Genomic DNA, 56,862 nt, shown 5'->3' with positions numbered 1-56,862 from the left:
CTTACTCAAGGGGGATGCGGATGTCGCTGCCTTTGATGATGCTGATTTAATGCCATACTTAAACGTTACCAAGGGATCATGGGACAAGGTCGGCTCAACTTTCACTGTTAAGGATAACGCCGAAGCGCCATTTACAAGTTTAGCCGGCAAGTCGGTCGTTAACATTGCCATGATGCCTGTTCAACAAGGCCCATGGGTATACAATACCAAGTCCCTCAGCAAGGATGATCAAAAGAAGATCGCCACTGAGTTCACGTCGAAGTCCTTTGCCCAAAACAAAAAGATCTTCTCTGAACCAAATGCGAAGACACCAATGATGTTCCCTAAGAAATCAGAAAAGTCCAAATTAGTTAATGTTACCGACAAGTGGTACGCGCCAACGCATAAGTTAGTAGGTTACTAAACCACGTACCATTAGTTCACAATGAAAGGATTTGCCAATGCTCAAGGTTATTCAGCTAGATAAAACATATGGTTCCAATAAGCATTCGCTCAAAGCAGTCAACTTCACAGCTAAACCGGGCGAAGTAACTGCCATCATCGGCCCGTCTGGTGCTGGTAAAACAACTATTTTACGGAGTATCAATCAGTTGATCCGCGATGATAGTGGTCAAATTTTGCTCGATGACACTGACATTCGTCAAGCGAACAAAGCTGAATTACGCAAAGTTCGTCATCATATCGGCATGATTTTCCAAAACTACAATCTGATCAGTCCGTTAACGGCCCTTGAAAATGTTCTGCATGGCCGCTTAGGCGCTAAATCAACGGTTGCTGGCATGCTCGGCCTTTACAGTAGCGCCGAAAAACAAGAGGCGCTACAACTACTCGACGAAGTAGGGTTAAAAGAATACGCCTACCAACGTTGCGATCAATTAAGTGGTGGCCAACAACAACGGGTCGGGATCGCACGGGCATTAATGCAACATCCTAAGATGATTTTATGTGATGAACCGATTGCTTCCCTAGATCCCAAATCAACGACCATTGTCATGGACATTCTACGGCGATTGGCAAAGGAAAAACAACTGATTATCCTCATTAATCTACATCAGGTCGATATCGCAATGGCGTACACCGACCATATCGTCGGCATTAACAGCGGCGCCATCGTTTTCGAAGGCGCCACTAATGAAGTTGACGACGCGGTCTTACAACACATTTATCGCCAACCTGACCAATCAACGGCGGTGGCTGCCAATGAAAACTAATCCAATGACACCGCAACGCTTTTTTCAGCAACGTCGGTTGCGATTATCAGTTGTTTTGCTCATTTTAATTGGCATCTACGTCTTATCCATGGCTCTCGTTAATTTTCAGGCGTGGGCTTCGATCAGTAAGATTCCAGCGGGCTTAATGTGGTTGTTTACCAACTTTATTCCGACAAGTCGTTCGATTTCTTATCTGGGACCGATTCTTTATCAGCTGTGGCGGACCTTGCTCGTGGCAATTTCATCAACCATGGTCGCTAGTCTCTTCGCCCTGATCTTTGCGATTCTCGGTGCTAAGACGACCACCCCAACACCTGTCCTCCGCTGGATTATTCGTTTTGGTGCTTCACTCTTACGTAATATTCCGGTGGTCGCTTGGGCGATGATTCTTCTGTTTTCTTTTAAACAGAGTGACTTTACGGGCTTCTTGGCACTGTTCTTTATGACGCTAGGCTATCTAACACGGGCCTTTACTGAAACTATTGAGGACCTCGATGCCGAAAAGCTTCAAGCACTGCAAGCCGTTGGCGCCAACTATTTCCAATGTGTCTTCTGTGGGGTGTTACCCGAAGCCGCTAGTACCTTGACTAGTTGGATTCTCTACATGATTGAAAACAACTTACGGGACGCAACCTTGGTCGGACTCTTGACGGGTACGGGTGTTGGTTTTCTCTTTGACTACTATTTTAAGGCGTTCCGCTATGACGCTGCTGGTCTAATTGTTTTGTTAATTGCGATTTTAGTCATTGTTTTAGAATTGACATCTAATCGAATTCGGAGGGCAATTGCATGATTGAAAACAGTCAACCCAAAACACAAGTACTTCAACCGTCAGCACCACCAACCCGGTCGATTTCGTTGGTGACTCGGCCCCGCAAAATCCTGCGAGCCGTTATGATTGGCCTAACGCTTATCAGTGTCTATTCATTAGTCACACTCAATAATGCCAACCTGAACATCATTGACGCTTTGCATAGCTTAGGTCTCAACCTGAATGCTATGTTCTTACACCCTAGCGTTGGTCAAGACACACTGGGGCAACTCTTACGGGCCCTAATGACTAGTGTTTCATTAGCAATGTTGACGACTTTGTTAGGAGCGCTAATCGCCTTCTTCATTGCCGTCGGTGCTGCCCGTAACTTAGCACCCAGTTGGTTAGCTACTAGTATTAAAGCAGTCATGGCCTTTATTCGTGCCATTCCAACGATTTTATGGGTGTTAATTTACTCCGTAGTCATGGGATTAGGTGCTAGTGCCGCCGTGGTCGGCTTGACCTTCCACAGTGTAGCGTACTTGGTTAAGGCTTATTCTGAAAGTATTGAAGAAACCTCACAAGATACGATTGAAGCGTTAAAGGCGAGTGGCGTGGGTTTTTGGCCGATTGTTTTTCAGGCCATTCTCCCGTCAATCATTCCAGCACTTCTTAGCTGGACGTTCATCCGGTTTGAAATTAACTTTGCCAATGCGGTCGCCGTTGGTGCTGCAGCCGGTGCTGACGATATCGGTTACTACCTCTTCATGGCTGGCAGTTTCTACTTCGATTTCCATGAAGTTGGTTTGATTGTCTACCTACTCTTGGGTGTCGCAATCGTGCTCGAACTGGTTTCTATGCGGTTACGTGGCCACTACTTAAAGAACAACTAAGTAAATTCAAAGGAGTTTTCATCAATGACAATTAAAGCAGTAATTTTTGACTGGGCCGGCACGACCATTGACTATGGCAGCCGGGCGCCCATCGTGGCTTTCCAAAAAGCCTTTGCCAACGTTGGTATTCAAATCTCTGAAGCTGAGATTCGCCAAGATATGGGACTAGATAAGTACACCCATATCCATAAAATCATGGATTTACCGGCCGTTCAAAACGACTGGCAGGCGCGTTTCCAAGTCTTACCGACTGAAGACGACTGCAATCAAATCTTTAGCAACTTCAAGGCAATCTTGCTTAGCTCCCTGACTGAATTCGGACAATTAAAGCCCGGCATGTCAGCTGTAATTGACTATTTGACCGCTCACAATATCAGCTATGGCACGACCACCGGCTATGACGCTGAAATGTTAGCCCTGGTCTTACCGATCGCAGCTAAGCAAGGCTATCGTCCCGCCGTCAACATCACTTCAGAACAAACTGGCGGTGTTGGTCGACCAGCGCCGGCAATGCTTGCGTTAGCAGCTGAACAGCTCACAGTCACCGATCCAACGACCGTCATGAAAATTGGGGATTCCGTTAATGATATCTTAGAAGGCAACAACGCCGACGCAGTCTCTGTAGGGATTATTGATGGTAGCAACATCATGGGACTTTCGGAGTTAGCCTTCAACGCCCTTAGCCCCGCCGAACAAGCTGAACGACGAGCCCACGTCACTGCCGCTTATCAACGCGCTGGTGCCGATTACATTTTACAATCGATGGCTGAATTACCGGCATTGCTTGATCAAATCAATCAACCGGTTGCCACTGATCATTAGCAGACAAGGAGCCCGATTTTTATGAAACAACCTTATTTACTCCTAACACCCGGTCCACTCAGTACGACTGCCAGTGTTAAGGACGCAATGCAAATTGATTATTGTACTTGGGATAGTGACTATCGGCACGTCACCGAAACCATTCGGCAACAAATCTTAGCTATGGCCCAAGCCAATCCAGAAAACTATACGACCGTCCTACTACAAGGAAGCGGCAGTTTTGGTGTTGAGGCCACCATTGGCACAGCAGTACCACGGACCGATGCAACTTTAATGATTGCCATTAACGGCGCATATGGGCATCGGATCAGTCAAATTGCAGAATATTACGATATTCCACATATCGACGTTGTGTTCAACGAAGATGAAGCCGTCGATCCGGTTCGGATTGAAGCAACCTTAGCTGATCATCCGGAGATTACCCACTTCGCAACCGTTCATAGCGAAACGACAACTGGGATTCTCAACCCAATCGAAGCCTTAATGCCTATCATGCATGAACACGAGATCGTAACGATCATCGATGCCATGTCCAGTTTAGGTGGCGTCCCGATTAGCATTGATGAATTGGATTGTGACTACTTGATTAGTAGTGCCAACAAGTGTGTGCAAGGCGTGCCCGGTTTTGCGTTCATTATTGCAAAACAAGCGACCTTGGCCCACACTGCTGACAACGCTCGTTCACTTTGTCTAGATCTCTACGACCAATGGCAAGCCATGACCAAGCAACCAGGAAAATGGCGCTTCACTTCGCCAACCCACGTGGTACATGCCTTTGCGCAAGCACTCATTGAATTGCAAGCAGAAGGCGGCGTGACACCACGCTACCAACGTTACCATGCTAGTCAACAACTCCTTAGCGACGGCTTACAAGCGCTAGGTTTTGAATTAGTGATTGATCCAGCCATTCAAGGGCCCATCATTACGTCATTCAAATACCCGAACGTCGACTTTGATTTTGCTGACTTCTATCAGTTCATCAAGCAACGCGGCTTCGTCATTTATCCTGGGAAGGTTTCAAATATCCCTAGCTTCAGAATTGGTACCATCGGTGATGTTGATACAACTGATATTCAACGACTCTTAACAATTATCGGTGATTATCAACAACTTCACCGCTAACTGCATTGATCAATCTAAAAGGTGCGTGCCAAGGACTCAATCCTGACATGCACCTTTTTTGACGACCACAAAAGCGGCTTTGAAATCTATTGACGAGATTTCAAAGCCGCTTTCAATTATCAGCTAACCGATACTAGTCACGATCATCGTAGCCATTGGGATGCTTCTGCGTCCAAGCCCACGCTGTTTCAATAATATCGTTAACATTGTCATAATTTGGTTGCCAACCTAGCACGTCACGCGCCTTATCACTCGCCGCAACCAATGAGTCTGGATCACCAGGCCGCCGTGGTGCTAGCTTAGCTGGAATTGGTTGCCCGGTAACTTCACGAGCAGCCGCTAACATTTGTTTGTTAGAGAAACCAGTTGAAGAACCCAGGTTAAAGGCATTGCTGTCATTTCCTGCAGCCAAGTACTTCAAAGCCAAGATATGTGCATCAGCTAAGTCGACAACATGCACATAGTCACGCACATTCGTCCCATCCGGCGTATTATAGTCATCGCCGAAGATTTTAAGTTCATCGCGTTTTCCTTGCGCAACTTGTAAAATGATTGGAACCAGATGTGTTTCGGGGCCATGATCTTCGCCAATACTGCCATCTGGCTTGGCACCCGCAACGTTAAAGTAACGTAACGCGACAAACTTAATGCCATAGGCGACGTCCGCCCAGTGCATAATCTGTTCCATCATTAACTTGCTGGCGCCATACGGGTTGATTGGTAACTGTGGATCAGTTTCTTTAATTGGAATCTGCTTAGGTGTCCCATAAGTAGCGGCCGTTGATGAGAAGACGATTTGCTTCACATTATGGGCCTGCATCGTTTCAAGTAACGTGATCATCCCACCAGTATTGTTATCAAAGTACTTCAGTGGCTTACTCATTGATTCTGGTACGATTGAAAAGGCGGCAAAATGCACGACAGCTTCAATATCCTCAGTATCAAAAACGTGATTCAAAAAATCCGCATCCCGCAAATCACCCTGATAAAACTTGGCCGCCGAATTAACAGCAGCACGGTGTCCCGTGACCAAATTATCAACGACCACGACGTCCGTACCGTGTTCTACTAACCGATCAACCATGTGAGAACCAATGTAGCCAGCTCCCCCTAAAACTAAAATTGACATAATGAACCTCCCCTGTATGGATGTATTAATCATAGCATACTGAATCGCTAGCGACTCTAATAAAAACGTGCGTTCTAATCGACCAAGTCGCTCATGACCACATCATTAACACACTAGTGTAAATACCAACCCAGCAAATTACTGAATCGGCTCTGGTAAAGTCCGCCATTGAATCGTGACCTCACAACACTTCTCATCATCAACTTCGATCAAATGACTCGTCGTGACCTGATCGGCCACTTCGCTCGGTAAGATGTTCGCATGAGCAGTCACCGTTTGCCCGTACTTGACTTCATTTTCATAGCGAACGTCAACGTGAACTAAATCATGTTGAAGCAAGAACGTCGCGGGTAGCGTATCTACGAGCCAATCAAAATAGTGTGCATTATTAACATGCCGGTTGGGATCAATGTCAAAGAAGCGGACATGGTACGGCTTCGTAATCGTTGTATCGGTCGCTTCAAAACTAATCGGTCGTGGCAAGCGCGGAATACGCTTGACGACTTCCGACTGATACGGCGCGACCAGTTCTGGTAAAATTTTTACGATTCGCCGGGTCGTTTGACTCATCATGACCCAGATACTCGTAATATAGGCCAACTGTTGACCATCTGCGTCCCGAATCCAAAATTCACGGTAAGCAAAATATGGATTATAAGCACTACCCCGAACGGCAATCGTAACGACTTCGTCTTGGCGGGGCATCCGTGTAATATCGATGGCATATTGCGTGACGACCCAACCGACACCATGGCTTTGCACCATTTCCGTCGTTAAACCAAGGGCGTCGCTTTGATCCTCTGATGCCAGTACAGCAATATCAATTAATGTCGTTAAGGTTGCGCGACCAGTGCGGTCACATTCATAATACGTAATCCGGTGCTGTTCACTGTAAAGACTCGCATTTGCGCCTAAAGTTGCCATTCATCAAGACTCCTCATCGTTGGTATTTAGTTCATGAAATTGATTATAAACGCTTTGCCGGGGAATATTTCGTCGCTTCGCAATCGTCTTAATGGCCACGTTGGGCTTATCTCCGGCTGCAATCAACGCTTCGACTTGGGCTTTGACTGGCAACTGTGCCAATTCATCCGTTGTTTCTGGTTCATCCTTATCCGGATTACCACCGATCAAAAGGACAAATTCGCCCTTTAACTGATGATCCTGCGCCCACGTCACCATTTCAGCCAAGGTTCCACGCGCGAATTCCTCGTAACGCTTAGTCAATTCCCGGCACGCCACAATTGGCCGCGTCCCTTCACAGACGGTCGCTAGGAGGGTCAAGGTCTTGGCAACACGGAATGGCGATTCGTACAAGACCACTGTTTCATGTCGCCGAGCCAATTTAGCCAAATCAGCTTTTTGTTCATTCTTCTTACGCGGTAAAAAGCCGTAGAAATAAAATGGCTGTGGCACTAGGCCAGAAGCAATCAGCGCAGTCAGGCCGGCATTGGCACCTGGTAGTGGCACGACTGGAATATTCGCGGCAATGCAGGCTGCCACAAGTTCTTTGCCGGGATCACTGATTGACGGCATCCCCGCATCGCTAACTTGTGCTAAGTTAACGCCCGTCTGTAATTTTTCAATTAACTGGGGAATCCGTTCTTGGGTGTTATGTTCATGAAAGCTAATTTGTTTCGTTGTAATTTCAAAATGATTCAATAACTTTTGGGTATTCCGGGTATCTTCTGCGGCAATTAGGTCAACCGTTTTAAGCATCGCCACTGCCCGATAAGTCATATCCTGTAAGTTGCCAATTGGCGTCGGTACTAAGTACAAGGTCCCGATACCCGCATGATCTGCAAAACTTTGTTGTGTTTCCAAAACGTCCTCCTAACAATCCTCTCGACCGTGACTTGTTCCTATGAGTGACTCGTGGTGAAAAGCACAAAAAGTCTGGGACTACTCCCAGACTTTTTCGACTATGCGCGTTCACGTTCACCATAAATGACTTCCAAACAAAAAACGCAGGATTCGTCATCGTCACGCCGTTTGCCGTAAAACTGGTTGCAGACGTGGAAGCCCTCATCATAGAGTTTTTCCAAGTTTTGCCGTGACTTTGAGAGCGTGGTCGTGCTAGCCGCTTTTTTCGGCAATTCATTTTCAATTTCGACCATGTGTTCACGTAAATGTTCATTTTCAATGACCAATTCCGCGTTTTTCTCTAACACCGTTGTCATATCGGCGCGTAACTTAGCCATTTTGTCTAGCATTTGTTGCATCTGTTGTTCCATTTCACCGAAACTATCGTATAAATCACGCTTATCCACGCGCTCACCCTCGTTTTCCTTTATTTAAGCGTTTGTTTGAAAAATCGGCCATAACTTTAACGTTAAGCCTTCTAAGACATTTTGAAAACTAATATTGCTAGCTAGCTGGCGCTTGGCCGTTAAAGCTAGTTCTGTCGCCGCAATCAACTGCTCATCGCTGACTTCAGCCGTTAACCCGGCCAATTCTTTTTGGTACTGACCAAAGGTTAACGCTGTCGTTGCCACCTCAAAATGTAATTGCAATAGATCTTGGAACAAGGCCGCAATTAAATCCAACATAACCAGCTGATGGTCAGCGTCCTTAGCCAAACCAACTAAATTGACCTGCACAGCCACAAAACTCCGTGGGTCACCCTTAACAGCCTGGTCAAACCACCGCCACAATGCTTGCGCAGCTTGTGGTAACCAATCATCCGTTAGCAACGCCTGCGCCTGGGTCACGCTATTTGTCAGGCCCCGTAACATCTGTGCTTGGTTTGGCGCAATCCCGGCCTGTTCAAACGTCTGCTGTAACGCCTGCGCATTTAATGGTGGGAATTCGATCACCTGGGTTCGTGAAATAATCGTTGGTAGCATCAGTTGCTTATTAGTCGTTAATAACAAGGCCGTGACGTTACCACTTGGCTCCTCAATAAACTTCAATAAGCTATTGGCAGCACTCGCTGTCATCTTCTCCGCATCATTAATGATGAACAGTTTCCGGTTACCTTCGACCGCACTCTTAGAGAATTCAGCTTTTAAGTAACGAACCTGATCAACGTGAATTCGCTGACCCTCGGGAGCCACTGTCACAATATCAGGGTGCGACCCATTAGCAATCCGGACGCACTCCTCACAAGTGCCATCTGGTTCACCATCATTAATATGCAGGCAGAACAACCGTTGCGCAATCCAATGGGCCAGTTCTGGTTGTCCAGCGCCTTCCATCCCCGCGAATAAGTACGCGTGGGCCAGATGGTTCTGGGCGATGATGTGTTTAAATGCCGCTAATAAGCGGGGCTGTTTCGCCGCTAACGTTTGCGCAAATGACTCGGTTGTTGCCATTAATAATCATCCTTCATTAAAATTGGTGAAATTGTTCAATTGGTAGAACAAAGACCGTGGCACCACCGACTTGAACTTCAACTGGATAGGCAGCTGCGCCATCCATCGTCACGTCTAGATTGACTGGTGGTGTCATAAACTGTTCCCGCGCATGACTCGTTTCTTTAATCATGGCTAAAACTTCATCCACACGGTCATCATCAATACCGATCATAAAAGTGGTATTACCTGAACGTAGGAAGCCCCCCGTCGTTGAGAGCTTCGTGGCCCGAACATTGGCTTCAATGAACTGGCTGCTCAACCGGTTACTGTCCTTATCTTGAACGATTGCAATAATTAATTTCATTGGTCTTCCCCTCCCTTGGATGCCACATAAGTCGGTAACTGTGACGCCATAATCTCTAAGGCCTGCGTCACAACTTGGTCCAATGGCTGACTTGCATCGACGCGCTTGATACGGTCAGGATGATCAGCCAGTAATCTCAAATACGCTGCTTGCACCCGGTGATGAAAACTTAAGGCTTCCACGTCCAAGCGATTAATTTCATTTTGGCGATGTTGTTGAATGCGGTTTAATCCAACGGCAGCATCTACGTCAAAATACAACGTTAAATCTGCGGTTAACCCCGCGGTCGCGAACTGATTCATATCATAAACCGCTTGTTCCCCAATACCACGACCGGCCCCCTGATAAGCGACCGAGCTATCGATGTAGCGATCACACAAGACAAGTTGGTCGTTCTGCAATGCTGGTTGAATGGTTTGGACGATATGTTGTCGCCGTGCTGCCGCATAGAGTAACGCTTCCGTACGGTCGTCCATCGCCGTATTATGACGGTCTAAAATGATTTTTCGAATTGCTTCTGAGATTTGATTCCCGCCCGGTTCACGCGTCACAACTAAGCGATCCCCTAATTGTGGCTGTAATTTGGCCACAATCGCGTTTAAAGCTGACGTTTTGCCGGCACCGTCTGGCCCTTCAAAAGTAACTAATTTTCCTGTCAACATTCCCAATCCCATCTATTTTCTTATATGTAGCAATTGTACTTGATTTTTGAGTACCTGTCTAATACGGTTACCACTAGTGAGGGTACTTTTTCACGATTTTTACGTGGGTCGGCTACTACCAATTGTGGTTTTAATGATTTATTCGGTGAATTGCTAAAAAGTTATTAGGTAGTACTACCCACGATTGATAAATACCGATTTTAGTTTGTTATTCATTAGTAGATACACATCTTCTATTCCAATTGCCGCACCTAGCATGTCTTAATCACAATGCATGACAGATTAACTGGTAAAATAATGCTAGGGTTCTAAATCAAAAACGCACGCCGTAGATTTACAAAAATCAACGACGTGCGTCTTTATTTTGAAACAAGTTATCTCTTAAATCACTAACAGTCTATTTATCAATGACCGAGCGCTGAATCGTCTGCCCATGAACTTGACGTAAACGTGCTTCACGATACAGATATAAATACTTAGCACGCGCTAAGGCGGTCTGCGTAACTAGTTCACTCGTATTATTATCATAGACCGCTTCTTGGTTCTGCTTCGCACGGTCCCAGTCCAACTTAGCGGCATTCAGGGTCGACAATAACTGTTCATCAAAAACTTCCTTGGGATGCTTGATCTTCTGTTTACGTTTAAACATGGTGGCACCTCCAATTACATTTCTTGGCGACCTTCAACTGCTTTGAATAAGGTCATTTCATCCGCATATTGAATATCACTACCAACCGACAAGCCATGCGCCAATCGGGTCACTTTGATCCCCGCCGGCTTAACTAACCGCGAGATGTACATCGCTGTTGCTTCACCTTCAGGCGTGGCATTGGTGGCAATAATGACTTCCTTGATGGCTTCATTTTGCTGTAGCCGTTTCAATAAACTGGCAATGTTGATATCTTCCGGACCTTTGCCATCAATGGGTGACAATACCCCATGTAAGACGTGATACAGCCCGTTGTATTCCTTAATCTTTTCCATTGCCATGACATCCTTGGCCTCTTCAACAACCAGAACGGTGCTTTGATCACGCGACTTATCCTTACAAATCACACACGGATCATCTTCGGTGATATTACCGCAAATACTACAAAAATGCAGGTCCCGTTTGGCCGCAATCAGCGACTTAGCGAACTCGGTGACGTCATCACCGTTCATATCAATTGTATAAAACGCCAGCCGCGTCGCAGTCTTGCCACCAATGCCGGGCAACTTCATATAACTATCAATCAACTTAGCAATTGGTTCTGGATACTGCATGTACTTACCTCGTTTTTACTGTAATCCCTTAGTATATTTTCCCATCGTACTTTGTGTCTGTTCATCGACCTTAGTCAACGCGTCGTTCACCGCAGCAACGACTAAGTCCTGTAACATATCCACATCATCAGGATCAACAGCATCAGGGTTAATCGTAATATCCTTCATCTTCTTATCACCAGTAAAAGTGACTTTGACCATGTCGTCTGGCGCCGCACCCGTGAAGGTTTGTTCATTTAAAGCCGCTTGTTCGGCTGTCATTTGCGCCTGCATCTTCTTCATTTGTTTCATCATACTTTGCATATTGCCCATTCCACGCATCATAATTATCAGTTCCTTTCGTCTTTAGTCCGGCTGTACTTCAACTAAATCACCGAACATGTTCTTAGCTTCTTCAACGACCGGTTCTTTGGCCGGTGCTTGTTGCTCTGATGTTGCACCTCCTGGCTGGTGAGTGGCCAAATAATCCTTACGAATTTGTGGCCACTGTTCTTTAGGCACACAGACAATCTTGGGTGCCTGTCCCATCAGCCGATCCAAACCATTTCCGAGTGCATCGATCAAGGTCTGGTCATCAATCGCTTTTTGATAAACAAACGCATAGTCAAACGCAACCACAACACCTTCTGAACTGGCCGCAACTGGTTGGGCCACGTGCATTAGGGCCCGCTGCGTCACACTCAAAATATTCATCAAATCAGTCCAAACATCGCGCACCTTAATGAGATCATTCTTCGTTGCCGCTCCCAGAATAGGATAAATCTGACTGACATTAACCTTCTTAACAACCGGGCCATTACTCGACCGCGGCTTAGCCGGTGCAGGTTTAGTGACACTACCACCTTGAGAACGTAACGTTTTGACCTCGCTTTGTAACTGTTCAACTTGTTGTGCCAGTTTATGCACAGTGGGATCTTCAGGATTGACCGTTGCCGCATCTACCGGTTGAACGGCCGCTTGACCATCCAACTGAGCTAGCTTGACCGTCAACACTTCTAAATAAACGTCGGGGTGCGTCGTGAACCGCATTTGTTGTTGAATATCGTTCAACGTCTTGACCATTTGGTACAGGACTTCAGCATCGATTTGCTTGGCAAATGCTTCAAATTGTTGATCATCCTCGCCCATCGCCACACTATCGACCATTTCAGGGGCCTGTTGATAGAGTAACACGTCACGCGTATAACTGATCAAATCTTCAATGAAACGGTTCGCATCTTTACCTTCTTGTAAGATTTGTCGCATCGTCTCTAGTGCCGGCTTCGTATCATGGTCGGTGACCTCACTGACATAGTTAGCCAGCAACTGCTTGGTCACACTTCCCGTCACCATTAACGCATCATCCAACGTAACCGTGTTATCCCCAAACGAAATTACTTGATCCAGAATACTTAAAGCATCCCGCATTCCACCTTCAGCAGCCGCTGCAATGACGCGTAGCGCTTTTTCATCATAGGTCACATCCTTCTCATTGAGGATGTACACCATCCGATCGTAGCTATCCTTAGCCGTAATCCGCCGAAAATCAAACCGTTGCGTCCGTGAAATAATCGTTAATGGAATCTTATGGGGCTCCGTTGTCGCTAAGATAAATATAACGTTAGCTGGGGGTTCTTCTAGCGTTTTGAGCAACGCATTAAACGCGCCAGTCGATAACATATGAACTTCATCAATAATGTAGACTTTATAGTCCGCTTGCGTTGGGGCATACTTCGCTTTGTCCCGAATATCACGAATCTCTTCCACACCATTATTAGAAGCCGCATCAATTTCGATGACATCATTTAGTTGCCCCTTGGTAATCGCCGTACAAGTCTCACATTCATTGCAAGGTTCCCCATCAACAAGATGGTGACAGTTGATTGCCTTGGCAAAAATCTTCGCTGCCGACGTTTTCCCAGTTCCCCGGGGACCGGTAAACAGATACGCATGACTCGTCTGGTGGGTCATAATGGCATTTTTTAGTGTCTGGGTAATCATCTGTTGCCCGACAATCTCATCAAAGCGTTGGGGACGCCAAACCCGATATAGTGCCCGATACATGCGATTCTTCCTTTCTTACATCAGTCATACTTTGGTTATCATTACTTATTATAAGCCATTGTTTAAACGTCCTGAACAGTTAGCTTCCTGGTTGTGCTGCTTCCACTAACGATCAGTGTCGGTTATGCAAATTAAGCATCTAAGCGCACTTGCCAACGAGTCGATGCCCAGGCCTTTAACCACCTTTGTTAGGCGTTTGGTTATTCCTTCAACAAGCAGTGGCTTTAACTATCAGCCTGAAAAGCATCACCCAAATAACGTATTACTACTATAATAATAGGTAAATAAAAATAAACCAACCTATCAGCACGTTCAAAACTAGCACTCAATATTTAATTTAAATAAAAAGCTCTCAACCGAATGGCTAAGAGCTGTTACATTTCATAAAAACAAAAGGCACAAGATGAAGCAAACTTAGTGCTGCTTCCTTCCGGACCTGACACGATTCGTAAATCCACCCTTGCCTTTTGGCCTTGCGGCAAATACTATAATACATGATTTGCGCCACAATTACCAGCCATCGGCTTAATTTTTTTCAGCAGCTTCACGTCGTGCTTTTTTAGCCGCCTTTTTCCGTTTACGAATCCCACGGAAGAAGTTTTCCAACATCTCGCCGGCCGGACGTGCCAAGATGCGTTCATGAACCGTTACTTGATGATTTAACCGGGTATCATCCATCACCTGATACAAACTACGAACGGCGCCAGCCTTGGGATCACGGGCACCAAAGTAGAGTTCAGGTAGCCGTGCATTAATAATAGCCCCACTACACATCAAACATGGTTCCAAGGTGACATATAGCTGACAATCGGCTAATCGCCAACTATGCAAATATTCGCAAGCTTCCTGAATCGCAATAATTTCCGCGTGCATCGTTGCATCCTGACCATGCTCCCGTAAATTGTGACCACGGCCAATAATTTCACCCTGGTGAACGATCACGGCCCCAATCGGCACTTCGCCAATTAAGTAGGCCATCCGCGCTTCATGTAATGCTTCTTGCATCCAGTCTTCCGCTGTTGGTTCCGTCACGACTATCCCTCCTTTACACTTTGTAGGATGTAATACCCTTTGTCCTTCTTAATCACCTGACAATTACCAAAGGTCGTTTGCATCAATTTCTTCGCAGATGGTGCGCCCTGCTTTTTCTGTAAAACGACGGTGAGTGTTCCACCAACGACTAGCCGTGAAACGGCCCCCGTTAACATCGCATCCACCACTGCCTTACCTGCGCGCACCGGTGGGTTGGTGACAATCGCCGCGTAATTAGTCGCGGTCACTTGTTGATAGACATCAGACGTAAAAATATTGGTATTCGTAATTTGGTTCAAAGCAACATTTTTACGCGCTAAGCTTAGCGCTAACTCGTTCACATCGACCATATCAACCGTTCGTTCGGGTGATTGATACGCGAGCGCCATCCCAATGGGACCATATCCGGTTCCCAAATCTAGCATTGGGCCCGCTGGCAAATCAGTTGGATCAAACGCTGCAAGTAGTGTTCGTGAGCCGTAATCCACGGTACGCTTGGAGAAGACACCGTTGTCCGTCGTAAATTTAAACGAGTGATTAAAAATTTCAAAATTCCATTGCTTTTCATCATGCACAATATCCGGATTGTGTGTATAATAATAGTTGGTCATATTTATTTTCCTCTAAATTTCTGGTCTATATCTATGATAACTGATTCAGCGAGTGAACCACAAATAATTTAAAAAACTTTTTAGTCGGTTAAAAGCTGACACTAGCACAACATCTAGGGCTTGTGATTTTTACCACACCCTAGATGTTGTGTTTTTTGATTGTTTTTTTCACCACATGTTGTATACTAAATTTATCAGAAAAACGAGTTAGGATGATGAAAAATGAAAAAAGTTACTGTATTTACTAAAAACAACTGCATGCAATGCAAGATGACTAAGAAGTTCCTCACGGCGCACAATATTGCCTTTGAAGAGAAGAACATCAATACGAATCCTGAATACGTCGATTACCTGAAGAATCAAGGTTTCCATGCTGTTCCGGTCGTTGAAATCAATGGCGAAGACAGCATTGCCGGCTTCCGTCCTGATGCTTTAAAACAATTAGCTGTTTAGTTTGTTCACGCTTTTTTGCGTGGTTACATAGCTGGTTTACCCTTTAAAATATGATAAACGACCCACAATCATCAACCTACTGATTGTGGGTCGTCGATTTTGCCAGCCACAATTATACTGATAGAAAGAGGATTCCTTATGACCTTAAAAGATTTAAAAGACGTCACGTATTACGACTTAAATAATGAGATCAATATTCCCGTTAACAATCAGATTCCGCTCAACAAGGATCAGGAGGCACTTGCCGCTTTCCTTGAACAAAATGTTGAACCGAACACGATGAAATTTGATAGTCTTAAGGCGCGCTTTGACTACCTACGTGAACACGACTATTTGGAAACCCCTGCCATTGATAAGTATGATTTTAGCTTTATCGAAAAACTTTACGATTACTTGCGGTCGCAAGACTTCCACTTCAAGACGTTTATGGCGGCTTACAAATTTTATGCCCAATACGCCTTAAAGACGGATGATGGCGACTATTACTTGGAAAACTTTATTGACCGTGTGGCAATGAACGCCCTCTACTTTGCTGATGGTAATGAAGACTTGGCGATGGACCTGGCCGACGAAATCGTTCACCAACGTTATCAACCAGCCACCCCCAGTTTTCTCAATGCTGGCCGGGCCCGGCGTGGTGAATTGATTTCTTGCTTCTTGATTCAATCGACCGATGATATGAACTCAATCGGCCGGACGATTAACTCCGCGTTACAACTTTCTCGGATCGGTGGCGGGGTCGGTATTAACCTCAGCAACTTACGGGGTGCCGGTGATCCAATCAAGCATATCGATGGCGCTGCTAGTGGGGTCGTACCCGTCATGAAATTATTAGAAGACAGTTTCTCCTACTCTAACCAATTAGGTCAACGTCAAGGTGCCGGGGTCGTTTACCTTAGTGTCTTTCATCCAGATATTATTGCCTTTCTTTCTGCTAAGAAGGAAAACGCCGACGAAAAGATTCGGCTCAAGACGCTTTCACTCGGTGTCACCGTACCCGACAAGTTTTACGAGTTGATCAAGGCTGACGCTGATATGTATCTCTTCAGTCCTTACGGCGTTGAACGCGAATACGGGGTACCGTTCTCATATGTCGATATCACCAAAGAATACGACAATATGGTTAAGAACCCGAACATCCGTAAAACTAAGATCAAGGCGCGTGACCTTGAAAATGAAATCAGCAAGTTACAACAAGAATCTGGCTACCCATACGTCGTCAACATTGATACCGCGAACCGCGAAAATCCTATCGACGGTAAAATTGTGATGAGTAACTTGTGCTCAGAAGTGATGCAAGTGCAAACCCCATCATTAATTGATGACCAACAACAGTATGAGAAATTGGGAACTGATATTAGTTGTAACCTTGGTTCGACTAACATTGTTAACTTAATGACCTCTCCAGACTTTGGACATTCTGTTGAAGCCATGGTGCGCGCGTTAACTTTTGTTACTGACCACTCTAACGTCGACGTCGTTCCTTCCATCCAAAAAGGGAACCGTCAAGCCCATACCATTGGGTTAGGTGCCATGGGGCTCCATGCCTTTTTCGCGAAGAATCAGATGGAATACGGCAGTAAAGAAGCCGTTGACTTTACCAATATCTACTTCTTACTCTTAAACTACTGGACCTTAAAAGCTTCTAACGAAATTGCGCGTGAACGTCACGAAACCTTCGTTAACTTTGAAAAATCCAAGTATGCCGATGGTTCTTACTTTGACAAGTACACCACCCAAGATTGGCAACCAAAATATGACAAGACCACTGCACTGTTTGACGGTATCTTCATTCCAACCAAAGCTGATTGGGAAGCCCTCAAAGAAGCCGTTATGCGTGATGGCCTCTATCATCAAAACCGGATGGCTGTCGCCCCAAATGGGTCAATCTCGTACATCAACGATACGACTGCCAGCCTACACCCAATCATCAACCGGGTCGAAGAACGACAAGAAAAGAAAATTGGTAAGATTTATTATCCCGCTCCTTACCTATCTAATGATACAATTAACTATTATAAGTCAGCATACGATACTGATATGCGTAAAGTTATCGATGTCTATGCGGCTGCTCAACAACACGTTGACCAAGGAATGAGCTTGACCCTCTTCATGCGGTCAACTATTCCAGCTGGCTTATACGAATGGAAAGATGGTCGCACTGATAAGATGACCACGCGGGACTTAAACATTTTACGGAACTACGCCTACCGCAAAGGGATCAAATCGATTTATTATATTCGGACCTTTACGGATGACGATGGCGAAGTCGGTGTTAACGAATGTGAAAGCTGCGTAATTTAGTATCTTAGATCTCTAGGAGGATAACAAATGGCAACAGACTTGGCTTACTACCAAAAACTGCTCAGTAATGGCAACTATAAGGCAATTAACTGGGATCGAGTTTCAGATGCAATTGATAAAAGTACTTGGGAAAAGTTAACCGAACAATTTTGGTTAGACACCCGGATTCCAGTTTCCAACGACATGGCAGACTGGCGTGAATTAGATGATGATCACCGGTGGGTCGTGGGACACGTTTTCGGCGGTTTGACGCTGCTGGATACGTTACAATCACAAGACGGTCTGCAAGCACTTCGCCGCAACGTCTTAACTTCACATGAAACGGCCGTACTAAATAACATCCAATTCATGGAATCTGTTCATGCAAAGAGTTATTCAACAATTTTTGAAACATTAAATACGCCGGACGAAATTAATGAAATTTTTGACTGGAGTGACAGTGAAGAATTCTTGCAAGCAAAAGCCCAATGGATCTACAAGCTTTACGATAACATCGACGAAGATCCATTGAAACAAAAAGTTGCGAACGTCTTTTTGGAAACTTTCTTGTTCTATTCTGGTTTCTATACGCCACTGTACTACTTGGGCCACAATCAATTGCCAAACGTTGCCGAAATCATTAAATTGATTTTGCGGGACGAAAGTGTCCATGGCACTTACATTGGTTATAAGTTCCAATTAGGCTTCAAAGACCGTTCTGAAAAGCAGCAGGCAGAATTTAAAGACTGGATGTTCGATTTCTTATACAAACTCTATGAGAATGAAGAAAACTACATTCATTTAGTTTACGATCAAATTGGTTGGTCTGATGAAGTCTTGACTTTTAGTCGTTATAACGCCAACAAAGCCTTGATGAATCTCGGCCAAGATGCCCTCTTCCCAGATACTGCGGAAGACGTTAACCCGGTCGTCATGAACGGGATTTCAACGGGGACTTCTAACCATGACTTCTTCTCACAAGTTGGGAATGGTTACCGCTTGGGTCAAGTTGAAGCAATGCAAGACACCGACTACGATATTGGTAATCCAGACGATTAATCAACACGTTAGTTCACAAAAATGCGGCGCCTATCCGGGCCGCATTTTTGCTAGAAAATTTTATCTTGGGGGTAGTTTAGAATGGCAATTCATAATATCTGTGTTTTTTGTGGGTCTAATTCTGGTTTAGATCCCGCATTTAGTGACAAAACGGTGGCACTCGGTCAATACTTGGCCGCTAATGATTACCAACTCGTCTATGGCGGTGGCGACCATGGTTTAATGGGGAAAGTCGCCAAAGCAACTATGGATGCTGGTGGCCGCGTTATCGGGATTATCCCGCATTTTCTGGTCGCAAGAGAACTTGCATTTAAGGACGTCACGACTTTTATCGAAACGCGCACGATGACCGAACGCAAGGAAAAGATGCTTCACCTCGCTGACGCCTTTATCGTTTTACCTGGCGGGTTTGGCACCTTTGAAGAATTCTTACAAATGTTATCTTGGAGTCAAATGGATATTCACCAAAAGCCGATTGCGCTCTACAACATCGACGGCTTCTACGACGATCTAGTCGCCATGCTACAAAAGACCGCCGATTTAGGGTTTGCCCCCGAGGCTAACCTCGACCTATTCATTAATGGGCATGATCTTGATGAAATTTTCGCTGGTTTCCATGATTTCAAACATGTGTTACCGCCTAAGTATACGAACTAAATAATCTAGCCTACGCAAAACAGCTCTAGTGCTTCTGCCACAATTAGTTCAGCCCTCATCATATTAGTCGGCTGAATTCTAAAGTCATCATAAAATGCCCCATCATTGCTTCTCGCAGTGATGGGGCATTTTGCTATGTCATTAACGATACTTACTTTATGACATACTATTCAGTTATTTCAATCGTTTCAACAACCATACTGGCCGGTGCCGCTCAGACTTGTGTACCCGGGTATTAACGACTTGTAGCAATTGTAAAATGGTGAAGATTAGTGAATTACGTTTTCGGTACGCAATGTACTTCGGTTCCCACTCAGTCACATACTTCTCTTTGTACGACCGTAATCCCTGAAAACCATATAACTGGTAGCCATATTCGTAAATTAAATGAGCAATTTTTTCTTGAATAAAACTGTAGCGTGAAACCCCTACACCGGATAATGGTGCCATTCCCATATTGAAATAAGCATAGCCATCGTCACGCGCCTGTTCAAATAGGTGCACAAAGACCGTGTCCATAATGCCGGATGGCGCCGATTTGCTTGACCGCATTAAGTCAATTGAAGTCGTCTGATGATTTCCCTGCGGCATAATATTCGCAAACGCGACAATTCGGTGGTCAGGATCATAAACGACCGCTACGGGTGCCTGATTGAGATACTGCTCATCAAAAAATCCGAGCGAGAATCCTTTTTCCGTCTCACCTGCTAACCAACTATCCGAAACGGCTCGTAATTCAGCCATAACGTCGGCACTGAACGGTGGCTGCAAGATGGCAAACTCATAGTGATCACGGGTAAACTTATTCATTAGGGCCCGCTCACCCCGTAGCCGTTTACCAGCCAAACTAAAGTCTGCCAATTTAACGTGCCCTTCTTCACCAGTTTTGATAAAGTCAAAGCCCATTTCGTGTAGGCGCATCGTCAGCATCTCACTAATTTCGTAAAAGACTAGCGAGCAACCGTCACTATCTGCGTCATCCAATAACTGTTCCAAGGCAGTTTGTAATACCGCTTGATTACCGAATGGCTCTCCCATAATAATCAGTTTATCGGCCTTCTGTTGGTATAAGAAAATCAGTTGATCGACCCCATCGACTTGATAGTAATATGCTAACTTATCATTCAAATAAGCCAAGTGTGAGATTTCATTGCCGCCATAAGTTTCAATCACTTGTTTGACCCGAGCCGCATCCATCTTTTGACGTAATCGGGCGTTATAACCACTCGCAAAGTAGCGGTACATAATAATCAAAATCATTGCCGCTAAGACTAACCCAATCACTCCAAATAACCAGAGCTTTTGTGATGGGAAGAACAGAGCTTCAGGAACCGCATGCCGATGATGAATTTGGGGCGCGTTATAGACTCCCACAATCGTATACAAGATAAAGGTCACCACATACACGCAGCTAACCCACAACGTTTGCCCCCACGAAAAAGCCAACCGATCACGATAATAAGCATGCCGCGACAAAGCCACTAGCGCTAGAATCACAATCAAGAAAATCACAAATTTCATCGAAATTGCATCATAGACGACGAGCCAGCGAATCGTATTCAAAATTGCAATCAGCAGGACAATCACCGTTGGCCAAAAAGCTTTTTTGACCCGGCCAGCAGTTCCCAACGCCACCCCAATCAGTAAGAAGGCCATAATAATACTGCTGGCCTGATTAATAAAGAAAAAGGTGTACGGATAAAACTGTAAGAAGAGTTTATTGTTATATGCAAAGTTAGGGACCGTTGACATCAACAACATCAGAAAACCAGAAAAATAGAGAAAAACCGTCAGTACCATCTGAGCAACACGTTGTAATGCCTGCTTAGGAATACCCGCTAAGCGCACGTTTAAGCGATGGCCGGTGTCATGGATGAATAAGACCAACCCGATGGCAAACGGGATAATATAGTAGAATAACCGGTAAAATAAGAGCCATGCGACTGCGTCTGGTCGAGAAACTCCGACCGCACCGAGGCCAAAAATCATGAAAACGTCGAATGACCCAATACCACCGGGTACCATTGACACTTCACCGACAACCGAAGCAATCACGAATAACGGCACGACCGCTGCAAAATCAATGGGTAATCCCATAAAGTTTCCAATTAATAAGAAGAACAGCACACAGCCAGTCCATTCACCAAACGACCCACTCAATAACCGAACGACGTTGCCGAGCGTAAGGCCATCGAAGAATTCCGAATCGTTGACTCGTGTAAAAATAAAGATGGCTGGAAAATACAGTGCACCACCGACGAGCCAGATCCAGTAACTGCCATACATGTTCCCAATGCCAAAGCCATAGACTAGCACGAGTGAAATCATACAATATAATGACAATCCCGAAACTAAAAACAAAGCGATCTTGGAAATGGCAAACACGATTTGTTTCTTAGTGGCTTCGCGATTATAAAAGTTAGCACGCAGTGAGGCGCCCAGCACGCCCCCAAAACCACCGATATTCGTAAATGTATTGGTGATCCATCCAGCTTTTAAGATATAGCCAAGTGAATAGTGGTTGGGTAAAAACTTTGTAATCATGACGTCATACGTCAGCATTGGTGTCACTGCGATAATACCAATCACGACCATGCTTAACAGATGCCACCAGCTTTGCGAAGCAAGCGCATTCGCCAACTGCGCGCCACTGACTTCCTTCGCAATTTTGCCGACTTCCGTAATCACAAATAACAGGACAGAGAATACAAATAATGCTTTGATGATCCCCATGCGTTTATTGAGTGCCGTCCCGATTTTCTGTAACGTTGCCTTCAAAAAAATTCCCCCATTGGTGTGTTTGTTCTATTATCGCAATCTTAGCCTGTTTATACAACCGTTATAGGTCGTTAATAACCCCCACAGGTCTGATTTGTCGCCGTATTAAGCTATGAACATTTTAAATATCTACTACTAAATTGTTCCGAATGGGTGTTAGTAGTTAGCACTAATTATGATTAATTGTCGAAATTAATACCAGCATAAACCAATATTAATTGATTTTTAGTTACCAAACTTGCTTTACCAACCTTTACCGTTTATGTATAATTAAAGTGATACATAAACAAGGAGGAATTTCTTATGCACCATGCAAAAAAACTCGTCGTTGCACTAACGAGTCTACTCATCTTAACCGGCTGTACCACTGGTAATCAACAAGCCGCCAACCATACCAGTGTCAAAACCAAGACGGTTCGGGTTGAGAAACGGACTGCTGCTAATAAAGCCGCCTGGGCAAAAGCAAGGGCCGCTAGTCGGGCTAACGCGGCCTCAGCCAAAGCTCTTAGTTCAAACACGACCCAACTCGCAATTGCAACTAGTCAGGCTAAGCGTCAATCCGAACAACTAAAAGCAAAACATGACGACGCAATGGCATCATCAAAATCAGCGTCACAGGCTGCCGCCAAATCAGCTGCTAGTGAAGCGGCCGCACAATCACGCTCCCAGTCAGAAGCCCAGTCCGCTTCGGCCGTCGCAGCCGCTAGCCAATCTAAGCAAGCGGTCAAGGCCAGCAGTCAAGCAGCTGCTCAAAGTCAACAAACTCAAACTAGTACCGCAAACACGAGTCGGCAGAATAATTTTTCTGGCGATACCGATACCGCCCAAACTGGACGCATCGTGGGTAACCGTAATTCCAAAATTTATCACGTTGAAACGGGTCAAAACTACCGGATGGCCGGTAAAAATGCCGTTTACTTTAGTACGGAAGACGCGGCGCGGGCCGCTGGTTTCCGTAAGTCATTTCGATAGGAGGATCACTTCATGGCATTGATCGGCACCATCTTATTATTTGCAACCCTGTACTGGTTCTGGCGCTTACATCGGCGCTACCGTGGGCGTCAATGGTGGCGGCATAGTTGGCCGGCCATTATCGCATTGCTCGTCAGCTTTAGTATTCTCGGCACATCTGATGAATCCACTCAGCCAACTGTGAAGACAAAGACCGTTACTAAGACCCACTTAGTAACGGCTAATAATGACAAGCAACTGACGGCACTTCAAGCTGCCAATCGTGCTTCTGCTAGCAGCTTAAAGCAGGCTGCGAAAAAACTTTCGAGTAGTCAACAACATATTGACAAGCTCAAGGCTACGAACAAGCAAGCTGGCGCAACTTCGACAACAGCACCAACCAAGGTCAATTCTGACCATAACCCAAGTAACAATGCGTTGGCTAGTAAAACTTACAACGGTCAACAAACGATCACGATTAATCAGAATCAGCCCGCATTTACCGCTAAGGAGCTCAGTACGAGTCAGGGTGCCTGGCAACAATATGGCAATTTAGACTCACTTAACCGGGTGACGGCTGCTAATGCCCTCTTAAATCAGTCACTGATGCCCAAAGCTGAACGTGAGGCCTTGAATGTTCGACCAACGGGTTGGCATAACAAACGCATCAGTAGCGGTTGGCTTTACAACCGCAGTCATCTGATTGGCTATCAATTAACGGGGCAGAACAACAATATCAAGAACCTCATGACCGGAACCCGTTCTTTGAATGACCCTGAAATGACGACCTATGAAAACCAAGTTGCGGCCTATTTGAAAGAAAGTCCGAAAAACTACGTCCGCTACCAAGTGACCCCCATTTTCAAAGGTAACGAATTGTTAGCCCGCGGTGTTCAAATGCGTGGTCAGTCAGTTGGTAGCAATACTGTTAATTTTAATGTCTATATTTTCAATATCCAGCCCGGTATGACCTTGAACTATACTGATGGCACTAGTCAGGTCAGTCACTAACGATCATTGATCATCGTATTCAGCCTATCACGCAGCAGCCACAAAAGTGATAGTGCCCTGTCGACCAAAAGTTCAACCCAAGTGAAATTTTAAAACAAGCCCAACAGACGTACTATGCGACGTTCTGTTGGGCTTGTTTTGACTTGCTTAATCCAATACGGTTACGCCTCTAACGCCAAGTCACCGTAATCATACGGTGGTTGATATCAAATTGCACTAACACTTAGCCTAAGTATAAATTCTCAGTAATCGTTATATGCGTGGTCATGCACGTGATTCGCACCAACGCCACATCCAGAGATAAAAAAAGACCACACCCCATAGTAGGGTGTGGTCTGATGACGTTCCGTTAAGTAAATAATTACTTAAGGGTAACAGTATTATTTACTTCTATGACAGTAGTTTAACAGGGACTGTACCAGAACCGTACCAGAATACAGTTAAAATCAATTTTTATTATATTGACGATACTTCATCTTTCCAGTTTTACATCTTTTCACCTTTTTTGTAAACCTGTCAAAAATCTCCACAATAGCCAATTAAGGTTATTGTGGAGATTTTCGTTATTGAAATTGTTTATTAATTGGTAGCACATAAATCGAATAACATTATTAAAAAACAAGTAGTGCCACTCACTAAAACTACCATCACAGTTTAGAAGAAATGGTATGTAAATACCATAAACTAGGAGTAGTTCTTTCTTAAAGTGATTGAGAATCAAGATAAGAAATCCTTCGTTAATGACAATATACTGCTATAAAAAACTGGTGTCAAACATTTTACAAAGAAAGATAAATTTTCAATGCAGGATGAACTATAAAATTTTTCGAGAAATCTGGGTTATCAGTACCATCCCGATAAGAATATTCAATTATTGGCTTTTTGAGACCTTTTTTCTTTTGATGGTTTCCAATAGCTCCCAGAGTGAATAATGATTTCAAATCTTTTTTCAAGCCATCTCTATTAAGAACCTCATCTGAATTATCATCTATACTTGCGCTAAGGGTTTCATAATTAAAAGTAACCTTCCCGTTCTTCTTAATAGCATCAATTGTACTTGAAATAGACTTGTGTCTTTCCAAAATACTTATTTCATTCTGCAACTCCGAATAAAACCAGCTACAATATTCACTCTGAACTTGTTCAGCCATTCGATACGTTATAGATGTAGAGTTCGGAAATTTTTCCTTAATCGAATTCAAGTATTGAATAACATCTCGTGGTCTACCAAATCCTCTATTAACAATAAACCTAAACGGATTTGCATTAGCTTTTGTCCCTTTATGAAAAACCATATCAAATAACTCTTTATCATCAACATCATGGTAAGAATCAATTGAGACACGAATTTTATGCAACACTAGTTTACCTAGAGGCGTATTTTGGGGAGTATCTTTAATCATCGGTGAAAACCAAGTAATATTAATACCGTTATCGGTTATTACTTTGTTAATATTACTTCCATAAAATTGCATCTGATCAGCGACATCTTTTCTTAACGTTGAAATCACTCGACTTTTACTATTAATGTCTAACAGTTTAGCAAGTACCGTAACATTATTTTCCCCATCAACCTTTTGTAATGAGCTCAGCTTAATTTCGTCTAAATCATCAAAGAAAAGAAAGTACCTACTTCTCACACGTTTCATAACTTGTAATAATGTTTTCATTAATTCATCCGTCTGGCTAAAATATGAAGCAGGTACTAGCTTTGCTGTGCTTTTTTCTCCACCATCCACCCCTGCTGAAATCGAAGCACCATGCTCTGACAGTGAACCCTTCACCTGAGTATTTGCGGTGTTCTCTCGTACCATTTCCTCCAACTTATATGCCAAGTTTTTATCAAGTTCTTTTAGCTTACTAACCCATTTGCGGCTTAGTATACCTTTTTCATTTTCAACAACCATAGAAGTTAATTCGCTCAAAATCAAGTATCGCCAAAATATTTCACGTTCTTCTTCTCGGATAGAAACATAGTCAAAATTTTTTAGCTTTTCGCTTGTAAAATCTCCAGCAACAATAAATTTTGAAAAAGTATTTTTTTCCTCTTGCATTTTTTTCATAAAGTATCTTACAAGAATCGTCTTACCAGTACCTTTTCTACCAACAACTAAATATTTTAATGGATCATTACGTAATGTTCTGTAATAGCCACTTCCATCATAGAATAATGATTCAAAATTTGGCTGACGTGCTTCATTTTTTCCGTCAGAATATCCGAACGATATCCCAGAAATTGGTTTTAACTTAGTCAACATATTCATCCCGCTATTTTCTATAATTTATATTAACATTGTATCATAACTATTACTTAAACTATTCATGCTCGTTTTATTACAAAAAATCCCCTACACCAGCCAGTTAAGGTTGATGTGGGGGATTTGATTACTTGATGATTAATTTGTCACCAGGGTGGATCATCGAATAGATTGTTTTACCATTTTGAGTAGCCAACGTATATACGTTCAGGCCGTTCCGTTGAGCAATTACCCACCAACTATCGACCGAGCGTTACAGTAGATTGAGTTGCCTTTTAGTGAGATAGTTATTTTGAGAAATAATTGTCTGGCTAGGATACGATTCTGCACTCAACCACTTCGCTTCCTCGCATTACAGCAGGGTTAACCCAATAAGTCAACTAGGAGGGATAATATGAGTCAATTTAATCATTTAAATGATATACCGGATAAAATAATGAATTGTTCAAAATGTGGAAAAAAGTTTAGTATTTCTATTAGTGATGGATCAATGTGGGGAGGCCATGATTCAGAATCTATTCAATGTCCTTGGTGTGGCGCTAATAATGGTAAAGAATACGGTGGGGATATGATAATGGTTTTTACAAGTAGATTAAAATAGTTAACTTAAACCTCGTTTCAAAATTGGCGTTAAGTCTACAGACTCAGTATAGGAAATTAGCAACTACTATATTATATTTGGACCATAGAAAATAGGATTGATTTCACTAACTTTGAAAAAACAAGAAAGTTGTTAAATTAGACTTTAGCTTGTTCGTTTCGCTTATACCAATTTGAATTCACAGAATTAGGATAACGAAGCGTTGAGTTACTAGGCTACTTCGAATACGTGTGTGTTATGTAAACTAGCTTAAAATAGTGCTATAATAAAAAACGTGTTCAGGAATGAACTCATAACTTAGTTTTTCGTGTTTACAGTAAGGCCTATTCTTAATTGAATAGGCTTTTTTAAGTTACTCTAGTGGTTGCGTCTATTTTTGAGAATGATATACTGTGCTTTGTGTTACAACATGACACACTACTTTCATTTAACTGGGTGTAATTGATCTGAGTTGACGCAGGTTAGTTATCTCTAAATTAGCACAATAAAAAGGCCTGTTCTCAATTGGATAGACCTTTTTACTTTATTGATTTTAATGTTATTATAATAATGTGTGTGCCATTTATAGGGTAAACGGCTATCTTTTTTAGGGTAGTCGTTTTTTTATTGCAATTTAATGAGAATGAGCTAAAATGAAGTTGTCTTACTTATTAAGGACTCATGATGTTTCCGCTTTAAAGTAATACCTTCTTGGTGAGCACTTACCCGGGTGCCCACTTTTTTAATGGTTGCAACTAGCGTTAATAATGATATACTATGTTTGTGTTGCATGACCTTGCACACTACTTTCAGTGACAAAACCGCACAATAAAAAGGCCTACCCTCAATTGGATAGACCTTTTTTACTTTATTCTGTTTTGTCGTCTACTTTAACGTCAGCACTAATATCAGTCACATTAGAGACGGACGCACTAGTTGGCGCTTTATCAGCTTGGCTAGTTGAGTCTACCTCGTTTGTGGCTTGTTCTAAGGTGCCTGTCGCGTCCTCTGAGACGTTTACAGTCTGTACGTCTGTAATTACCCCTAGCATACCTAGGATGGTTAATACCGTGTTAACAACGGCCACAATACTAGTCCAGTCACCAGCAAATTTAATCCCAAATACAGCTAGAATTTGCTGAATTAGCACGATTAACAGTGAAATAATACCAGCTATCAGCTTACCATTAAATGAGCCGTCAGCATTCTTTAAACTAATCTTTTTCATTTCCTTTGGCTTCCTTTTCATATAGATGTTTAAATTCAATGTCATGACCATCTAACCGGCCTTCTACCTTAATGACCCGATTTTCAATCGCGTTCATTGTGTCGGCATTTTGCTGTCTCACTTTTAAACTTTCATCGGTAAAACGGCTAAGCCGCTTGCCTAAATCGTTAAGCGGGATACGGACCGTCTTATTGAGAATCCAATTAGCTAATACACAAATACTAGTGACAATGGCAACGATCGATCCCCATTCATCCCAACCTAATCCTAATAGTGTATGCAATTACCGCACCACCAATCGCTGGCCAGGATAGATAGTGGTGTAAATCGTCTTGCCGTTCTGACTAGCTAATGTAGTCATACTTAGGCCGTTGTGCTGAGCGATTGACCACCAGCTGTCGCCAGACTTGACTGTGTAATACGTATGACTAACCAGCTGACCAGTAACTCGCTTCCCGTAGGCTAGCCCGTTGGTGACACCTAGCTTGATAAAGCCATACAGGCCGTTTGAACGGGTGTAACGTGCCCATACGTAGTCGTGTTCGATAATAACCGCGTTGTAAGTTACACTCTCACCCTTGTAATAGGTAGCCACTTGACTAACTTTGTCGCTATCCGTGTATCGTACGGCCAGAGTCCGATTAGGATAGAACACCCCTCGTTGGCTGTATTTAACGACTTTAAATGGGGCCTTCTTAGCTGCCTGTTTATGAGCCTGCTTAATGTTGGCCTGTGCTTTAGCCTTGCTAGCAGTCGTGTAGCCTGATTTAGTGATCCCTGTTAAATCGACATTGCCATCTAATCCGCCTGCTTTATACATGCTAGTGAATTGGAAGATAGCCACGCCGTCCATGCTAGGGAACCAGTTGTAATCAGGGCTAGTTCTAACCAAGTAGTCTGGATACTCAGCTAACCACAGGCAATTACCATAGGCTTTAACAATGGTGCTAGTATTAACGTGGGCGTTTAAATAGGCCTTGCCGGAGTATAACACTGGAGTATAGCCGTACGCCTTAATTAACTTAAATTGAGCTTTAATGACATTAGTGTTAGCTGTCACACTATTAGAAGCACCGTCCTCATAGTCTAGTGCGACAATACTACCCTTGGGTGTCTTAACACGTGGCAAGTAATAGGCCATCATCGCCTTGGCATTGGTCATATTGCCACCAACACCGTCCCATAAATAGGTGTGCACTCGTTTACCAGCCTGTTGAGCTGATTTAACTTGGCTGTTATACGTGGTCTGAGGAATATTAGTGCCACCATAAAAGCCACCTGCCTGTGAGAGCACGAACTTATCGGTGCTATAGCCGAATATCCCACTATTGCCGTTATACTTAGACCAGTCGACCCCTTGTTCCCGGCTAGTTGAAGCCTGACTGTTTAAATTGACCATTAAAAAGGCCATAAAAATAGCCCCCACCATTAAGATGAGTGCCTTTAATTTGTGCTTATTCAATTGTCTGCCTCCTATTGTACGCTGTTATTATCTGCGGTAGCTGCTGCCTGTGCTGCTTTGTAGGCTGTAATTGCATCGGATACTTGAGTAACCTGGGCTTGGGTAATCAGTGATTTTGCTAGATAATTGCCAGCATATACAGTTGCTAAATCCGATGGAATCAGTCCATTGTTAACACTGCTAATTAATCCTTCTGTTAAAAATTCGCTTAAATCAAAACTCATGACAAAGATCCTCCTAGTGCTACAATAGCTGCTTTTATTTTTGCGTAATCTGATTGTGTCAAAACTTCTGATGGATTAGGTGACCAGTCAGTTGCTTGAAAACCTCTTTCTAATTTAGTTTCACAGTATGAAAAGCTTGAAGCTGTTGACTGTGACGCTGCAAAAACTAATGTGACATACTGAATAGTACTTCCGGCAGTAATAGTACCTGTCCAAGTGCTATAGTCAGATGTGCCAGCGGATACAGTACTACCACTAGCGCGGTACTGGACACCAGATGCGTCTTTCCATGAAATTTGAATTTTCATGTCGTATGAGGCTTGTGATATATGCGTCCTTGCTGTATAAGGTGTGTCACTATTAATCGTTGTAATATTTGCTAGATGTTGTGGTATACCAGTGTTCCAGCCTATAGCATTATTCACAGTGTTTAATGTTTTGCTAGTCCCTAGTAGTAAGTTAGTCCCGACTGCACTGTTATCAACTTGCGCTTTAAGATCAACAAAAGCTGGTGCCGCGGTCAAACTAGCATTGTCAACAATGCCCGGGTCACCCTTGTCACCTTTAATACCTTGTGGGCCTTGTAATCCTGTTGGGCCGATTGGGCCTTGTGGCCCAGTGTCACCAGTATTACCTTTATCACCCTTGTCACCCTTAGCAATTGTGCTTGCGGCTTTATTCATTGCTGCCACAAAGTCATCAAAAGCAATCGTGGTTATAGTTGACCCCCCTTCGTTCTCAATATTGTTTGTAATGGTAAAGCCAAGTGGCTGATCACTGGGATAAATACTTGTGCCCGCTTGGTCGATCACCCAAATTTCTAACTGATAACTACCAGCTGGCAAGCCTGCCATCAAAGTCGGCGTAGGCTGTAAATTAAGCCAGCCCGGTTTAAGGCCATCCAAGCTAGTAATCGTGATAGGCTGACTTCTTAAATAACCACTGGCATTGCCAATCTTGGCGATAATGTTAGTAGCTTGAGTTAAATCGACAGCCGACCCATCGTTTTTGCAAATGAATGTAAACGTCGTTTCAGTGTCGCCTTGCTTTATTTGACGAGGCGATTTAGTTGTAAACTCTAACGTTTTAGCCATCGTATAGCCTCCTTTAATCACAATGCGGGAGATGGTGCTACATAGTCCTCACCAGTAATTTCTTTGTACTGATCCGTTGTTAGGCCGACCCCCACAAATACCTTATAATAACTAGCGTCATTTTGACCCCAGGACTTAAATAATTTGCATTGTTCATAAATCGTCATTATTGTGCACTTCCTTTACTTAGAATTGCAATTTGACTAGCTTGAGCCATTACTAACTGACGTAATTGCATAATATCAGCTGCTTGCTGCATTAATGTTTGTTGTTCAGTCGTTGGCGCTGGCGCCGGTGGCTGTTCACTTTGCTTAGCATATTCATCAGCGGAGATACCAGTCCAAGCTTGCCCGTCAAAGGTTGGCTGATACAAACCATCTGGAACTGCCACGGTAGTGGCATTCTCCGGTTGTGTCATCGCTGATACCGCACCGGCAAAGATTTTCGTCTCTGGATCATATAAATAATAAGTTGTCATCGTTATTCCTCCTACCAATGAATCCAGTCAATGACTGCAGAAAATTGATCGGTCGTCTCAGTGCTAGCGGTCGTACCGGCAAAAATCACGCCACCAGCAGTCACCCACAAACTAATGTATTTGCTTGGACTACTCAGAGCACTATAGGCTGGAATGACAAAAGTCGTCGGCACCATTGGTGCCATTCCCGCCGGCACGCGGCCAATTGTGATATATTTGCTAGGCGATAAGTTAGTTAGATTGTTAATTCGTAGCTCAACATGCTTAGCGAAGTAGCCACGGGTCTCAACATAGTAAACCAAGTTATCTGCTTTGGTTCCATTTTCTGTTGGAATGGTGGTATTAGTAAACGTTGCCCCGGTAGTCACCAGCCAATCTCCACTGCCGTCTTTACCGTCAGTGTGGACGGTCTTTGTCCATTGGTTGCCACTGTAGCTCTGAACCGCGGTCAATACTTTACGCCCGGCGGTATTATTCTCAACACGAACGCGTAACAGTGAACCATCACCATCTGCTAATGGGCCATTTTTGAAATTGGCTCCCTCATATTGACCACTAGGTAAGTCTAGAATATCTTGCCCATCATCCAACAATTGACTGTCAGTTTTCTCGTTGCTCTGGGGAATATTTGTTTGAATTTTGGTGCCATCTAATCTACCGGCTGCCATCAAATAGAACTTACCATTGGCCACCACACCCAGCATCAGTGTGTGTCCTAACGTATATGCGCCTTCGGCTTCCAATAAATAGTTCTCAGTATCAGTAATTGAATTTGGATAATTCTCATTGATGAACTCTGCTAAGCCCGACTTAGAAAATTCAGCTTTAGTCACAATTTTGCCATCAATGTCGTAGGCTTGCAGCGCAATCTTCGTGCCATATGCTCCCATCGTCAAATAAACTTTACCATTTGACATTGTAATGCCTTGTGGCTTACGGTCAAGATTACCATTTGATTCTACGTAGACATCCTGCTCAAAAACTGGCTTACCAGCTTGAATTGAATCCCAGGCGTAAACCGAATATTTAGCAATTTTGCCTGGAGTTGCTTCGGTGGCAACGAAATTATTGCCCTCAACACCCCATTTGAACTTGCCATTGATTGGGATATTGTCACCAACTTTACCCGTATCGTAATTGAAAATGGCATAACCGTCGCCATTCACAACTGACACAATAAAGCATAGCTCACCATTGGCGTTGTAGAAGTATGGAATGCCTTCTGAGAATGAGTTTGCTTCATTGACAAATGACTTCATCCCTTTTAACTCGCCAGTTGTTAAATCATGAATCTCAATCCGTGTTTCGGTGCCACCAGTAATTTCGGTCGACAAGTATAATTCGTTCTTATCCTTGTTTACTGAGAATCCTTGCGGGTACCAACCAGACGTAGTTGATTCTTGCCAACTAACCTTCAGCAAAATCTTCAGATTTGTGATGTAAGCATCACTGGAATTAGTGGCCAAATTAGCAATATTGGCGGTCATACCATCCAATTTGCCCTGCACAGTCGTATTAAATTGATCACTCCACATCTTTAAATCAGCGTTAGTGACGACATTACCGTCTTTAATTTTCTGCGCCAATTCATCTAACTGCGTAGTTAGAGCAAGGACTGTAGCCTGAGTCTTCGTATAGGCCTCCGTGACGGTGCTAATTTCTTGATTTAGTTTGTCTTTGTATGCATTAATTGTAGCCTCCCCTTCATCAAGTAACTTTTGTAGCTCTGTCCGAAAGGGGGCCTTATTAACAAACATATCAGGGTTCCCGTTGTATACGTGGAACCAGACACTAAAGGTGGTAACGCGTTTGCCATCAGCATTCTGCAAGCCCAAAAAGCCGTAGAAATATCCTTCTTGTGGAAACATATTCCCAGGTAGATTCATCTTCACCCGGCCCAAGCCAACAACATCATCACTAGAGCCGACATAGCTGACCGCTTCACCGGTTTCGGCAGTCACCTGGCTATTCTCATCAAGGCTACCCACAAAGCCGGTTATAAACGGCACTAACCCATCTTGAAACTGTTGTGCTAGTCCTCGCTCTTTAAATTGAACAACCAATGGGACCTGTTCGTCGCCCACTCGGCCGTTGAAACTATCACTCAAGTCAAACGCATCACCCGAGCTGATCTGTTGTTTATACGTATCTAGCGTAATCGTACTAATCATTTACTCACCTTCCTCAGTATCTACTACTTTGCCGTTAACAATTTGGATCGGTACATCATACTTAGCCAAAATATCAACAAGTTCATGCATATTTTCATCCTGAACTCGAATTTTTGATTCAATTGTTGTTTGTGTCTCTTTAATATCACTTTGCCGGTGCTCTATCGTAGCTTGATTATCAAGTATGTCATTGAAAGTATCTTGAGTTATCACGAAGTTGGATATCAGCATTTCCCGTAGCGGAGCATCATACACAGCAGATAATTCATTAGTGAATAATTTAATGCTCATTCAACCGCCTCCTTCTTTTGCCACGTCACTTTCCCGTCATTATCAATGGCAGGTTCCCATACCGTTCCATCTGGTGACGTCAACTGCCCAATTAAACTTAGTCGTTGGTCCAAGTCATCACTAGTAACTAACTCTGGTTTATTGGCAATCTTCTCCCAGCTAATCGGAAACTGCATTGAAAGAATATTAATAGCCTGTTGCACCGTCATTTTATCCATTCGCGGCACCACCCAATGCATTAAGTCTTGCTAGTGTACTCGCATCAGTAATCAAATCATTGCCGTCTACAGCATCAAGCCCGGCCTTTAGCTGTGCGATTTGCTTACCAGAATCACTATGAGCAGTCTGCAATCCCGCGGTGATTTGTGTAAAGCTTTTGGTCATATTGCCAAATGTCACGCTAGTCGTCGCTGGATTAACCAAATCAATCACGGTTTCACTGATTCGAGTTTCAACATCCACACCATTGCGATCCCGAATATAGCCATAATTTCCAACCTCACTATTATTAATCATTCCAGATACCGAGTTAGTCTTGAAATCATTCAATGTCGCAGTTCGCTGAATCAACGGCACATCTTGTAATTTTGATTTCAAATATGCCAATAGGGAATCACTATTCGTGAACCGCTCATCAGAAATTGGCTCTGCATCAATTACACCCCACGTTGTTGCGTTAGGACTCGTGTACTCAGCAGTAGCCAATGGCTTTTCCTTGTCGTCTAACTTACCTGTACCTTTAATATGCGTAGCAATCGTCGTGTAATCACTCTCATCTGTCAACGAGCTAAGATTCAATCCATCTAACCAAACGAAAGCATCACGCTTACCGACTTGTTTATAAATATCAATGTGCTTGCCCGTACTAGTCCATTCGAAATTGAAGTCCGACATCAAAGTGTTTAAGAATAAATCAAACGCTAATCCAGTACCGAAATCTTCAGAAAAATCATAATGATTGAAATCATCATGAATCGTATACGTAAAACCAGTGCCTTCAGTAATTAGCTGCATGCAGCTATCGAGCGACTGGGCTCCCTTTATACTCTTCTCAACGTAATGGTCATTTAAATCGTGCACAGCGCCTAGAAACGTTGCTTTAACATTGCGACTACCACCGATGTTAGATCCATTCATGGTCTGAATACGATAAGCTTCGCCACTATCAGAATCCAGCAAGAGGGTGCGTGGTTGCAACATGCCCACAGCAGACGCATTCGTACCCGTGTTAATGAACGTCAATTCCAACTGAGCCACTTGATTCACGGTTTCAGTCAGTTGTGCTGAAATTGGGATAACTGGTAGTTCGTTACCTGTTACATCACGTAAATAAAACACTGTCACACCTCCTAAACGTAATAGCGTGTATCAAACTCCAAATCATAATTCGTTGCACCCGCCACCAGTAATTCATTAATCCCTTTGACGTAATCTAAATAGGCATGATTCCCCTTGCTGTAGACATTCACGCCATCCACAACTGGAACCATGCCATATAAAATTAGAGTTTGGGATTTCTTCAACGCTTGATTTAACTGAAACACTTGTCCCGTAGTTTTGTTAGTAATCGATAATTGACTAGCCACATCTCCATGGAAGGTTAATGTGGCCGTCTTGCCATCAGCCAGCAGCGGAATTGAGCCACCAACAAACACCTTGACGTCACTTTGATTGGTGAAACGATACGGCGGCAAACATGCAAACGGAATATCAAATCCTAATGGAATGTTATTCTTCATGTTAGCAGTAGTATTAATCGTCTCGCCAAATCCACCGGTAACAACTAGGTTAACTGTGATATCTTCCGTCATAATAGGTGACGCTTCATAAGGGGCTACATTAAACCCATCATCCGCATGGACTGGCCAACGAATCGATGGAATAACACTGCTAACGACATAAAAGTCCTCGTATCCACGAAACAAGTCAAACAGCTTTAACCGCATTAGTTCTTGGTCAACTGAATCAATTGTTTTGACGTCAAAAACTAGCGGGATTTTTCGTTCACTCGTGTGTGTTTCAGATGAAGTTACATTGTACTTACCAACTGGCGTATACGTTCGAATGAACGTCGGTGCAGGTGGTGAAAACTTTTCTACTTGAATACCCAAATCAGATAGCCAGTAATTACTACCATCCTGTTGAATCACTTGAATATCTAACTCCATCTATTTGCCTCCTCTCGCTCGATCAATGACAACATCTTGGCCTAGAGCCAGCTTAATTAACGGATACTGCGCATTAAAAAGGACGCCGTTATCTAGTTTGGCAGTGATGTTAACTGTCTTGCTAGTAATTGCGTCCACTAATGATTTGACCATACCTAACACCTCACCAGTTCCGTTTGCCGTGGCACCACTGACCGCGACGGGCCCACCGTGCTTAGGAGCATCTACGGGAATGGTACTCTTTAATCCAGCGGCTTGTTCCGCACTTGTAGCAACAAAAGCCTGCTGGCCAAATGACATCTTGACAGCTTGGTCCGTTAAATACTTGCTGTAATTCGATTGATCATCCGGGATATGAATTTCACGTTGGTTATGCTCAGATACCCATGCTAACTGTTTCTCATAGGACTCACCGCCCTTGTCAAAACGACGATGACCACTGGGCGCCCAGCCGCGATTCCACATCAAATCGTTGTACCAGTTTGAATCGTTAAATAACGCCAATAGTTGGTCATAACCATTAGCACGGTTTCCGTGGCCTTTAACCGCGTAATACCGGAATGTTTGTCCGATAAATTGAAGTAACCCCTGAGCAGGGTCAACACCAGTATTGACATCCACATAGCCATGTTGAAATACTGTTGGATTACCACCGGACTCGTGATTGATGGTATTAAGGATTTTCTTAACGCCATCTTCAGGCATCGATACGTGCATAGCAGCGGCGGCTCGTTTGATGTACGGAATCCACCGCGTTACGCCAGCACCACCCGGATTGCCAGCACCCTCAATGGCTAGTTTCTTTAGCCAATTGGTTTGTTTCTTTTCCCATGATTTTGTATCTGGTCCGAAATGACTTTGTGAGCCACCTGGAAACAGGTTCATCTGAAAACTTGAATCTATTAGTTTTTCCCAGTTCTTAATGGGGTGCTCCATGAACTTCATAGCATCACCAAATAGATTCTTGATCCAATCAACGATGTTGCCACCGGAACCAGTCGCAAACATTGGTAACCCCATCATTTTAAGGAATGGTGCCGCTTTTTCAGTATCCTCACCTGAAAAGACTTGAGCACCGACAGGCAAGTGGGTCACAGTTGGAACAGCCGGTGACAGTCCTAATGATCCATTACCGTAATCAATCAATTCTGGCTTATAACCATCACCGACTATTGCAGTTTCAGGACTTGTGATTTTGCCATTAGTACCGGTTTTATGTGGTATTCCTGTCGTTATGCTTAACTTGTTTTCAGTTGCTGTGTAAGAACTCTTGCCACCAACAGCTTTAGACAATGCATTAACACTAGCTCCACCTTGATCGAGGTTATGAGCCACACCTTTTCCAACTCCGCCAGCAGACTTCAGGGGGTCGGCGGCTTTCTCAACTAGGCCTTGATTGAATGATTCCATTGTATCGTTACCAGCACCAACAGCTTTTTGCCCCAAAGTCATAACATCTTTAATGGTTTGAGCAGTCCCCGTAACCGAATTAATAGGCACCTTTTTCTCACCGTTGATACCATCGTTATAACTATCCATGGTCTTACGGCCGCTTTCACCAATATCAATATTAGTCTTCCCCTTAACCATCGCTGCTAATACTTTCAAGTAGTTTTCAGTCGAAATTTTCTTATCAGCATAAGCCTTGTTAAGGGTATCCATAGTCCATGACCCTTCGCCAGTGATATTGATTTTAGCTCCACTCTTTACTGCCGACTTTAGCTTATTCAATGCAGATTTAGCACCAGGGATTCCTAAATCAATACCATTTGCTAAGGTATCAATATCTTTTTGACCAATCTTTTTCAAGTTATGATCAAAGATATTAGAAATTGCTTTACCATAACGTGTCTTTAAACCACTCTTGGTAATGATACCTAAATCCAGGCCTAATTTGAGTGTTTGAATATTGCTCTTGCCCAATTTAGATAAATCTTGCTTAAAAATAGCAGCATATTGTTTGTCATAGCGGCTTTTCAATTGAGCGTCAGTGATATCACCACTTTTGAGTCCTTCTTTTAAAGTTGCTATATCAGTTTTTCCGAGTTTTGATAGATCCTTAGGAAACAAACCGGTAATATTGTCTCCAAATTGTTGTTTCAAATCTGAAATAGTCACGGCACCATCGGTTAACCCTTGTTTCAGGGTATCTATTTCTTTTTCACTCAGTTTAGATAGGTCGTGTGGGAAAAGACCAGTAATTGTATTTCCAAAAACAGGAGCTAAATCTTTCAAAGATAAGATTCCCGTTGAAAGACCTGATCGAAGTTCTTCCTGTTCAGAATTGGTTAAATCACTGATATTCTTTTTGCCGTCATCTTTGAAGCCAGTTAGAATTGAATTGAAATACACTTGTGCTTCTTCATAACCCTGTTTGCTACCAGATTTGACATCAGTCCAAAATTGTTGTGCAGTTTTGTATCCATATTTACCAAGAGAAATGTTTGCAGCGCTATCAGAAAGGTCAAGTCCCCATTGCTTAGCAACATTGGCTGGGTTTCCCAAAGTGCCTTTATTCAAAGACTTAACATAATTATCATGCGTTTTTTCAGCACTTGCGGCCAATTTAGCACCTGCTTTTGTTGTCTCCGCCAGCATGTTATCAGCATCAACCTTTGCTTGTGCAGCTGCTGTAGAGTTGGACATTCCCATTGCTTCATAGGCTTTTTCCTGAGACTTCTGGAACTTAGCTATATTCTTTTCAATGGTCCCATGTGCGTTAACTTGATCATCAATGTACTTCTGGTTATCCTTCTTATGGTCCGCAATCCATTTGGCTGCTGATTCTTCGCTGTTACTGACATCGTCCCAATAAAGCTTTTCCTTTTTTCCATTTTCATCGGTAATCGTTTTCGTGTATTCATCATCAAGCGTTTGCTTAGTACGCAAGCTTTCACGACCATTGTTGTTATACGCATCGCCGGCCGCTTTTTCAGTTTTGATGTATTCCAGTGAGGCCTGAGTTTGTTGCTTGTTACGCTTAGCGTCTAGCATGGCAAGTGCTTGGTCGTATTGGTCCTTGCTAATTTGGTCATTTTTTCTTAGCGATTTCAGCTCAGACAGACTCTTCTTATAACTATCACTTGCCTTGCCATAAGTCTTGGAATATGCCGAATCTGCTGACTTTACGTCAGCTTTATACATTCCATCTGTAATAGTGCCATGTTGTTGAACGTAGGCTTTATATAACGCTTGCTGGTCTTTATAAGCCATACCAAACGCGGAGACTTGCGAGTCAATGTAAGCTTCAGCCTCATTTAGCTTGGCCTTTTGAGTAGCAGACAACTTAGAGAAGTCACCGTCAACTGACTTTAGAATGCTCTCCATCGTTTTTTTAGCTTTTTCGAGCTTACTAGTTTGCCCATCAGCCCGCTTATCAACGCCCTTTTCAACTTGCGTTATCCAGCTATTGCCAGCACTTCCAAAGCTTCCGGATAAGTCGGATAGTGCATCCATCCCGGCCTTTTTAGTCTTGGAAAACTGTTGTTCAACCAAATCAGCCATCTTACTGTATTTAGTAACCACATCGCTAGATAACTGTTTAGACTGCTTGCCTACCGCGGTGTCCAATAGCGCCATATCATTCTTGGCTTTTTGATGTAGTTCATTAAACGAGCCAATTGCTTTTTGCGAGTTTTTACTAATATTGGCACCATATTCGTCCATCGAAGCACGTTGGCGCTTCAACTGGTCACTATGCTCCTTGCCGGCTTTAATCGCAAAGTAAGTTGCTGTCCCCACAGCTGCTACACCTAACACGACCGGGGCGGCAGCTGCAGCCAATGCACCTAATCCGGATACTGTACCTAGTGCTGAACCACCTAATCCTAGCAAAGAAGCTGAACCTGCTTCAGCACCACCACTAATACCAGCAATGACAGTACTGGCCGCGCCGCCATCTTTAACTAAAGTGCCAAATAACGGTGATAGTTTAGCAGCACCAACCAATAGTTTCGTAGATCCACTAGTTAGTAGCCCTACACCAGAGGTCAATTTTCCAAACATGCTAATCAATGGACCACCAGCCGCAACAGCTAAGCCTGTATTAAGAATTAGCTTCTGCGTTGCCGGATCTAAGTCGCTAAAACGGTCTAGCATATTCTTTAACTCACGAATAATGGGCGTGAGGGTTGGTAGGAATTTCTGCCCAAATTCAATCTCTAAAGCGTTTAAACTAGATTTAAATTGGGCCATGGTGAACTGACTCGTGTTACGCATGGTTTTGTTGTATTTATCAACGGTTCCATTGCTGTGTTCGATCTCATTAGATAACGATTTGTACCGGTCGAGGTTAGCATCCATCAAGGTCATACCGACCTTCATGTTTTCCTGACCAACAACGTTGTACATAAATGACTGGCGCTGCTTATCATTCATTTTCTGGTAAGCACCCTGCATTTGTCCAAGAATATCAAAGACGTCTTTCATTTTGCCTTTGCTATCGAATACTTGAATATTGTATTTCTTTAAATCCTTAGCTGCTTGACCTGTCCCTGTTCCAACTCGTGTCATCAATGATGACAACCCTGTACCAACAGAGCTAGCGTCAATACCAGCAGACTTTAAGCGCCCTGCAATTGCCATAAATTCATATGTTTTAACGCCCATGGCGTGCATTGCAGCACCAGCATTACCACTAATTTCTTTCAAATCGTCTAATGACATGGCTGACTTATGGGTGGCTTCAGTCATCTGATTCATCAAGCTATTACCATTCTTTATTACAGTACTGTTTGAACCCAAGTTCTGACCAAATTGTTCAAGCATAGAAGCGGTCAGTTTAATAGACTCCCCAGACTGATCGGAATTAGCGGTCATAGTCTTTAACAACTCTGGCATCATTCCCATGGCTTGTTTGACATTGTAACCATTAGAAACCAATTCAAACATACCATCATTGATTTCTTTGGTACCAACACCAAACTCTTTGGACCATTTTAATGTGTCTGAAGATAGATTCTTCATAATTGAGCTTGTTTGGCTAGCAGAGTATCCTTGTGCAACAACTTCCTTACGGATATCAGCTAATTGATATTGATAATCGGAAGCGGCTTTAGTTGCTACACCCAGTGCTGTGACAATAGGTACCGTAAAACCAATAGTGGCCTTACTTCCAAGAGAGCTAATCTTTTCACCAGCATTTTGTATCTTAGTACCCATTATCATGGCTTTGTCAGCTGCGGCAGCCATTTCAGGTGTTAATGCACCAACACTCTTTTGCAACTTGCCTGCTGACAAAACCAGAGCTTGCTGTTCACGTTCAAGGGCAGCATATTTACTTTTAGCCGCTACTACTTGAGCAGAATTATCGCCTTCTGCTCGTGACAGACGACCAATTTCACCAGCTGTTGCTGTCATCTCTTGTCGGTTAGCTTGCAACTGCGCTTTATAAGAGTTCAACTTAGAAACTTGAGAAGACATGTGCAGCCCTGCTTGTTCTTGAGCGGCTGATAGCTTACTATAACTGGCTGCAGTTGTCTCTAACCCTTGATTCAACACTTTTAAATTGGCAGCTGCTTTCGGGCTAACATCCACGTCTTTAAATGTTCGCTTAAGAACTTCGGCTTGTGCAAGCGCCTCTTTAGCGATTAAGTCCACGTTAATCTTGACACTACCAGCAATATCAGCCATCTACACACATCCTTTCTATATTTTCCCTTGCTCCCGTAACTCTTTCATCCGTAACGCCTTGTGTGGCATATCTAAATTAGCTAGCTCGATAGATAGTTCATCTGGTGTCAGCTTGCCGTCGCCATCGGTGTGAGCTTGTTTTAATCCATAAATCAGCTTCATTTGCTTTAAATAAGTTTGCATATCAGCATCCATATCATCACTAACCTTGGCCAGTCGAAATCTGACAACTTTTTTAAATTGCGTATCTTCATTAAGGCCATCCAACATAGTGGTAAACCGTTCCCAACTGAGACTATCTCGGTCTAAATCGATACCATATTGTTGTTGGAACCCAGCCTTGATTAACGATTCGTCTTCATCAAAATCAAAAGACCGCTTACCAGATTTGAGTACCTTGGCTCGAACCCGATCGCGGTCATTATTGATTTTTGTATTAAATATTTCAGACAGTAACTGACCCTTGTCCTCAAAACGTAGCTTGCTCGTATCGTCCAATACCAGCGCTTTTAAGCTGACTTCTACACGCTCTGGTATAGTGAGGCCATCATCCCGAATCGCTTTAAAATAGAGCAACACCATGCGAAATGAAAGGTCTAAACGATACCGATGTTTCTGAAATACGATGCTGTTAGTGTTTATCTCGGTAAAACTCATTGTTCATTCTTCCGCAATTCTGTAATGGACTGTAAGTACTTGTCGCGATAATCAGAAATATCCGTATGTTGTTCTACGTTAATCATGATTTGAGCGACAACCTTAGCAAATACCACCATGGAATCATTGCAAGTATGGTATAGTTCCTTGCCAGCGTTTTTGCCAAACATGCCATCAAGTAATTGATAAAAGCGTTCCTTAGCTTCAATCTTATATTTGTTCTGAATATCATCGTACATTCGTAAATAGCGTCGTTGTAGGACTTGTTTCTTATGATCTAACGCCGTCATTGGCTCGTTAATCATATCTTTTTCCAATTGAGCTTCTTTATCAGTTAATTCAACTGATCGATGATGTAACTCCTGCTGTAATTTCACCTCAGCCATTTTAATGTCATTATATTGATCTGTAAAAATAGCAAATGATTTATCAGCAAAACTTGCCGTGTAATTCTTATCACCAATTTCAAACGTCATACTGTCACTAGGAACCTCTAATTTAATTACATCACTCATGCTAGTACCTCCTAATATTTTTAATGCTATGTATGACGGATTGCTCCGTCACTTGCCTACATACTCTTTACAATAGCGCCATCGCTAGTAGGCAATGATTGAACATTTGATGGCGCTGTTATTTTGACGGATTACCGTTGTCAGTTGGCATATTAGCCTTAACACCCAAAATAATCGCATTTTGACAAGGTGTATCCTTCAATGCAGTTTGCATATCAGTAGGATTGCTTGCCTTGATTACTGTGGGAGTAGCATTGTACGTCATCGTTACCTTGAAGCTACCGTTATCGTCCGCAGCGCCACCACCATCATCAATGTCAGAGAATGTTCCCATACCTGATTCAATCGCATTAGGTGTTAATGAACCATCTTCTTCTTGTACCCATTGGACTTTACGGAACATCCGTTCACGTAAGCCACCAGTCTTTTGCTTCATGTCGGCAATATCATCTTGGGCCGGGTTCCCAATTGAACGATCACCAGAAATATCATACGATGACGTTACACCAGTAACTGTCTGTCGTTCTTGGCCACCACCATTGTAGTAGGCAGCAGACTTCTTCTTATCAGTATATTTAGGCGTTACAGTCGTAATCCCATCACCTAAATATAACCAGTTGATCGTCTTATCTGCCGCAGTTTTTCCTACCCAATATTCATCTAAATAGTTTTCTTGAATTGACCCCTGGACGTTTCTGTCGTTCGGGTCAGCTGTTGGTGTTGTTGCATCAGCCATTTTGCATTCCTCCTAAATTAAATAATTACTTGTACACTAAAAGCGCCTTGATAGACACCATACTTTTGAGCATCTTGACCATCGTCATCCTGAACAGTGGCTAGAAACTCCGGTGAGGTTGTCATCTTAGCGCTTATGAATTTGAAACTTCCATTCTCACTTTTGATTGATATCGGCGTTGCATTCTCCATGATGTCCATAATGGCACTGAGAGTGTTAATACAAACAATTCCGTGTGGATGTTTAGCAGTGATTGCAAATGCAAAACTACGGCGGCGGCGACCGTCATAATATCGCGTTGCCGGTCCAGCGGGTTGCAATGTATAACTCAGTGACATTCCTGGAGCATAGTCATTGCCAAGTGTTAACGTATCAAACAGCTTAACGTTAGCACTAATATAATTAGCAACCCGAACATCCAGATCAAGGTCAACTTGACTCACTACGTCGCCCCCAATCCGTGTGCCACGAGCGCTGACCAATTGTGACCATTAACCAAATAGGCTTTATCAACCCAACCCTTTTGCGCTAACGCATGCTTAGTGTGGTTATAATTCAAAGGCCGATTCGTCACTACTTTGTGATAACCTCTCCGCTGACCCATTGTATCCGGTGCCTTCACCATTACTTTACCACCGTACATATAGGCCGCATACGGCTCTGTCCAAACAATAGTAACGCCAGTACCGGTTTGAATTCTCGATACATGGCCAGCTAAATCACCATTTAGAAATGGCACATATTGGTCAGAATCACGCACAATCACATCTGCTAGTCGGTTTGTCAGCACATTAAGATTATTCAAACGTGTAACTAATGGTGACAAGTCTACTTTGTTAGTCATTGCAGCACCCCTTCCCAATGATGAACATGCGTGCCAAAATCATAAATGGGGTCAAGACTCTTCACAACTAATGATTGTTGGGTACTCTGTACCTGAATCTTGTCATTCAGGCTAGGTAACTTGTTTAGTGGCGCCGAGTTAGCCGAATCAATAATTAATGTATAAGCGCCAGTAACGACCTGTGTACTAGTATTATTACCAACAGATTGAACTGACACTGAAGTTGTGGGTTCAACTCGTACATGTCTAATCATGTAGTCATCAGATCCATTGCTATCTGAGCTGGTAGTCCATGAATCCTGTTTGGCTTTATTAGCGTCGTAGGGCGTCACTTTGACGGCATCATCTAACAACTCGATGGGAATTGGATCAATAATATCATCCATTTAATGCACCCCACGATACAATAGGCCAGTTGGTCGTAAGTAGTTGATTGCCGCATTGGAGCGCTGTGCCGTACCACGTGGCAGCGTTGCTGGCGCTGACTTCTCATAACTAAATTTGCCTATCGTTACATGACTAATCCCTTTAGCAGATTGTTTAGCGTTAGCTAGTTCTTCAACCCCACCAGAATCAATAAACCATTCAATCTGAGCGCAGGCAGCCTTTTTCACGTTGATTCGATCAGCATCAAGTGGCAAATCATCAAGACTATGCGAATCGAAATAATAATTTGCGTATTGATTTACCATCTCTTCGGCCCGCATTTCCAAACGTTCAAACTTAATATCAGCTGGTACCGTCTCACCAAAATAAACATTATTGTAAAAATCTTGATCTACTATCGGCATCTAATCACCTCTAACCAGCAGTTACATTGGCACCATCAGTGGTTGCTGTAGCTTTAACATCTTGTGGATCAGCGGGCTTGGCGGAAAGAACCGTAAATCCGGGAACATCTACCTTGTCACTCGTTTGACTACCGTCCACATAGGCAACCTGATAGTCACCAGTAGCGACAACTGTGCCAGCTGCTAAACCAGTAATTGCCACACTGGTTGCATCACCAGTTGCAATTGCCGTTTCGTTGCCCTTTTGATAAGCATTCAACACTTTAGCCATTCTACATTCCTCCTAATTTTAATTGCCTACTTTGCTGTGATCTTCGCACCGTCATTCGTAGGCATTGCTTTAACATTAGACGGTGGCATTATTTTGACGGCGTATCAGATGCCACAGCTTTACCCTTATTGGATTTTTTAACCGTAGCATCCTTAGTGCTGGTTACGTTTTGGTTAATAACAGTACCGCCTTCGACATCAAATGGATTAATGACTAACAACTTAGTGTCATCATAGATTGCAACACCATAATGTTCATCGGCATTAAACTTAGTGATCTTATGATCCATATCGCGACCCTTTTCAGAGAGAACATTCCGCTTCATGTAGGTACGCATTGCACCCGGCTTAACTGCCACAGCGGAGCCTTCTTTGATCTTACGCGACCGCACAATTTGCCATCCGAGTAATTCACCAAATGTGCCATTAATCAAGATGTTGTCACCTAAATCAGTTGCTCGCGTCCAGTTCTCAGCAGCAGCCTTACGTAGTTTATTGACATCTTTAGGGTTCATAAACAACACGCCGGTGGTCGGTGAATCATCTTCTACCGCGTACTCACTCGTATCATCATTAAATGCAGCTTCAATTGCATCGACCATATCCAATGAGGTAACATCAACGCCAGTGCTTAACGTAAGCCGTGATTTCATTGCAGTAGCCAAGATATCATTGTCAATCTTAGATGCGATTGCCATCGTAATTTGTCGCTGGCCTTCGCCTACTGGATCTCCGTATCCGGATAGAGCGGCTTCGTCAGTAATCTTGACACCTTTACCTGCTTTCTTAATCGTGAACATGTCGGTATCTGTTGAAAGGCTGGCATAATCAATAGCGCCACCTTCATCGACATCCGTCGCATCTCCGATATACTTGTATCGAGGTACGGTTACATCAGTGCCCGGTCGACCTTCAAGTGTAGTGTCAACAGGTGCAATAGCGCTAAAACGGATTGCCTTAGGTAATTTAGCACTAATCATCGCAGTCATAACTTGTGGATCAATCAGGTTATCTAATACAGTTGTTTCATCTGCCATGTGTTATTTCCTCCTAATTATTTGTTAGTTTTGTAACAGCTTGCTTGTATACATCCGGGTGCTCAAGTTTCAGTTTGGCAGCTTCACCGTAGCTAATCTTTGATAAATCTGGCACTGTAACGTTACCTTGACCACCACTAAGATTTTGACCAGCAACGGCTGTTCCTTGTGCGACTTCTGCACCTTTAAACGATGGGTTTCGTGCCAAAACACCTGTTAATGCCTCATCGATTGTTTTAACGCCGTTAGCTTTATTCACCAAATCGGCCTTAGCGAGTGCCAATGCGTCACCCAAATGGTCAGCATCAACACCCTGCTTAAGTGCAGCCACTTGTGCTTCTGCATTTTCAGCACGACTGGTTTCCTTTGCTAATTTACTGGTTGCCTTGTCTAGCTCACCAGATTTCGCTTCTAACTCACTCTGATTAGCCGCCACATCCTTATTATGTTGTTCAACAACCCCTTTCAAGTCATCTTCATTATCGAATCCAAGCGATTTCAATAATTCAGTACGTACGTCTGCAGCCACCTGCTCTGTATCAATTGGCGTAGGAGTCGGTACTGGATCAGGTGTCGGCACTGGTTCAGGTGTCGCTGGATCATTTTCTGCCATATTTATTGCTCCTCTCTAAATTTAGGTATAAAAAATAAGCCTTTTAACGCCATGCTAAGGGCACTACTGTTTTTCTCGATTGTATTGACGTACTAGCCCATGCTTGTTAACAAACTGACGAGTAACTGACTGACGACGTCTCACTAATTCTTGTGCAGCCGTAATATCACTTTGATCACCAAGCTTTTTAGCTGCTATCAGTTTACGCTTAGCTTTTCGCACCTCACGTTCAAGTCGTCGCTGAGTTTGTTCTAATTGATACCTAGCAGCATTGTCATCATCTGACTGCTGTGGCACTGGCATTGAACCGTAGCCTTCGATATATGGAATTGTATAATGTCGGCAATTAATGCCCCCAATGCCAGTAATCGTACCGTATCCCGTTGTTGATTCAAAATCTGGATACTTGTCTGTATTACCGTTCAAAGAATAAACATGGTCTTGATACTGTAAGTGGCTTGGACGGCATCCAATATGTGAACTAACTTTAACTAACGAGCCATACTGGCGATACCTAAGTAACTCTGTATCATTCGTAGCACTATTAATACTTGAGTTAACCACTGTCCGCACATAAACATCTGGTGACCATTTTCGACCAGCCTTATCAACGAGTGCGGGTACACCTTGTTCTGCCCATTGCTCACTAGCTTTAGCTATTGCTTTGATAGCAGTTGTACCACTATCAATTGACCGCTTTGCATCACCAACAATTCCCCTAAACATCTGATACGCATTAGCGCTCATATTACGTCTAGCGAGGTTCAGATAATTATCCGTCTCTGTTAACTGGTCATCAACAACTTGCTTAAACTGTTGCGAATCCTTGATCGAATCCACTTGCTTTCCAGTAACCTTTTTAAGCCACTTTTCAGCTTGTTTGACATTATCTTGACTAATTGTACTAAGTCTTGTGTGCAATTGCTTAGACGCATGCTGTGTAGGTGAGACAGTTATTTTAGCAGCATATTTTCGTACATCGTCCGCATGGTTAAGTAACTCGTTTACCCATTCATTATCCCTATCATCATGTTTAGATGCTTCATTTCCTATCAGGTTGACAATGTAAGACCAAATCAAATCTTCAACACTAGCATAGTTGTTAGCATCTTCATCCGAATAACCCGATAAGTCCCACGGCTTAAGCATCATCCTCACCATCTTTACCATTACCGCCAACGACATCTTCAATTGCACCTTCAGCATTTGCTGTTTCTGCATTGATTTGGTCAAGAACCTGTTGAGCTTCAACATCAGTAATTCCATTGGCACGTTTAATTGCTTCTAGTTGTGTCATGACGGGGTGATTACCATTCGCCTTCATGTAATAATCCAAATTGTCATTCCGGTCTTTAGCAATCGAATCATCAAAGTTAACAGAAATATCAATATCTGTTTGACCTGAATATTGAACATTGGAATCATTTTTAGCCAGCTCCACAATAATCTGGCAAATATGTTCAATTGCTTCTCCAATCAACGTTTCATGACTGTTTTTGGATTGATACGTATCACTATTCTCACTAATTACCGCTGTCGCTGTGATAACACCCTGTTTGCTGTCAAACGTAAACATATCTGCGCTGAAACCAATTTGTGAAGAGTAGAAATGCAACAAATCATTGATGCCAGCCACAATTGCTTCATTTCGCAGTCCTAATGTAATATCAGTCGGTTTCGCTGACTCACCATCACCGCCACTCATTGTCGTGTTGTATGCCATATAGACATCTTCATTCCAATCAACATAATACCGTGTTTTACCGGTTTGTGGATCAACTTCACGTTTTAATTGATTTGCTGGTGCGGCAATACGCCGTTTTCCTTTGACAAATTCTTGGAATAACAAGTCATAGGCTTCATCTAACTGGCGCAATGTGTCTATGGCGTTAGCGTAGATAGGAATACCCAATGGACTGTCAATGTGCAAGTTATTAGCTAAATTAGGCTTTAAATAGATAAACGTCGGCCGTGAATAAAGTTTTTTGGAATACCTAGTTGGCTGCGGTGACATGTTTTTGAACGCATCTGGCAAGTTACTCCAATCATCAATCTTCACACCCAAATCATCATTGCTATTGGTCGTACTCTTGTAAATCTCGTTAGTCACGACATAGTCTGTATCGGTTTCTTCATGCCATTCCAATAACGTATAGTAATGATTGTCACTCATGAACTTGGAGGCAATGACAGCTTCACTGACACCATTAGCATCTGACGTGATTGGATAGAATGCATCAGCGGTAGCAAATCGAATCTTAACTTTACCACGATCAGTGTACAATCGGATAACAATGCCACCAGTTGCGAACATATATTCTAAGTAACGTTCAAAATTGTTATAAAAATGATTGTCCTTCAAGGTTTGCTGTACGAACTGATTCTCAATCGTTTGATAATCATCTGGCGATGAAGGATCATCAGGGTTCTTCGCGTTCTTTGGGCTAACAGTAATAACAGCCTTTTGATTGAATACCAAACTTGCCATCTTCTTGGCGGCAACTTGTCCCATGTTTAATGACATTTTCTGACGGTCTAAATAAGAATCGTCTGGTAACTTTTTGTGTATTTTCAACCATTCCGGTGTTGACTGATAAATGCTAAACCACTTAGCAATCAATCCATACTGGTCATCATCCGCCATTACCTTCTTATGGTCAGTTACGCTTTGCAACTCAGTAGCTAATCCCATTTTGACTAACACCCCCTTTATCCAATCATGTATTCTGTTAAACAAGGCTAGTAACCTCCCTTGTATTTCTTCGTAAAGTAATTAGCAGCGTACCGGCACTCGTCCATTGCATGGTTATTAGCATCGACCGGCTTGCCAGTTATTTCATCACGCACATACATACCAAGTTCTTTAACAAAGTGATAATTATCATAGCTCTGATTTGCTAGTCCACTATCCGGCGTATCAACTAAGACAAACTGACCATCTGCAATCAATGATTGTTGCCGCTGAATGCCGACTTCAATTCCTTTAGAGTTACCAACGTGATCATGCCCGTTGTTATCCGCCTTACCAGCTTCAACGCCAACCTTAATTAGCTCTTGTCGTAATGCCAATGAAGCGGGATCCACTAACACCATCGAGTAGTGCAGTTGGTATGTGTTAACACACCACAAAATAAATCTTCTTAATTCTGTGGCATATGTGCTCATTGCCTTTGTTTGTCCGGTCTCCGTACCACTGTGATAATAATTGGCAACACGGTTTAGAACAAACTTAAAACGCCCATCAGGTTGCCGGACGCGGGTAACAATATTGCAACTCATTGTTGTGGCATCATCTTGACCGGCATCACCCGTAAAGTACATCTCAACCGGTTGTCCAATCAAAGTATGGTTAGTCATACTATCTTGGTCAAACTGGTCATAGATAATCCCTTGTGGCATAACTCTTAATCCTAACCAGTCGCGCTTATACAGATATGGATTCTTCTTAAGCTGTGCCTCCATTTCAGCCAAGCGCTTGGTTGTCATCACTGGGTTATCAGACATACGCCAATGCAGCCAATGCGCATCACGTTCATCAAAGAACTTAATAATCGGGTCTTGTGGTGCTGGCGGGTTAAGGTCAGCAAGATGATAACGATACTTAGCTGCGGCCGTCCGCCGAAAGGTTTCGTCAAGGAACTCGCGGTTTAACAAGTTGATTTCAGAATACGCGACTGAACCCAATGACATCCCACGAATAGCGTTAGCACTGTTTGACTTGGCCCCACCTTTGAAATAAATCTTCTTTTTCCCACTAGGCAGGTCTAAAGCTAAATGGTCGCCACCACGATCACGTCTCAAATGACTAGCACCATCAAATATATAGGCTAGTCCCATGCCATCGCCTTCGATAAACAGATTATAAGCAAGCTCCTGGTTATAAGCGCTAACTAAATGGTTCTCGTCCGTTGTTGCCAAATAAAATAGCGCTAACCGGGCATCATCCGCCGCGGTCTTACCCGCACGAATTGAGCCTTCATTAACATCAAACAGGTGGTCGAATGGAGAAAAGATAAACGTCGCCTGTTTCTTACCATAGCTAATCTTCTCTATCGGTGTTTGCATCGTCTTCTTCCTCCTTCGGCACTAACTGTTGTGCTCCTTTAGCTAAAGCTTTAAGCAATGGATTTACATGACCAACGCCTTCAAGTTCATTAGCCTTATGACTACTAATACGTGCCTCAGCTTTCGCTTTGTCAGTTTGTGCTTCATTAAGCTGTTGGAAACTTTGATCACGGTATGCTTTTGGTTTACGATTACGTAACCAAAATATAGCTGCATTAACATCAGGTGGAAATTCATGAACATTTTCAGTCTGCTGAATGCGTTTATATTCCTTTACTCCCGCAATAGCAGCGTCATCAATCTCTTTCTTAGAGGCCTCTGGGTGCTTTAATTTCCAAGCATTGCTAAAACGTCGCCTTTCCATATCAAGTACGTCATTGTCTTTATGAACCATGCGATACATCTTGTCGGTTGTCGTGGTTCCCAAAGCACGCTTTAATAGTGCATTCTCAACTTGTCGGTCTACAACATCCTTGCCTTTTCCTATGGTGTCCGAAATGTCCGAAAACCTTTTTTTCCATGCGTTCAGCGTCGAACGGCTAATCCCCATGTTATGCGCTATCTGCTCATCAGTGAGACCGTCACGAGCCCAGCCACCAATTCGGACAAGTCCATCAGGAGTTAACCATTTTTCATATTTAGCCATTACATACCACCACACCTCCGTTAATTGGAATTAATTAGTCTAAATTTTGTAGCATCGATTCTCAAACTTTTTGTAGGCGTCTAGGTAGATCTCACCCTTATCACCGTTATAGGTAAGCTCGTAGTACATGCCATCACTTAACGTCGTGCTGAGTAACGCTTTGCTATTCTGTAATGCTTTAACTTGCCAAACAATAAAGACATCATCGACAGTGATTTGTTTTCCATCAGTTACATCTAAATGTTCATTAGCGTAGTCCAGCACTAAGGCTTTGCATTTACTTGTAAATTCAACATCGTTCATTCTTAATTACCACCTTTTTATTTTTCCCCAAACTAAAAGCGCCATGCTGTTTAGCACGACGCTTCTTGTCCTTGTACCACTTATCTATCCGGGCATCAGCCTGCACCCATTCAGGCGGCTCGTACCCATATTTGCTGTGAATCATTACTGCCATGACGTCACTCCTAAATTTAATACCTTACAAAATAACCGCACGAAAGATATTGCTAAGCAAATCACTTTATTCTCGTTTATTCTTACCAGTATTGTAACCAAGTTGAAACAACCCGATTGACAATCCCAGTATTCCTATTATCAAGCTAAATATAAAAATCATTTTAGTCACCTGACCCTCCATACTCGTCGATTATATTTTTATCTTCTTTTTCTAACGCTTTTCTTTGTTTCTCGTATCCATGTTCATACAAATCTCCTCCTTTTTTTACAGTATGTTCATCTTCTAAAATCACGTTTCTAGTTAATACTAGCTCTCTTAGAAAAGTTTCTTGTATTTCGGAGTTGAAATACAATTGTCCATCAATATAACCCTTAAATTTCGAGTTCTTTTTTGAAATATCCTCTATTTGATTCAAGGAACTATTTATACGATAAATAACATTGGACAAATCAGCACGATAGACTTGATAATTCATCGACTCAGATTTTGGTAAGTTTGTTATTTGAACATCTTTTATAATCGATAAATTCTGATTTAAACTATCAGTTTGATAAGCCAGTTGTTCTTTTGATAAAGGAACATTCTTAGCATAGCTAACTTTATAAATCAGCAAATCAATATCATATACAGCCAGCTTAGTTGAGTTTTTAATCACTTGCCGTGTGTTGTTTCTATATACCTGAGTAGCATTATGTTGCTGCCACCATCCTAATGCTGATATGGCCAGAGCAAATATAGAAATTGCTGTGGTCAATAGTGGGTTCCAATTTTTTCTTATCCATACCATACTAATTCCTCCAAACTAATCTAACTATACAAAAACTCCCGCCAATAAGCGAGAGCAGTTTGAAGGATTACTGAGAATACCTGAGGGAGCTAAAGCCCCCCTTTCGGCATCTATATACAATACCACAGCGCACCTGTTCCTGCAGGCAATCTGGTGGCCAGTTTAATTGCGCCGATTATATCGCTGGTAGGACTCGAACCTACATCCCATTGTGGCTTGCCAATTAGCCCACGGCGATACTCGCATTTAACGGCCGACATTAAACACGAAGACTAATGCCGGCGGCAGAGAGGAGCGCATCACCCCTTATAAATCCGCCGGCTACACAGATAGCTGGGTTTGAACCAACATAGACGGTTTTGGAGACCGCCATCTTGCCAATTAGATAATATCTGCTTAATAGACGGGCCATCATATCAACTTAATCAAGGAGGCAATACAAACTGTACATCTGCGCCCGTCTAACGTAGCCTGCTGGGCTCGAACCAGCGACAACCTGATTAACAGTCAGGCGCTCTACCAACTGAGCTAAGGCCACAATAATAATCAATTAGAGCTATCAGAAAAACATTTATTTGTCGCCCTAACCAATTATCAATAATACTAATTTACCACCAATTTATTGCTATGAAGTCCGGCTTGGGTTCGGAAAAAGTTCGGTTAAAGTCCGGTTTGAGTTCGGTTTTGGTAAATATTCAGGTCTTCTAGGTAATAGCTCTGCGCGAACTGTAGCATTGCCAAGGGCTTCCAGCGGTCAAAATACTGAGTCTTGCTGTAACCAATATCCATGTAGCACATCGTATCACTGTATCCTTGCAAATATAGCCGATCTAATATCTCCTGGCACTCATGATCACAGCGAGCCATGGCCTGAATAGTCTGTCGGACAATCTGTTCAGCATATAGGCGGCGTGTAATCCGATCCTCGGCCGAGTTACCAGCTGGGGCCGACTTAGGCATGCCATCCATGCTAGGCGATTTAAGATCAGCGACCGAATGGCCGGACGCCCGAACTGCTTGCGGTAACTTCTTATCCAAGAACCGCCGCACCTGTTTAATTGTTTTCTCTTGGTCAATTGGTGGAAAAATTTCATCTGAAATAACTTGCTGTTCGCCCATCATGCGCCCCTCCGCTTTCGTATGCTATAATTAATTTTGTAGGTATCAATCGTAGCGACGTCAGCAATGGCGGCGCTTTTTATATGTTATACTAGCAACGGTCATTCGAGTGGTCCTGTGACTGGTCGCCCTAGTAGGCGGCTTTTTGTTTACTATCGCAGTTGCTCAACTCCATAATGTCAGCTCAGCCTTTCAATAGTTCTGGGTTCTCGTGCACGTTGCCAGTAACCTGTATCTCATAGTCAAAATAGCACCCATTTACACTAAATACCTTGTTGGATATATCTTTAGCAATCCATTTGCCATATACATAATTACCCTTTTTAACTTCAAAAGGCTTACCACGTTTTAAGTGCATATAAGAACTAACGGGTTGAACAATATCGCCTTCATAGATATCCTTGCCGTTCACGTCTTTCAGGCCGGTAAACTGTTCAACAACATCACCAACAGAATAGCAAATTGAAGTTACATTACTTCCAATTCCATTTTGAACTTCAAAAAACATACCTAAACCTTGGTCATTACTAATATCGTCTAGTTTACGATATTTGCTTAGATCTTTACTCCACGCTCTAAACTTAATCATCGGTACCATCTCCTACATAAAATAGCGTTCAAATAGCTCATTAGGTATTAAGAATTGCTCACTATCACGATCTTCGATAATTCGATCATTAAGTGAAACTGGCTGTCGTCTACACTGATTCTCCTTCCCATAATTTGCTATGAATTCAAATCCCCATATATTAGTCCAAATCAACCCATGATATTGAAAGATTGCTTTCCAAGTGTTTCTTGGTCTATCTAGTTTTTCATCAAGCTTATTAGCATCCTTAAACGCCTTCTGTACTTCATTACCCAATTCACTTGTAATTTTAATTACGTTAAATTCTGTTGGTTTAGCAACACATTTATCGATTTTAATCATCGTCGCCATCTCCAATCATCTGTTAGAACTCGATAGTTCCAGCGCTATCACAATCCATGCCACAACAATGATAAAGGCAACTCCATGCCAAAATCCGTCTAAGAAGTTCCCAATGATCGTGACTAAAATAAATAAGGCTATCATGCCAAGTCCGATTTTATTTCTAATACTCATTTTCAATCCTCCCCGAACGCCCGCTTATTAATGTTGTATGGCCCATATCCCTTGGCCAATTGTTTGCCATCTAAAGCTTTAGCTTTATTTGCTTCGGCATGTTGCTTCATTCGCCGGTGCTTACGTTTAATCGTTGAACGCTTCTTAGTGTGTTTAGGCATCTTCGTTCCTCCCAAAGGTATCATCAAATATTGCTGGTAAAATTGAATAAGCTTTTAAAGCTTCTTGATATTTCTCTTCACTTATCTGTTTATCTGGATTGATGTGAAATTGTGTTGTAGTTTGAATACCATATTTTTCATATATTTCTTGAAATAAATCCCGATACGTTTTAGCATTTCCGGACATAGCTCACAATCCTTCCGGTACACGCTCTTTAATGTACGTGTCAAACTGCCGTTCAATTTCATGACTCTTTATGGCTAACTGATCCACTGTTTTAATGTGTTCACTACCAGTCCGGATTAAATACCCACGAAGCCAGTGCAATGCGTCCTCGACGTTTTTACAGTGTGCTAGGGGTACTTCTACCAGCCGATTAATACCAGACTTTTCATCGTAGCTAGTTACCGGATGCCCATGGCTGTCTAATGACATCCTGTTAACCTTAACTTCGTATTTGTCACTAGTCAGATGATACTGGTCAATTTTCATATCAATCATGATTATTCGTCCTCCGTGATTTCATCTATTTCTACTCTAGGATTTCGTTTATCAACGGCAAATTCGTCCTGGAATCCCGTGATATGCTTTCGATTGTCGTTGCCTAAAAGTCCAGCCTTCATAAAGCCGTCCAGCACAAACTTTTTAGCAAACGCGATATTATCCGCATCTTTCCGGTTGTTCTTCGTGTACCACGTAAATTTAAGCTTGCAAGGCCAACTGAATTCAACTCCAGAATTCCGACTAGCCCTGGCATACACACTACATAAGGCCGTGTACCGCTTCTTTAGTTTAGCTGCGGCGTATCTGTTGGCCCGTTCAGCCTTGATGTACTCATTTAAGCTAGGTAGTTCGCCCTTGATCACGACTTTACTCATACTTTCGGCACCCGGCTGATGTAATAGCCGCAAACAATGCCGTTTGAGTAGCTTGCTTGCCTTATCGATCGAGCTGGGGCGTCAATCTTATCACCTAGCAAATCAACTGTTTGTCCAGTAATAATTTCGTTGGGATTGTCGTACTTTTCAGCACGCCAGTAGCCGTTCCGCAACGGCAAACTGTACTTGTGCACTAGATAG

At 43.0% G+C, this 56,862-nt stretch carries 66 protein-coding genes, 2 tRNA genes, 1 other RNA gene and 2 pseudogenes (1 of these 71 only partly in view); 13 read left to right on the top strand and 58 right to left on the bottom strand.

Features of this window, described 5'->3' with window-relative positions:
• The 6 genes in view from MZO41_RS07505 to phnW are tightly spaced (at most 37 nt apart) and all read left to right on the top strand, a layout consistent with a single transcriptional unit that may run on beyond the window.
• Window positions 1–403: the final stretch of a phosphate/phosphite/phosphonate ABC transporter substrate-binding protein gene (locus MZO41_RS07505; RefSeq protein WP_003640976.1), read on the top strand. It extends 650 nt beyond the left edge of the window; the window shows 403 of its 1,053 coding nt (coding positions 651–1,053); its start codon lies beyond the left edge, outside the window; its stop codon occupies window positions 401–403.
• 37 nt (window positions 404–440) lie between these two features.
• The gene (gene phnC / locus MZO41_RS07500; protein WP_003640975.1) at window positions 441–1,211 is read left to right on the top strand and encodes a phosphonate ABC transporter ATP-binding protein; all 771 of its coding nucleotides are present in this window, start codon (window positions 441–443) and stop codon (window positions 1,209–1,211) included.
• On the top strand, window positions 1,201–2,004 hold the full coding sequence (gene phnE / locus MZO41_RS07495) for a phosphonate ABC transporter, permease protein PhnE (protein WP_022638341.1): 804 nt from the start codon (window positions 1,201–1,203) through the stop codon (window positions 2,002–2,004). Before phnC ends, phnE begins: the two co-directional genes overlap by 11 nt.
• Window positions 2,001–2,855, top strand: coding sequence for a PhnE/PtxC family ABC transporter permease (locus MZO41_RS07490; protein WP_003640973.1), 855 nt, complete (start codon window positions 2,001–2,003; stop codon window positions 2,853–2,855). Before phnE ends, MZO41_RS07490 begins: the two co-directional genes overlap by 4 nt.
• 24 nt (window positions 2,856–2,879) lie before the next feature.
• Window positions 2,880–3,677 (top strand): phosphonoacetaldehyde hydrolase, encoded by a 798-nt coding sequence (phnX, locus tag MZO41_RS07485; RefSeq protein ID WP_013355242.1) that lies wholly within the window; start codon window positions 2,880–2,882, stop codon window positions 3,675–3,677.
• Window positions 3,678–3,698: 21 nt separating this feature from the next.
• On the top strand, window positions 3,699–4,799 hold the full coding sequence (phnW, locus tag MZO41_RS07480; protein ID WP_013355241.1) for a 2-aminoethylphosphonate--pyruvate transaminase: 1,101 nt from the start codon (window positions 3,699–3,701) through the stop codon (window positions 4,797–4,799).
• A gap of 133 nt (window positions 4,800–4,932) precedes the next feature.
• Here the strand turns inward: phnW and galE are convergent, their stop codons facing one another.
• The 14 genes from galE to MZO41_RS07410 all read right to left on the bottom strand — a co-directional run bounded on the left by galE (window position 4,933) and on the right by MZO41_RS07410 (window position 15,199).
• Window positions 4,933–5,928 (bottom strand): UDP-glucose 4-epimerase GalE, encoded by a 996-nt coding sequence (gene galE, locus MZO41_RS07475; protein WP_013355240.1) that lies wholly within the window; start codon window positions 5,926–5,928, stop codon window positions 4,933–4,935.
• Between the two features lie 138 nt (window positions 5,929–6,066).
• Window positions 6,067–6,852 (bottom strand): acyl-[acyl-carrier-protein] thioesterase, encoded by a 786-nt coding sequence (locus MZO41_RS07470; protein WP_003640969.1) that lies wholly within the window; start codon window positions 6,850–6,852, stop codon window positions 6,067–6,069.
• Window positions 6,853–6,855: 3 nt separating this feature from the next.
• Window positions 6,856–7,752, bottom strand: coding sequence for a 16S rRNA (cytidine(1402)-2'-O)-methyltransferase (gene rsmI, locus MZO41_RS07465; protein ID WP_013355239.1), 897 nt, complete (start codon window positions 7,750–7,752; stop codon window positions 6,856–6,858).
• A 98-nt stretch (window positions 7,753–7,850) separates the two neighbouring features.
• A complete protein-coding gene (locus tag MZO41_RS07460; protein WP_003640967.1) occupies window positions 7,851–8,198 on the bottom strand; it encodes a DNA replication initiation control protein YabA in 348 nt (115 codons plus the stop codon).
• 24 nt (window positions 8,199–8,222) lie between these two features.
• Window positions 8,223–9,242, bottom strand: coding sequence for a DNA polymerase III subunit delta' (holB, locus tag MZO41_RS07455; protein WP_013355238.1), 1,020 nt, complete (start codon window positions 9,240–9,242; stop codon window positions 8,223–8,225).
• 16 nt (window positions 9,243–9,258) lie between these two features.
• Window positions 9,259–9,588, bottom strand: a complete 330-nt coding sequence (darA, locus tag MZO41_RS07450) for a cyclic di-AMP receptor DarA (RefSeq protein ID WP_003640965.1) — start codon at window positions 9,586–9,588, stop codon at window positions 9,259–9,261.
• Window positions 9,585–10,250 carry a dTMP kinase gene (gene tmk / locus MZO41_RS07445; protein ID WP_011101140.1) on the bottom strand — a complete coding sequence of 222 codons (666 nt, stop codon included), beginning with the start codon at window positions 10,248–10,250 and terminating at the stop codon, window positions 9,585–9,587. The genes darA and tmk overlap by 4 nt, the downstream gene beginning before the upstream one ends.
• A gap of 397 nt (window positions 10,251–10,647) precedes the next feature.
• Window positions 10,648–10,899: a YaaL family protein gene (locus tag MZO41_RS07440; RefSeq protein ID WP_003640957.1), complete on the bottom strand. Its 252-nt coding sequence runs from the start codon at window positions 10,897–10,899 to the stop codon at window positions 10,648–10,650.
• A gap of 14 nt (window positions 10,900–10,913) precedes the next feature.
• The gene (recR, locus tag MZO41_RS07435) at window positions 10,914–11,513 is read right to left on the bottom strand and encodes a recombination mediator RecR (RefSeq protein ID WP_003637790.1); all 600 of its coding nucleotides are present in this window, start codon (window positions 11,511–11,513) and stop codon (window positions 10,914–10,916) included.
• Window positions 11,514–11,528: 15 nt separating this feature from the next.
• Window positions 11,529–11,837 carry a YbaB/EbfC family nucleoid-associated protein gene (locus MZO41_RS07430; RefSeq protein WP_003640956.1) on the bottom strand — a complete coding sequence of 103 codons (309 nt, stop codon included), beginning with the start codon at window positions 11,835–11,837 and terminating at the stop codon, window positions 11,529–11,531.
• Between the two features lie 21 nt (window positions 11,838–11,858).
• Complete coding sequence (gene dnaX / locus MZO41_RS07425) at window positions 11,859–13,556, bottom strand: DNA polymerase III subunit gamma/tau (protein WP_013355236.1); 1,698 nt, start codon at window positions 13,554–13,556, stop codon at window positions 11,859–11,861.
• Between the two features lie 385 nt (window positions 13,557–13,941).
• Window positions 13,942–14,028: signal recognition particle sRNA small type (ffs, locus tag MZO41_RS07420), an RNA gene on the bottom strand.
• Between the two features lie 53 nt (window positions 14,029–14,081).
• Entirely contained in the window at window positions 14,082–14,588 is a 507-nt protein-coding gene (gene tadA, locus MZO41_RS07415; protein ID WP_003640954.1) for a tRNA adenosine(34) deaminase TadA, read from the bottom strand.
• A 2-nt stretch (window positions 14,589–14,590) separates the two neighbouring features.
• A complete protein-coding gene (locus MZO41_RS07410) occupies window positions 14,591–15,199 on the bottom strand; it encodes a class I SAM-dependent methyltransferase (protein WP_003640953.1) in 609 nt (202 codons plus the stop codon).
• 222 nt (window positions 15,200–15,421) lie between these two features.
• Here MZO41_RS07410 and MZO41_RS07405 point away from each other — a divergent pair, with 222 nt between their 5' ends.
• The 4 genes from MZO41_RS07405 to MZO41_RS07390 all read left to right on the top strand — a co-directional run bounded on the left by MZO41_RS07405 (window position 15,422) and on the right by MZO41_RS07390 (window position 19,651).
• Entirely contained in the window at window positions 15,422–15,652 is a 231-nt protein-coding gene (locus MZO41_RS07405; protein WP_003640952.1) for a redoxin NrdH, read from the top strand.
• 138 nt (window positions 15,653–15,790) lie between these two features.
• The gene (gene nrdE / locus MZO41_RS07400) at window positions 15,791–17,956 is read left to right on the top strand and encodes a class 1b ribonucleoside-diphosphate reductase subunit alpha (RefSeq protein WP_013355235.1); all 2,166 of its coding nucleotides are present in this window, start codon (window positions 15,791–15,793) and stop codon (window positions 17,954–17,956) included.
• A gap of 27 nt (window positions 17,957–17,983) precedes the next feature.
• A complete protein-coding gene (nrdF, locus tag MZO41_RS07395; RefSeq protein ID WP_003640950.1) occupies window positions 17,984–18,994 on the top strand; it encodes a class 1b ribonucleoside-diphosphate reductase subunit beta in 1,011 nt (336 codons plus the stop codon).
• Between the two features lie 81 nt (window positions 18,995–19,075).
• Window positions 19,076–19,651, top strand: a complete 576-nt coding sequence (locus MZO41_RS07390; protein WP_003640949.1) for an LOG family protein — start codon at window positions 19,076–19,078, stop codon at window positions 19,649–19,651.
• A 174-nt stretch (window positions 19,652–19,825) separates the two neighbouring features.
• Here MZO41_RS07390 and mprF read toward each other — a convergent pair whose 3' ends face one another.
• Window positions 19,826–22,429: a bifunctional lysylphosphatidylglycerol flippase/synthetase MprF gene (gene mprF, locus MZO41_RS07385; protein ID WP_022638342.1), complete on the bottom strand. Its 2,604-nt coding sequence runs from the start codon at window positions 22,427–22,429 to the stop codon at window positions 19,826–19,828.
• Between the two features lie 303 nt (window positions 22,430–22,732).
• Between mprF and MZO41_RS07380 the strand changes: the two genes are divergently transcribed.
• Window positions 22,733–23,401 carry a sunset domain-containing protein gene (locus tag MZO41_RS07380; protein ID WP_013355233.1) on the top strand — a complete coding sequence of 223 codons (669 nt, stop codon included), beginning with the start codon at window positions 22,733–22,735 and terminating at the stop codon, window positions 23,399–23,401.
• Window positions 23,402–23,413: 12 nt separating this feature from the next.
• Entirely contained in the window at window positions 23,414–24,391 is a 978-nt protein-coding gene (locus MZO41_RS07375; protein WP_013355232.1) for a DNA/RNA non-specific endonuclease, read from the top strand.
• Between the two features lie 779 nt (window positions 24,392–25,170).
• On the opposite strand, the gene MZO41_RS07370 is transcribed toward MZO41_RS07375, so the two are convergent.
• Window positions 25,171–26,649 (bottom strand): P-loop ATPase, Sll1717 family, encoded by a 1,479-nt coding sequence (locus tag MZO41_RS07370; RefSeq protein ID WP_252129667.1) that lies wholly within the window; start codon window positions 26,647–26,649, stop codon window positions 25,171–25,173.
• Between the two features lie 127 nt (window positions 26,650–26,776).
• A pseudogene (locus tag MZO41_RS07365) lies at window positions 26,777–26,902 on the bottom strand (LysM peptidoglycan-binding domain-containing protein); the annotation flags it as partial.
• A 141-nt stretch (window positions 26,903–27,043) separates the two neighbouring features.
• Between MZO41_RS07365 and MZO41_RS07360 the strand changes: the two are divergent.
• Complete coding sequence (locus MZO41_RS07360) at window positions 27,044–27,250, top strand: hypothetical protein (protein ID WP_011101134.1); 207 nt, start codon at window positions 27,044–27,046, stop codon at window positions 27,248–27,250.
• Window positions 27,251–28,097: 847 nt separating this feature from the next.
• Here the strand turns inward: MZO41_RS07360 and MZO41_RS07355 are convergent.
• From MZO41_RS07355 to MZO41_RS07155, 41 genes and pseudogenes are all read right to left on the bottom strand, one after another.
• Entirely contained in the window at window positions 28,098–28,457 is a 360-nt protein-coding gene (locus tag MZO41_RS07355; protein ID WP_011101133.1) for a phage holin, read from the bottom strand.
• A complete protein-coding gene (locus MZO41_RS07350) occupies window positions 28,444–28,740 on the bottom strand; it encodes a hypothetical protein (protein ID WP_011101132.1) in 297 nt (98 codons plus the stop codon). Before MZO41_RS07350 ends, MZO41_RS07355 begins: the two co-directional genes overlap by 14 nt.
• Complete coding sequence (locus tag MZO41_RS07345; RefSeq protein WP_128650923.1) at window positions 28,741–29,919, bottom strand: GH25 family lysozyme; 1,179 nt, start codon at window positions 29,917–29,919, stop codon at window positions 28,741–28,743.
• An 11-nt stretch (window positions 29,920–29,930) separates the two neighbouring features.
• On the bottom strand, window positions 29,931–30,143 hold the full coding sequence (locus MZO41_RS07340) for a hypothetical protein (protein ID WP_015380465.1): 213 nt from the start codon (window positions 30,141–30,143) through the stop codon (window positions 29,931–29,933).
• The gene (locus MZO41_RS07335) at window positions 30,140–31,237 is read right to left on the bottom strand and encodes a collagen-like triple helix repeat-containing protein (RefSeq protein ID WP_065980414.1); all 1,098 of its coding nucleotides are present in this window, start codon (window positions 31,235–31,237) and stop codon (window positions 30,140–30,142) included. Before MZO41_RS07335 ends, MZO41_RS07340 begins: the two co-directional genes overlap by 4 nt.
• Window positions 31,238–31,254: 17 nt before the next feature.
• Window positions 31,255–31,404 (bottom strand): XkdX family protein, encoded by a 150-nt coding sequence (locus MZO41_RS07330; RefSeq protein WP_096641375.1) that lies wholly within the window; start codon window positions 31,402–31,404, stop codon window positions 31,255–31,257.
• On the bottom strand, window positions 31,404–31,715 hold the full coding sequence (locus tag MZO41_RS07325; protein ID WP_252129666.1) for a YomQ N-terminal domain-containing protein: 312 nt from the start codon (window positions 31,713–31,715) through the stop codon (window positions 31,404–31,406). The genes MZO41_RS07330 and MZO41_RS07325 overlap by 1 nt, the downstream gene beginning before the upstream one ends.
• A gap of 11 nt (window positions 31,716–31,726) precedes the next feature.
• Window positions 31,727–33,886, bottom strand: coding sequence for a hypothetical protein (locus MZO41_RS07320; protein WP_252129665.1), 2,160 nt, complete (start codon window positions 33,884–33,886; stop codon window positions 31,727–31,729).
• The gene (locus MZO41_RS07315) at window positions 33,887–34,177 is read right to left on the bottom strand and encodes a hypothetical protein (RefSeq protein WP_065980412.1); all 291 of its coding nucleotides are present in this window, start codon (window positions 34,175–34,177) and stop codon (window positions 33,887–33,889) included.
• Complete coding sequence (locus tag MZO41_RS07310) at window positions 34,174–34,395, bottom strand: PepSY domain-containing protein (protein ID WP_047673688.1); 222 nt, start codon at window positions 34,393–34,395, stop codon at window positions 34,174–34,176. The genes MZO41_RS07315 and MZO41_RS07310 overlap by 4 nt, the downstream gene beginning before the upstream one ends.
• The gene (locus MZO41_RS07305; protein ID WP_252129664.1) at window positions 34,388–35,515 is read right to left on the bottom strand and encodes a phage tail protein; all 1,128 of its coding nucleotides are present in this window, start codon (window positions 35,513–35,515) and stop codon (window positions 34,388–34,390) included. Before MZO41_RS07305 ends, MZO41_RS07310 begins: the two co-directional genes overlap by 8 nt.
• An 11-nt stretch (window positions 35,516–35,526) precedes the next feature.
• A complete protein-coding gene (locus tag MZO41_RS07300; protein ID WP_252129663.1) occupies window positions 35,527–36,345 on the bottom strand; it encodes a phage tail domain-containing protein in 819 nt (272 codons plus the stop codon).
• On the bottom strand, window positions 36,346–41,976 hold the full coding sequence (locus tag MZO41_RS07295) for a phage tail tape measure protein (RefSeq protein ID WP_252129662.1): 5,631 nt from the start codon (window positions 41,974–41,976) through the stop codon (window positions 36,346–36,348).
• 15 nt (window positions 41,977–41,991) lie between these two features.
• Entirely contained in the window at window positions 41,992–42,633 is a 642-nt protein-coding gene (locus tag MZO41_RS07290; protein ID WP_065980408.1) for a Gp15 family bacteriophage protein, read from the bottom strand.
• A complete protein-coding gene (locus tag MZO41_RS07285; RefSeq protein ID WP_065980407.1) occupies window positions 42,630–43,148 on the bottom strand; it encodes a hypothetical protein in 519 nt (172 codons plus the stop codon). Before MZO41_RS07285 ends, MZO41_RS07290 begins: the two co-directional genes overlap by 4 nt.
• Window positions 43,149–43,266: 118 nt before the next feature.
• A complete protein-coding gene (locus MZO41_RS07280; RefSeq protein WP_063486493.1) occupies window positions 43,267–43,884 on the bottom strand; it encodes a phage tail tube protein in 618 nt (205 codons plus the stop codon).
• Window positions 43,885–43,901: 17 nt separating this feature from the next.
• Window positions 43,902–44,327, bottom strand: a complete 426-nt coding sequence (locus MZO41_RS07275) for a hypothetical protein (protein WP_015380612.1) — start codon at window positions 44,325–44,327, stop codon at window positions 43,902–43,904.
• Window positions 44,327–44,728: a minor capsid protein gene (locus tag MZO41_RS07270; RefSeq protein ID WP_252129661.1), complete on the bottom strand. Its 402-nt coding sequence runs from the start codon at window positions 44,726–44,728 to the stop codon at window positions 44,327–44,329. The genes MZO41_RS07275 and MZO41_RS07270 overlap by 1 nt, the downstream gene beginning before the upstream one ends.
• Window positions 44,725–45,114 carry a putative minor capsid protein gene (locus tag MZO41_RS07265; RefSeq protein WP_065980405.1) on the bottom strand — a complete coding sequence of 130 codons (390 nt, stop codon included), beginning with the start codon at window positions 45,112–45,114 and terminating at the stop codon, window positions 44,725–44,727. The genes MZO41_RS07270 and MZO41_RS07265 overlap by 4 nt, the downstream gene beginning before the upstream one ends.
• A complete protein-coding gene (locus MZO41_RS07260; RefSeq protein WP_065980404.1) occupies window positions 45,115–45,519 on the bottom strand; it encodes a head-tail connector protein in 405 nt (134 codons plus the stop codon).
• 10 nt (window positions 45,520–45,529) lie between these two features.
• Window positions 45,530–45,790: a hypothetical protein gene (locus MZO41_RS07255; protein WP_065980403.1), complete on the bottom strand. Its 261-nt coding sequence runs from the start codon at window positions 45,788–45,790 to the stop codon at window positions 45,530–45,532.
• 88 nt (window positions 45,791–45,878) lie between these two features.
• Window positions 45,879–46,826, bottom strand: coding sequence for a N4-gp56 family major capsid protein (locus tag MZO41_RS07250; protein WP_060684041.1), 948 nt, complete (start codon window positions 46,824–46,826; stop codon window positions 45,879–45,881).
• Window positions 46,827–46,839: 13 nt separating this feature from the next.
• A complete protein-coding gene (locus MZO41_RS07245; protein ID WP_252129660.1) occupies window positions 46,840–47,439 on the bottom strand; it encodes a hypothetical protein in 600 nt (199 codons plus the stop codon).
• A 63-nt stretch (window positions 47,440–47,502) separates the two neighbouring features.
• A complete protein-coding gene (locus MZO41_RS07240) occupies window positions 47,503–48,660 on the bottom strand; it encodes a phage minor capsid protein (RefSeq protein ID WP_252129659.1) in 1,158 nt (385 codons plus the stop codon).
• Window positions 48,581–50,176 (bottom strand): phage portal protein, encoded by a 1,596-nt coding sequence (locus MZO41_RS07235; RefSeq protein ID WP_252129658.1) that lies wholly within the window; start codon window positions 50,174–50,176, stop codon window positions 48,581–48,583. Before MZO41_RS07235 ends, MZO41_RS07240 begins: the two co-directional genes overlap by 80 nt.
• 2 nt (window positions 50,177–50,178) lie before the next feature.
• Window positions 50,179–51,504, bottom strand: coding sequence for a PBSX family phage terminase large subunit (locus MZO41_RS07230; protein WP_252129657.1), 1,326 nt, complete (start codon window positions 51,502–51,504; stop codon window positions 50,179–50,181).
• On the bottom strand, window positions 51,479–52,150 hold the full coding sequence (locus MZO41_RS07225) for a helix-turn-helix domain-containing protein (protein WP_252129656.1): 672 nt from the start codon (window positions 52,148–52,150) through the stop codon (window positions 51,479–51,481). The genes MZO41_RS07230 and MZO41_RS07225 overlap by 26 nt, the downstream gene beginning before the upstream one ends.
• Before the next feature lie 39 nt (window positions 52,151–52,189).
• Window positions 52,190–52,453 (bottom strand): DUF6275 family protein, encoded by a 264-nt coding sequence (locus tag MZO41_RS07220; protein WP_063732526.1) that lies wholly within the window; start codon window positions 52,451–52,453, stop codon window positions 52,190–52,192.
• The gene (locus MZO41_RS07215; RefSeq protein WP_083202668.1) at window positions 52,440–52,607 is read right to left on the bottom strand and encodes a hypothetical protein; all 168 of its coding nucleotides are present in this window, start codon (window positions 52,605–52,607) and stop codon (window positions 52,440–52,442) included. The genes MZO41_RS07220 and MZO41_RS07215 overlap by 14 nt, the downstream gene beginning before the upstream one ends.
• A gap of 163 nt (window positions 52,608–52,770) precedes the next feature.
• Entirely contained in the window at window positions 52,771–53,397 is a 627-nt protein-coding gene (locus MZO41_RS07210; RefSeq protein ID WP_065674793.1) for a hypothetical protein, read from the bottom strand.
• Between the two features lie 324 nt (window positions 53,398–53,721).
• Window positions 53,722–53,793 (bottom strand) — tRNA-Trp (locus MZO41_RS07205).
• 69 nt (window positions 53,794–53,862) lie between these two features.
• Window positions 53,863–53,935, bottom strand: a tRNA-Asn gene (locus tag MZO41_RS07200).
• A gap of 122 nt (window positions 53,936–54,057) precedes the next feature.
• On the bottom strand, window positions 54,058–54,519 hold the full coding sequence (locus MZO41_RS07195) for an ArpU family phage packaging/lysis transcriptional regulator (protein WP_003642805.1): 462 nt from the start codon (window positions 54,517–54,519) through the stop codon (window positions 54,058–54,060).
• Between the two features lie 181 nt (window positions 54,520–54,700).
• Window positions 54,701–55,105, bottom strand: a complete 405-nt coding sequence (locus MZO41_RS07190) for a YopX family phage-derived protein (protein WP_252129655.1) — start codon at window positions 55,103–55,105, stop codon at window positions 54,701–54,703.
• Between the two features lie 12 nt (window positions 55,106–55,117).
• Window positions 55,118–55,447, bottom strand: a complete 330-nt coding sequence (locus tag MZO41_RS07185) for a hypothetical protein (RefSeq protein ID WP_063722324.1) — start codon at window positions 55,445–55,447, stop codon at window positions 55,118–55,120.
• A gap of 15 nt (window positions 55,448–55,462) precedes the next feature.
• Window positions 55,463–55,621, bottom strand: a complete 159-nt coding sequence (locus MZO41_RS07180; protein ID WP_187331639.1) for a hypothetical protein — start codon at window positions 55,619–55,621, stop codon at window positions 55,463–55,465.
• 2 nt (window positions 55,622–55,623) lie between these two features.
• The gene (locus MZO41_RS07175; protein WP_154816406.1) at window positions 55,624–55,782 is read right to left on the bottom strand and encodes a hypothetical protein; all 159 of its coding nucleotides are present in this window, start codon (window positions 55,780–55,782) and stop codon (window positions 55,624–55,626) included.
• Complete coding sequence (locus MZO41_RS07170) at window positions 55,775–55,969, bottom strand: hypothetical protein (RefSeq protein ID WP_063722323.1); 195 nt, start codon at window positions 55,967–55,969, stop codon at window positions 55,775–55,777. Before MZO41_RS07170 ends, MZO41_RS07175 begins: the two co-directional genes overlap by 8 nt.
• Before the next feature lie 3 nt (window positions 55,970–55,972).
• Window positions 55,973–56,284 carry a hypothetical protein gene (locus MZO41_RS07165; protein ID WP_208664199.1) on the bottom strand — a complete coding sequence of 104 codons (312 nt, stop codon included), beginning with the start codon at window positions 56,282–56,284 and terminating at the stop codon, window positions 55,973–55,975.
• A 2-nt stretch (window positions 56,285–56,286) separates the two neighbouring features.
• On the bottom strand, window positions 56,287–56,661 hold the full coding sequence (locus tag MZO41_RS07160; protein ID WP_003642802.1) for a hypothetical protein: 375 nt from the start codon (window positions 56,659–56,661) through the stop codon (window positions 56,287–56,289).
• Window positions 56,658–56,862, bottom strand: a pseudogene (locus tag MZO41_RS07155) (hypothetical protein); the annotation flags it as partial. The gene MZO41_RS07160 and the pseudogene MZO41_RS07155, both read right to left, overlap by 4 nt.

Origin of the sequence: Lactiplantibacillus sp. C232, from assembly GCF_023806725.1 — a bacterium.
Lineage (GTDB): Bacteria > Bacillota > Bacilli > Lactobacillales > Lactobacillaceae > Lactiplantibacillus > Lactiplantibacillus plantarum.
The sequence above is the reverse complement of the archived record's forward strand: the minus strand, read 5'-3'. Positions and strand labels throughout refer to the sequence as shown.

What these genes read in the sequence shown, in the direction of transcription:
- holB (WP_013355238.1), bottom strand. Translation starts at nt 9,242, where the DNA reads ATGGCAACAACCGAGTCATTTGCGCAAACGTTAGCGGCGAAACAGCCC.
- MZO41_RS07295 (WP_252129662.1), bottom strand. Translation starts at nt 41,976, where the DNA reads ATGGCTGATATTGCTGGTAGTGTCAAGATTAACGTGGACTTAATCGCT.
- MZO41_RS07160 (WP_003642802.1), bottom strand. Translation starts at nt 56,661, where the DNA reads ATGAGTAAAGTCGTGATCAAGGGCGAACTACCTAGCTTAAATGAGTAC.
- MZO41_RS07405 (WP_003640952.1), top strand. Translation starts at nt 15,422, where the DNA reads ATGAAAAAAGTTACTGTATTTACTAAAAACAACTGCATGCAATGCAAG.
- MZO41_RS07170 (WP_063722323.1), bottom strand. Translation starts at nt 55,969, where the DNA reads ATGTCCGGAAATGCTAAAACGTATCGGGATTTATTTCAAGAAATATAT.
- MZO41_RS07180 (WP_187331639.1), bottom strand. Translation starts at nt 55,621, where the DNA reads ATGAGTATTAGAAATAAAATCGGACTTGGCATGATAGCCTTATTTATT.
- MZO41_RS07240 (WP_252129659.1), bottom strand. Translation starts at nt 48,660, where the DNA reads ATGCAGAAACAGCAAATGCTGAAGGTGCAATTGAAGATGTCGTTGGCG.
- MZO41_RS07245 (WP_252129660.1), bottom strand. Translation starts at nt 47,439, where the DNA reads ATGGCAGAAAATGATCCAGCGACACCTGAACCAGTGCCGACACCTGAT.
- MZO41_RS07255 (WP_065980403.1), bottom strand. Translation starts at nt 45,790, where the DNA reads ATGGCTAAAGTGTTGAATGCTTATCAAAAGGGCAACGAAACGGCAATT.
- MZO41_RS07250 (WP_060684041.1), bottom strand. Translation starts at nt 46,826, where the DNA reads ATGGCAGATGAAACAACTGTATTAGATAACCTGATTGATCCACAAGTT.
- MZO41_RS07325 (WP_252129666.1), bottom strand. Translation starts at nt 31,715, where the DNA reads ATGACAACTTATTATTTATATGATCCAGAGACGAAAATCTTTGCCGGT.
- MZO41_RS07165 (WP_208664199.1), bottom strand. Translation starts at nt 56,284, where the DNA reads ATGATTGATATGAAAATTGACCAGTATCATCTGACTAGTGACAAATAC.
- MZO41_RS07330 (WP_096641375.1), bottom strand. Translation starts at nt 31,404, where the DNA reads ATGACGATTTATGAACAATGCAAATTATTTAAGTCCTGGGGTCAAAAT.
- MZO41_RS07380 (WP_013355233.1), top strand. Translation starts at nt 22,733, where the DNA reads ATGCACCATGCAAAAAAACTCGTCGTTGCACTAACGAGTCTACTCATC.
- MZO41_RS07290 (WP_065980408.1), bottom strand. Translation starts at nt 42,633, where the DNA reads ATGAGTTTTACCGAGATAAACACTAACAGCATCGTATTTCAGAAACAT.
- MZO41_RS07375 (WP_013355232.1), top strand. Translation starts at nt 23,414, where the DNA reads ATGGCATTGATCGGCACCATCTTATTATTTGCAACCCTGTACTGGTTC.
- MZO41_RS07270 (WP_252129661.1), bottom strand. Translation starts at nt 44,728, where the DNA reads ATGACTAACAAAGTAGACTTGTCACCATTAGTTACACGTTTGAATAAT.
- MZO41_RS07175 (WP_154816406.1), bottom strand. Translation starts at nt 55,782, where the DNA reads ATGCCTAAACACACTAAGAAGCGTTCAACGATTAAACGTAAGCACCGG.
- MZO41_RS07320 (WP_252129665.1), bottom strand. Translation starts at nt 33,886, where the DNA reads ATGATTAGTACGATTACGCTAGATACGTATAAACAACAGATCAGCTCG.
- MZO41_RS07280 (WP_063486493.1), bottom strand. Translation starts at nt 43,884, where the DNA reads ATGGCTGATGCAACAACACCAACAGCTGACCCGAACGACAGAAACGTC.
- MZO41_RS07410 (WP_003640953.1), bottom strand. Translation starts at nt 15,199, where the DNA reads ATGACCAACTATTATTATACACACAATCCGGATATTGTGCATGATGAA.
- MZO41_RS07440 (WP_003640957.1), bottom strand. Translation starts at nt 10,899, where the DNA reads ATGTTTAAACGTAAACAGAAGATCAAGCATCCCAAGGAAGTTTTTGAT.
- recR (WP_003637790.1), bottom strand. Translation starts at nt 11,513, where the DNA reads ATGCAGTATCCAGAACCAATTGCTAAGTTGATTGATAGTTATATGAAG.
- MZO41_RS07315 (WP_065980412.1), bottom strand. Translation starts at nt 34,177, where the DNA reads ATGAGCATTAAATTATTCACTAATGAATTATCTGCTGTGTATGATGCT.
- MZO41_RS07370 (WP_252129667.1), bottom strand. Translation starts at nt 26,649, where the DNA reads ATGTTGACTAAGTTAAAACCAATTTCTGGGATATCGTTCGGATATTCT.
- MZO41_RS07300 (WP_252129663.1), bottom strand. Translation starts at nt 36,345, where the DNA reads ATGGAGTTAGATATTCAAGTGATTCAACAGGATGGTAGTAATTACTGG.
- nrdE (WP_013355235.1), top strand. Translation starts at nt 15,791, where the DNA reads ATGACCTTAAAAGATTTAAAAGACGTCACGTATTACGACTTAAATAAT.
- MZO41_RS07490 (WP_003640973.1), top strand. Translation starts at nt 2,001, where the DNA reads ATGATTGAAAACAGTCAACCCAAAACACAAGTACTTCAACCGTCAGCA.
- MZO41_RS07470 (WP_003640969.1), bottom strand. Translation starts at nt 6,852, where the DNA reads ATGGCAACTTTAGGCGCAAATGCGAGTCTTTACAGTGAACAGCACCGG.
- MZO41_RS07340 (WP_015380465.1), bottom strand. Translation starts at nt 30,143, where the DNA reads ATGAGTTTTGATTTAAGCGAATTTTTAACAGAAGGATTAATTAGCAGT.
- MZO41_RS07220 (WP_063732526.1), bottom strand. Translation starts at nt 52,453, where the DNA reads ATGAACGATGTTGAATTTACAAGTAAATGCAAAGCCTTAGTGCTGGAC.
- MZO41_RS07310 (WP_047673688.1), bottom strand. Translation starts at nt 34,395, where the DNA reads ATGGATAAAATGACGGTGCAACAGGCTATTAATATTCTTTCAATGCAG.
- MZO41_RS07185 (WP_063722324.1), bottom strand. Translation starts at nt 55,447, where the DNA reads ATGATTAAAATCGATAAATGTGTTGCTAAACCAACAGAATTTAACGTA.
- MZO41_RS07225 (WP_252129656.1), bottom strand. Translation starts at nt 52,150, where the DNA reads ATGGCTAAATATGAAAAATGGTTAACTCCTGATGGACTTGTCCGAATT.
- MZO41_RS07260 (WP_065980404.1), bottom strand. Translation starts at nt 45,519, where the DNA reads ATGCCGATAGTAGATCAAGATTTTTACAATAATGTTTATTTTGGTGAG.
- MZO41_RS07195 (WP_003642805.1), bottom strand. Translation starts at nt 54,519, where the DNA reads ATGATGGGCGAACAGCAAGTTATTTCAGATGAAATTTTTCCACCAATT.
- phnC (WP_003640975.1), top strand. Translation starts at nt 441, where the DNA reads ATGCTCAAGGTTATTCAGCTAGATAAAACATATGGTTCCAATAAGCAT.
- MZO41_RS07190 (WP_252129655.1), bottom strand. Translation starts at nt 55,105, where the DNA reads ATGATTAAGTTTAGAGCGTGGAGTAAAGATCTAAGCAAATATCGTAAA.
- MZO41_RS07230 (WP_252129657.1), bottom strand. Translation starts at nt 51,504, where the DNA reads ATGCAAACACCGATAGAGAAGATTAGCTATGGTAAGAAACAGGCGACG.
- MZO41_RS07265 (WP_065980405.1), bottom strand. Translation starts at nt 45,114, where the DNA reads ATGGATGATATTATTGATCCAATTCCCATCGAGTTGTTAGATGATGCC.
- galE (WP_013355240.1), bottom strand. Translation starts at nt 5,928, where the DNA reads ATGTCAATTTTAGTTTTAGGGGGAGCTGGCTACATTGGTTCTCACATG.
- tmk (WP_011101140.1), bottom strand. Translation starts at nt 10,250, where the DNA reads ATGTTGACAGGAAAATTAGTTACTTTTGAAGGGCCAGACGGTGCCGGC.
- nrdF (WP_003640950.1), top strand. Translation starts at nt 17,984, where the DNA reads ATGGCAACAGACTTGGCTTACTACCAAAAACTGCTCAGTAATGGCAAC.
- phnX (WP_013355242.1), top strand. Translation starts at nt 2,880, where the DNA reads ATGACAATTAAAGCAGTAATTTTTGACTGGGCCGGCACGACCATTGAC.
- MZO41_RS07355 (WP_011101133.1), bottom strand. Translation starts at nt 28,457, where the DNA reads ATGAAAAAGATTAGTTTAAAGAATGCTGACGGCTCATTTAATGGTAAG.
- MZO41_RS07390 (WP_003640949.1), top strand. Translation starts at nt 19,076, where the DNA reads ATGGCAATTCATAATATCTGTGTTTTTTGTGGGTCTAATTCTGGTTTA.
- MZO41_RS07215 (WP_083202668.1), bottom strand. Translation starts at nt 52,607, where the DNA reads ATGGCAGTAATGATTCACAGCAAATATGGGTACGAGCCGCCTGAATGG.
- phnE (WP_022638341.1), top strand. Translation starts at nt 1,201, where the DNA reads ATGAAAACTAATCCAATGACACCGCAACGCTTTTTTCAGCAACGTCGG.
- MZO41_RS07285 (WP_065980407.1), bottom strand. Translation starts at nt 43,148, where the DNA reads ATGAGTGATGTAATTAAATTAGAGGTTCCTAGTGACAGTATGACGTTT.
- MZO41_RS07210 (WP_065674793.1), bottom strand. Translation starts at nt 53,397, where the DNA reads ATGGTATGGATAAGAAAAAATTGGAACCCACTATTGACCACAGCAATT.
- MZO41_RS07360 (WP_011101134.1), top strand. Translation starts at nt 27,044, where the DNA reads ATGAGTCAATTTAATCATTTAAATGATATACCGGATAAAATAATGAAT.
- dnaX (WP_013355236.1), bottom strand. Translation starts at nt 13,556, where the DNA reads ATGTATCGGGCACTATATCGGGTTTGGCGTCCCCAACGCTTTGATGAG.
- phnW (WP_013355241.1), top strand. Translation starts at nt 3,699, where the DNA reads ATGAAACAACCTTATTTACTCCTAACACCCGGTCCACTCAGTACGACT.
- darA (WP_003640965.1), bottom strand. Translation starts at nt 9,588, where the DNA reads ATGAAATTAATTATTGCAATCGTTCAAGATAAGGACAGTAACCGGTTG.
- MZO41_RS07430 (WP_003640956.1), bottom strand. Translation starts at nt 11,837, where the DNA reads ATGATGCGTGGAATGGGCAATATGCAAAGTATGATGAAACAAATGAAG.
- MZO41_RS07335 (WP_065980414.1), bottom strand. Translation starts at nt 31,237, where the DNA reads ATGGCTAAAACGTTAGAGTTTACAACTAAATCGCCTCGTCAAATAAAG.